Raw genomic sequence first — 56,260 nt, 5'->3', positions numbered from 1 at the left:
GTCTGCACGCTAACCGGCCAATTGCATAATCAGCACTTCGACCCCTCGTCTATTGCCGTACAGTCGCCGCTCGATAGGTCTCCCCTCCCCGTACGAGTGACGCACACCGAGCCGAACACGTAAGGAAGGCAGCGGATGGGTCGCCACCGACGCTCTGCCCCCAGGACCGCAGGCAGCCCCGTCCCCGCTCCCCCGCAGGCCGGGAGGACGAGCGGCGCCTCCGCCCCGCACCCCTCCGACGATCCCGGCGCCACGGCCGGGGAATGGCCCCCCGATCCCCGGCGGCCGCGTGCCCGGCCGAAGGCCCCGGTGCGTACGGGGCTGCTGGGTGCGTCCGCCGCCATGGCCATGGGCGTGGTCGCGATGACCTCCGGCCTGTTCTCCGGCGGGGGCACCCTCCAGCTCGGCAACGACGGCCACGGCGGCGGGCAGGTGCGGACCGAAGAGCCGCCCGTCACCGAGTTCACGCGGCCCGACGCAGGGTCGTCCGGCCGTGGCCAGTCGCACGTGAGCCGCAACGCCGAACGGCCTCCCGCACCGCATGGGGACACCGCAGTGCCCGTCGGCGCTTCCTCCCCGTCCGGCCCGTCGGCAGCACCTGCCGATGCGGCTCCGGGGTCGCAGGGAACCGGCGATACACCCGGCGAAGGGGGTACGGGGCCGGGCGGCGGCTCCGGCGACGCGCAGGCCGCCGACGCTCCGGGCCGGGAAGGTGCAGCTCCGGCGCCCCATGCCCAAGCTCAAGCCCAGGCGCAAGCCCAGGCCCAGGCCCAGGGGCGGACCCGGGTCGCCGACCACGCACAGCCTGCCGGACAGGAACAGCAGACGGCCGATCAGGCTTCTCTGTACCCGTCGGTGGCGCGGCAGTTGCTCGTCCTGGTCAATCAGGAGCGGGCCAAGGCGGGCCTCCGGCCTCTGAAGGCCAGCGCCCGGCTGACGGGGCTCGCGCAGGCGTTCAGCGACGACATGGCGCGGCGTGGATTCTTCAACCACACGGACCCGGACGGCCGCACGCCCTGGGACCGGGCCGCCAGGCACGGCATCCGGAACCTCGGCGGGGAGAACATCGCCCGCGGCCACCCGGACGCCCGCGCCGTGATGGACGCCTGGATGCACAGCGCAGGCCACCGGGCGAACATCCTCAACCGCGACTACCGCACCCTGGGCATCGGGCTGAACACCAGCGCGAGCGGCCCCTGGTGGACGCAGGACTTCGGTTACTGACCGCCGCACGGTGCGCGGCGAGGCCCGCCCCATGCGGCGTCTGACGCCTCGTGGGGGCGATCCGGCGGATCAGAGTGCGGCGCGGCCGGCGACCGCGACCCGGGCGGCCTCGGCCACCCGCGCGCCGAGGTGCTCGGCGGTCAGGATGTCCGCCTTGTGGACGCCCTCGGTGCCCTGGTCGGCGTTGCTCTGCGCCGCTGCGCCGAGGAAGAACCCGAGACGGTTGAGGTCGTTCTCGGAGGCCACCGAGCTGTTCCAGCCGGGCAGCAGGCCGAGGCCCACCCAGTGCATGCCGTGCTGCGCGCCCAGGAGCGAGAGGTACTGCAGGGTGGCGAGCTTGTCGCCGCTCTTGGAGGCGGAGTTGGTGAACCCCGCGGCGATCTTGTCCTGCCAGGCTCGGTCGGCCCAGCGGCCGGAGGTCTGCTGGGCGAAGGCGTGGAAGGCGGCGCTGGCGGTGCCCATGTACGTGGGCGAGCCGAAGACGATCGCGTCGGAGGCGTCGAGCTGCGCCCACTCGGCGTCCGTCATCTCGTCGACCTTGACCAGGTGAACGGTCGCGCCGGTGTCGGCGGCGCCGTCGCGGACGGCCTCGGCGAGGACGGCAGTGTGGCCGAAGCCGGAGTGGTAGGCGACGGAGACGACGGGCTGGGGCAGGGCGGCGGTCATGGGGGCCTCCAATGGGCGAGTGCATGCCGGGCGGCACAGCGGTGTGTGCCGAGCGGCACGACCAGAAGGAAAGCACTAACTTTTCGAAAGCGCAATCCAGGCGTTAGCGCTGTGCGGGAGTATGCTTGCGGCCATGGACCCGGACCTCCCCTTCGACGTGTTCGCCCGTTCCTGCCCCTCGCGCGGCACCCTGGAGCACGTCACGGGGCGATGGGGCGGGCTGACGGTCGTGGCCCTGTACGAGTGCACGCTGCGCTTCAACGAGCTGCGCCGCAGGGTCGACGGTGTGAGCGAGAAGATGCTGTCCCAGACGCTGCACGCGCTGGAGCGCGACGGCCTGGTGCACCGGGAGGCACAGCCGACCAACCCGCCCCGCGTGGACTACGCGCTCACGCCGCTGGGCCAGGACGTCGCTGACCGCCTCATGGGACTGATCGGACTGCTGGAAGAGCGCATGCCGGAGATCCTCGCGGCCCAGGAGACGTACGACGCGGAGCGCGGGGCGTAAGAGGGCGTCCTGGGGTGCTGCCCGGCGCGGGAAACGGCTACGCGGCGCGCGGGCGCGGGGGGCGCTGGCAGCGCGGGCAGAAGTAGCTGGAACGGTTCATCCAGGGGCGGCGGCGCATGGCCGTACCGCAGCGGCGGCACGGCTCGTCCTCGCGCCCGTACGCGTCCAGCGAGCGGTCGAAGTAGCCGGACTCGCCGTTCACGTTGACGTAGAGGCTGTCGAAGCTGGTGCCGCCGACGGCGAGAGCCTCGTTCATGACCTCGCGGATGTGCGTGAGCAGCTCGGCGCTGCGCGGCCTGGTCAGGGTCGCGGTGGGCCGGTCGTAGTGCAGCCGGGAGCGCCACAGCGCCTCGTCGGCGTAGATGTTGCCGACCCCGCTGATGAGCGACTGGTCGAGCAGGGCCCGCTTGAGCGTCGTACGGCGCCGGCGCAGCGCGGCGTGGAAGGCCTCGTCGTCGAAGGCGGGGTCGAGCGGGTCGCGGGCGATGTGCGCGATGACGTCGGGGAGCCCCTCGGGGTCGCCGGGCACCGTGTCGTGCAGGGAGAGCCCGCCGAAGGTGCGCTGGTCGACGAAGCGCAGCTCCGTGCCGGCGGTGTCGTCGAACCGGATGCGGATGCGCAGGTGCTTCTCGTCGGGGGCCTCGTGCGGCTGGACGAGGAGCTGGCCGCTCATGCCGAGGTGGGCGAGGATCGCCCGGTCGGGGGTCGTGGGGCCTTCCGTCTCCAGCGGCAGCCAGAGGTACTTGCCGCGCCGCCGGGCCACGCCGAGGCGGCGGCCGGCCAGCTGGGCGGCGAAGTCCTCGGGGCCGGCGAGGTGGCGCCGGATCGCCCGGGGGTGCAGCACCTGGACGTCGGCCACGGTGCGGCCGCAGGCCCACTGCGCCAGCCCGCGCCGGACGACCTCGACCTCGGGCAGTTCGGGCACGGTGCTCCTCCGGGAAGGGCTCGCGGGCGCCGCCCGGATGTGGCGGACCCCGCGGATGCTGCGGTCGATGCTTCGATACTGCGGTGCTGCGGTGCTGCGTGCTGCGGCGCCTTGGCACCGGCACTGCGCGGCGCGCGCCGGCACGGTCGCCGAACGCCGGGCGCCCCTGGAGTCAGGGCCGCCCGGCGTTCGGGGACGTGTGCGTCAGGATGCGGCGTCGGCCTCGGTCGTCTCGACCCCGGCCTGCTCCGCGGCTTCGGCCTTTGCGGCCTCCGCCTTGTCCACGGCTTCGGCCTTCTGTGCAGCCTCGGCCTTTGCGGCGGCGGCTGCGCGAGCCTCCGCCGCGTCGTGGATGGCGCGCCAGGCGGCTTCCGCCGCCTGCTGCTCCGCTTCCTTCTTGCTGCGGCCGGTGCCGGTGCCGTACGCGACACCACCGACGCGGGCAGCAGCCGTGAAGGTCTTCTCGTGGTCGGGACCGGTCTCGGAGACCAGGTACTCGGGCACGCCGAGCCCCTCCGTCGCGGTCAGCTCCTGGAGGCTGGTCTTCCAGTCCAGGCCGGCGCCGAGGTTCGAGGACTTCTCGATCAGCGGATCGAAGAGCCGGTGAACCAGCTCGGCAGCAGCCTCGAGACCCTGGTCGAGATAGACCGCACCGATCACCGCTTCCAGGGTGTCCGCGAGGATGGACGCCTTGTTGCGGCCGCCCGTGCCCTCTTCACCGCGGCCGAGCCGGATGAAGGAGCCGAGGTCGAGCCCACGGCCCACCTCCGCCAGTGCACGGGAGTTGACCACCGCGGCCCGCAGCTTGGCCAGCTGGCCCTCGGGCAGGTCGGGGTGGATGCGGTAGAGCGTGTCCGTGACCACGAGGCCCAGGACGGAGTCCCCGAGGAACTCCAGGCGCTCGTTGGTCGGCAGGCCGCCGTTCTCGTACGCGTAGGAACGGTGGGTCAGCGCACGCACCAGAAGGGCGGTCTCGAGTCTGTACCCGAGCCGCCCTTCCAGAAGCGTGTGAGACGAGGCCGTGTCCGCCGGCGCCCTCTTCGGCGTAGTGGCGTCTGACATGGAGCCTGTCACCCGCCGATCAGACCTCGAGGACCTGGCGCTTGTTGTAGGTGCCGCAGCTCGGGCACGCGATGTGCTGCTGCTTCGGCTCGTGGCAGCGCTCGCACGCCACCAGGGGGGTGACCGCAGCCTTCCACTGCGACCGGCGGTGGCGCGTGTTGCTGCGCGACATCTTCCGCTTCGGAACAGCCACGGCTACTTCTCCTGTGAGTCATCCCCGACGGAGCGGGGTGCGTTGTCCTTCTCGCCGTCCTGGTCGGAACCGGCGAGTCCCTGCAGTGCCGCCCAACGAATGTCGACGGTCTCGTGATGGTGGTCCGGGTCGTCCGCCAGCCGCGCTCCGCACTCGGAGCACAGGCCGGGGCAGTCGTCCTGGCACACCGGCTGCAGCGGCAGTGCGAGCACCACCGCGTCGCGCAGCACGGGTTCGAGGTCGAGCAAGTCGGCCTCGAGAAAGAGCATGTCCTCTTCGTCTTCCTCGGCGTCGTCGCCGGTATCCGCGGGGCGGCTCCGGTCATCGGCGTCGGGGTAGGAGTACATCTCCTGGAAGTCCACTTCGAGCTCACGCTCGAGCGGCTCCAGACACCTTACGCACTCCCCGGTGAGCGGTGCACGGGCGGTGCCTGTGACAAGCACCCCTTCCATGACCGACTCCAGTCGGAGGTCGAGCTCGACGGTCGCGCCCTCGGCCACGGAGATGACCTCGATACCGAGGTGATCGGGGGCCGGGACGGAGCGGGAGACCCTCTTCAGCGCACCGGGACGCCGACCCAGCTCGCGTGTGTCGAACACGAGAGGGGAACGGTGATCGAGGCGGGCGTTCAGGGCTTCCTGCTTTCTACGCTGCGGTGACGGCGGCCCGGAGCCGTATGCGGTGACGCATGCGATGAGGGCAGCCGAGATCGCGAATGCACACGCGACCGAAGAGCCAGGATACTGGACGGGTCGCCGTAGACCCAATCGGCCGTCGTACGGCGCCGGTCAGCGGCCCTGTTCGTAACGGCGGAGCTGCTCCAGGTCGATCATCGACGTGTCGAAGAGGCTCGTCTCGTCCAGCGTTCCGCCCGCCTGGGGCCGGTCCTGTGCGGACCGGTCCGGTGCGGGCTGATGCTGAGCGGGCTGTTGCTGCTGGGGCACGTAGCCGCCGCCCTGGGCGCCGTAGCCCTCGCCCGGGGCCGGAGCAGGCCAGGCGTAGGGGTCGGCCTGGTGGTAGCCGCCTTGGACCGCGTACGGGTCGGCCTGCTGCCCGTGGGAGCCGTCCGCCTCGTACTGCTGCTGGTAGACGTACGGGTCGGCTCCGTAGCCCTGCGGCTCGTAGTAGCCGTCGTAGCCCGCGTGGGGCGCTGCATGGGGCGCTGCATGGGGCGCGGTGGCGGGCTCCGGGGCGGCCTGCGCCTGGGGCACGGCCAGGCCCGCGAGGAAGTCGGCGTCGCTGGTGGGGCGGGCGGCGTGGAAGCCGTCCTGGGCGGCCATGTGGGCACCCAGCTCGTCGGCCGGGCGGACGCCGAGGAGCTTTTCGCGGCCGCGGCCGACCGCCTCCAGCGTCTTGCTCAGGACCGCCGAGACGGCGCCGAGCTTCGCGTCGACGTAGGCGTCGGCCTGCTGACGCTGGACGCGGGGGTCGGAGCTGGGCTCCGGGGCGTCCCCGGCGCCCCCGTCTGCGTACTGCCCCCCGTGACCGCCGTCCCCGTCCGCGCGGCCCAGCAGCTTCTCGCGGCCCCGGCCGACGGAGCCGATGGTCTTGGTGAGGACGACCTCGAAGTTGGCGAGCTTGCTGTCGACGTAGTCGTCGGCTTCGGCGCGGATCTCCTCGGCCTGCCGGCGGGCCTCGGCGAGGATCCGGTCGGCCTCCTCCTGGGACTGCCGGGCGACCTCGGTGTCGGAGATCAGCGATCCGCGGTGGGCGCGCGCGGACTCGATGATCCGCTCGGCCTCCTCACGGGCCTGGGCGACCAGCTGCTCGCGGTCGCCGATGAGCTCCTGCGCGCGGGCGAGCGAGCCGGGCAGTCCGGCGCGGAGCTCCTCGAGCAGGGCGAGCAGCTCGGCGCGGTTGACCACGCAGGAGGCGGACATCGGCATGGACCGGGCGCCGGTGACGGTCGTGACGATCTCGTCGAGCTTCTTCTGGACGTCCACCTGGCGCTCGCCACTTTCTTCTGCCGGACGACACGAACGGGGTCGACTGTACGGGCAGTCGGCCTCCGCCCGACAGCTGCCGGGAGGGGCGGGGTGTCAGCGCTCGCCGAGCCGTTCGGTGAGTGCTTCCAGCACCAGCGGCGGGACCAGGTGGGAGACGTCGCCGCCCCAGGCAGCGACCTCCTTGACCAGGCTGGACGACAGGAAGCTGTACGTCGGGTTGGTCGGGACGAACAGGGTCTCGACGCCCGAGAGCCCGTTGTTCATCTGGGCCATCTGCAGCTCGTAGTCGAAGTCGCTGACCGCCCGCAGGCCCTTGACGATGGCGGGGATGTCGCGCTGCTTGCAGAAGTCGACGAGGAGGCCGTGGAAGGACTCCACCTGCACGTTGCCGTACTCGGCGGTGACCTGGCGGAGCAGGTCTATCCGCTCGTCGACCGTGAACAGGCCCTTCTTCGACTGGTTGATCATCACTGCGACGTGGACGACGTCGTACAGCCTGGAAGCGCGGGCGATGATGTCGAGGTGTCCATTGGTGACGGGGTCGAACGACCCCGGACAGACGGCGCGGCGCAACGGTGTCTCCTCGCTCTCCGGTCCATTCATGACGCGCGGGGAGAAGTCTCTTCGGCGCACGTCGAGGCGGCGCGACCGTACCAAAGCGTCCCCTCGCCGTAGCGACGGGCCCTCAGTGCCTGGAAACCGTCCGGCCAGGGGAATTCCCCGCCTCTGGTGCTGCGCTCCACGGTGACCAGCGCCTCGTCCGCAAGCCACCCCCCGGCACGGAGTGTGAGGAGAATCTCGCGGAGCGCCTCGTCGGTGACGGCGTAGGGCGGGTCGAGGAAGACCACGTCGTAGGGGGCCGCGGGGGGCGGGCCCGCCGCGATCTGCTCGGCCTTGCCGGAGCGGACCTCGGCTCCGGGCAGCCCGAGCGTGCGGACGTTCTCGCGGATGGTGCGCGTCGCGCGGGCGTCGGCCTCCACCAGCAGGACGTGCGCGGCGCCGCGTGAGAGCGCCTCCAGGCCGACCGCGCCCGAGCCCCCGTACAGGTCCAGGACGCGGGTGCCGTGGAGGGTGCCCAGCAGGGACTCCAGGGTGGAGAACAGGCCCTCGCGCGCCCGGTCGGAGGTCGGGCGGGTGCCGGTGCCGGGCGGCACGGCCAGGCGGCGTCCGCCGGCGATGCCGGCGATCACGCGGGTCATGGGGTCCTCGGTCCTTCGCGACGGTGTGCGGTGTGTGGTGTGGAGGTCTGACGGGTGCGGCGGGGCTGCGACAGGCCTGACGGCCGGCCGGGGCGCCGCCCCTTCAGCCTAGGGCGTCGGAGCCCGCCGGGCGCCTCCGCGGTGGCCTCCGGCGCGGGCGCCCGCCCCGTGGCCGGACGGACGCGCTCAGCCCTTGTCCAGGTACTGCTCCCGCTCCTCGTCCAGCAGGGCGTCCAGCGCGGTGCGCAGGTCGGGCAGCGCCTCCAGCTCGGGGTCGGCGGCGACGACGGCCGCGGCCTCCTCCCGGGCGGCTGCGATGACCTCCTCGTCGTCGATGACGGTGAGCATGCGCAGGGACGAGCGGACGCCCGACTGGGCCTGGCCGAGGACGTCGCCCTCGCGGCGCTGTTCGAGGTCGATGCGGGAGAGCTCGAAGCCGTCCAGGGTGCCGGCGACGGCGGCGAGGCGGGCGCGGGACGGGCTCGCCTCCGGGGCGTCGGTGACCAGCAGGCACAGGCCCGGGGCCGAGCCGCGCCCCACGCGGCCGCGCAGCTGGTGGAGCTGGGAGACGCCGAACCGGTCCGCGTCCATGATCACCATGACGGTGGAGTTGGGCACGTTCACGCCGACCTCGATGACGGTCGTGGCCACCAGGACGTCCACCTCGCCGGCGGCGAAGCGGCGCATCACGTCGTCCTTGGCGTCGGGCTGCATGCGGCCGTGCAGCACCTCCACGCGCAGCCCGCTCAGGGGGCCCTTGGCGAGCTGCGCGGCGACGTCCAGGACGGCGAGGGGCGGGCGCCGCTCGCCGTCGCCCTGCGCCGCGGCCTGCCCGGCCTCGTCTCCCGTCCCGTCCTTGGAGGCGCTCTTGACGGCGCTCTTCGCGGCGCCCTTCACGGGCGTCCCGGCTTCGCCCTCCTCGGCCAGGTCGTCGCCGATGCGGGGGCAGACCACGTAGGCCTGGTGGCCGCCCTCGATCTCCTCGCGCACGCGCTCCCAGGTGCGCGCCAGGAAGTGGGGCTTGTCCTTGGCGGGCACCACGTGGGTGGCGATGGGCGAGCGGCCGGCCGGCAGCTGGTCAAGGACGGAGGTCTCCAGGTCGCCGAAGACGGTCATGGCGACGGTCCGCGGGATCGGGGTCGCGGTCATCACCAGGAGGTGCGGCGGTTGCTTCCCCTTGGAGCGCAGGGCGTCGCGCTGCTCGACGCCGAAGCGGTGCTGCTCGTCGACCACGACCAGGCCGAGGTCGTGGAACTGCACCTTGTCCTCGATGAGGGCGTGGGTGCCGATGACGATGCCGGCCTCGCCCGTGACGAGGTCGAGCAGCGCCTGCCGCCGGGCGGCCGTCCCCATGGAGCCGGTGAGCAGCACGACCTTGGTGCCCTGCTCGGCGCCGCCGAGCATGCCGCCCTCGGCCAGCTCGCCCATCATCTCGGTGACCGACCGGTGGTGCTGCTGGGCGAGCACTTCGGTGGGGGCGAGCATGGCGGCCTGGCCGCCGGCGTCGACGACGCCGAGCATGGCGCGCAGGGCCACCATGGTTTTACCCGATCCGACCTCTCCCTGCAGGAGGCGGTGCATGGGGTGCTCGGTGGCCAGGTCGTCGAAGATCTCCGCGGAGACGGTGCGCTGGCCCTCGGTGAGCGTGAAGGGCAGCTTGGCGTCGAAAGCGTCGAGGATGCCGCCCGCCACGGGCTTTCGGGCCACGGCCGGCAGCTGGGAGTCGGCGTGCCGGCGACGGGCGAGGGCGACCTGGAGGACGAACGCCTCGTCCCACTTCAGGCGTGCCCTGGCGTCCTCGATGTCGGCCTTGGTGCGGGGCCGGTGGACCTTGCGGAAGGCGTCGGGGAGCTCGGCCAGGCCTCGGCCGTCGCGCAGCGAGGGGGGCAGCGGGTCGGTGAGGCCCTGCCACTGCTCGGCCTCGAACAGGTCCAGCAGGGTGTCGACGGCCTTGGTGAGCTTCCAGGACTGGAACTGCTTGCAGGCGGGGTAGATCGGCAGGAGGCGGCCGGCGAAGGCCTCTGCGGCGTCGGCCCCGCTGTCGCGGTCCAGGAGCTCGTAGTCGGGGTGGAGGAGCTGGCGGGTGCGGTTGAAGACCGAGACCTTGCCGGCGAACATGCCGCGGCGGCCGGGGATCAGCTCCTTCTCCCGCGCATAGGCGCCGCGGCCGAAGAAGACGAGGGTCAGGGAGCCGCTGCCGTCGGTGACGACGACCTCCAGGCGGACGCCCTTTCCGTGGTTGAACGTCTTCATGGCGGCCTTGGCGACCTGGGCGACGACGGTGACGTGCTCGTCCAGCGGCAGGTCGGCCAGGCGCGTCAGCTCACCGCGCTCGGCGTAGCGACGCGGGTAGTGGTGCAGCAGATCGCCGGCCGTGTGCAGGTCGAGGTGCTCGGCCATCACCTTCGCGGTGCTGCCGCCGAGGATCTTCTTCAAGGGTTCGTAAAGCGCTGGCACGCGTCCCATTGCACACCACGGCACTGACAGACGGTGTCATTCGGTGCCCGTCCGATGTCTCGTTCGGCGTCTCGTTCGACGTCACTCGATGCCGATGAGCAGCGGCGGCGACTGCTGTCCGCCCCGGTAGACCACCGTGTCGACGGCGAGGTGGCCGCCCCGTACGTGCCGCTCCAGGCGGTCGGCTACGGCGTCGGGGACGTCCGCGCCGAGGACGAGGGTGACCATTTCGCCGCCCGCGGCCAGCATGCGGTCCAGGACGGTCGCGGCGGTGGCGGCGAGGTCGGAGCCGATGACGGCCACGTCGCCGTCGATGAGGCCGAGCACGTCGCCCGCCTGGCAGACGCCGGCCATGGTCCAGGCCTGCCGTTCGGCGACGGCGAGCTCGGCGTAGCGGGTGGCTCCGGCGGCGGAGGTCATCGCGACGACGTCCTCGTCGAAGCGGCGTGCGGGCTCGTGGACGGCGAGCGCGGCGATGCCCTGGACGGCGGCGCGGGTCGGGATGAGGGCGACGCGGACGCCCGCGGCGCGGGCCTGCTCGGCCGCGGCGGCCGCGGTGTGCTGCAGTTCGGGGTCGTTGGGGAGCAGGACGACCTCGCGGGCGTTGGCGCGCCGGATGGCGTCGACGAGCTCTCCGCTGGCGGGGGGCTCCCCGGGGCGGGCCGCGACGACGGTGGCGCCGGCGTCCGTGCACAGCCCGGCAAGCCCTTCGCCGGGGACGACCGCGACGACGGCGCGCCGGGCGGGCTCGCGGGTGCGGCCGGGGTCGCCTGCCGGGGCTGCGGCGGCTGCTTCTGCGGCGGCTCCGGCGAAGTGGGTGATGCGGATGCGGTGGGGGCGCCCCGCTTCGATGCCGGCCTCGACGGCGGCTCCGGCGTCGTCCACGTGGACGTGGACGTTCCACAGGCCGTCGCCGCCGACGACGACGAGGGAGTCGCCGAGGGCGTCGAGCCGGGTGCGCAGGCGGGGGACGGCGGTGTCGTCGGCGTCCAGGAGGTAGATGACCTCGAAGGCGGGCGAGGTGCCGCCGGGGGCGGTGGCGGGGCAGGGCGCGGGGCCGTGTGCCGGTGCGGCGGGCTGCGGCGGTACGGGGGCGGGGCGCGTCCACGCGCGCGTGCCGCGCGGGAGGGCCTCCCCGGACAGGGCCCTGGCGAGCGCGCCGATCACCTCCACGAGGCCGAGGCCGCCGGCGTCGACGACTCCGGCCCGGCCGAGGGCGTCGAGCTGGCCGGGGGTCATCGCGAGGGCGGAGCGGGCCGCCTCGTCTGCGGCGCGGGCCACGGCGGCGCAGTCGCCCCGCGCCGCTGCGGCGGCGTCGGCGGCGGCCGCGGCGACGGTGAGGATGGTGCCCTCGACGGGGCGGGCGACGCCTTCGTACGCGGATTCCACGGCCCGCCGCAGGGCGCGCCGCAGCAGCTCGGCGTCGTCGGCGGGGCGCCCCGTGCGGGAGGGGGCGGGGCGCGGCTCCCCGCCCCCCGCCAGGACCTCCGCCATGCCGCGCAGGAGCTGGGCCAGGATCGTGCCGGAGTTGCCGCGGGCGCCTATGAGGGCGCCGTGGGCCATGGCGCGGACGGCGTCGGGGAGCGTGGGGCGGGAGGCGGGGCCCGTGGTGGCGTGGCCGTCGAAGACGGCGTCGACGGCCCTGGCGGCGGATTCGGCGGTCAGGTACAGGTTCGTGCCGGTGTCGCCGTCCGGGACGGGATAGACGTTGATGGCGTCGATCTCCTCGCGGGCCCGCCCCAGGGCGTCGAGAGCCAGTGCGCACCAGGTGCGTACCGCGGAGGCGTCCAGCGGGTGCGGCACGTGTGTCCTCCTCGGACTCCCGGGGGCGGTGGAGCGGTGATCGCAGACTAGTCCCGGGGCACGGCCCGGAGGGAGGGCGGGCGGTCGGCCGGGGGGGACGGGGGGACGGGACAGGTCAGACAGGTCGGACAGGTCACAGCCCGGGCAGCCATGGTAGTTTCGTCGAACGGGAGCAGCCGTTGTATGCTGCTCCGGTTGCCTGATGAGAATCAGGCCATCCCCCTGGTAATGCCGGTCACTACAGATTTCGGCACGCAGGGATTTTCCGTACGTGCCTGTCGTCTCCGCGTGAGCGGGGGTGACCCGTCTTTGGAGTAACCCGTGGCTGCCAACTGCGACGTCTGCGGCAAGGGGCCGGGCTTCGGCAACGCTATTTCGCACTCGCACCGCCGTACCCCCCGCCGTTGGAACCCCAACATCCAGCGGGTGCGTGCTGTGGTCGGTGGGACGCCGAAGCGGCTCAACGTCTGCACCTCGTGCATCAAGGCCGACAAGGTCTCGCGCTAAGCGAGTGCTGTCCCCCGCGCGAGCGGGGGCGAGCCGGTCTCGCTGTGACGTCTCACGTCGTGGCGCTGCCCATCTGGTTGCCTTGAAAGCCGGTCCACCTCACGGTGGGCCGGCTTCTTGCCGTATCTGCTCGCGGCACGCTTGCCGGGGCCCCGCCCCATGCGCTTAAGGGGGCCCCGCCCCATGCTCTAAGAACGCCACCGCCATGCGTGGTCGACCGGCCCGATGCCGTCCCCCAGGGGGAAGCCGGCCGCGATGGCGCCGGTGACGTAGTCCTTGGCGGCCGCCACCGCTTCCGGCACCGTGTGCCCCTTGGCGAGCCCGGAGGCGATGGCGCTCGCCAGCGTGCACCCCGTCCCGTGCGTGTGCCGGTTGTCGTGGCGCGGGGCCCGCAGCCAGTGCTCCTCGGCGCCGTCCGTGAGGAGGTCCAGTGCGTCCCCCTCCAGGTGCCCGCCCTTGATGAGCGCCCACCGGGGCCCGTACGCGAGGACGGCGTCCGCCGCACGGCGCATGCCGTCCTCCGAGGCGACCCGCAGGCCCGTGAGCCACGCGACCTCGTCGAGGTTGGGGGTGGCGACGGTGGCCGCGGGCAGCAGCTTCGTGCGGACCGCGTCCAGGGCGGAGGCGGCGAGCAGGGCGTCGCCGTGCTTGGAGATGCCCACCGGGTCCACGACCACGGGGGCGGCGGTGCCCGCCAGGAGCTCGGCGACGGTCCGCACGAGCTCCTCCGAGGCGAGCATGCCGGTCTTCACGGCCTGGACGCCGATGTCGTCGACGACGCTGCGGTACTGGGCCCGTACGGCCTCCGCGGGCAGCTCCCAGGCCCCCTGCACGCCGCGGGAGTTCTGTGCGGTCACCGCCGTGACCACGCTCATGCCGTGCACGCCGAGGGCGAGCATGGTCTTGAGGTCGGCCTGGATGCCCGCACCGCCGCCGGAGTCGGATCCGGCGACGGTCAGTACGCGTGGGGGTATCGGCATGGGGCCGAATCTACAGCGCCGCCCCGTGCGGCCCGTGGGGCCCCGCCCCGTGCTGCTCCCCCGGCTCCAGCTCCCCGAAGTGGTCCCACCCGCCGGCCTTGTCCCACGGGGCCCCGTCCACGGTGACCTGGGGCAGGGCGGAGGGGCTGACGACCTCGCCGATGACCTTCCAGCGGGCGGGCAGCTTCACGTCCGGCGGGAACGTCGCGACGATCGCGTGGTCCTCTCCCCCGGTCAGCACCCACTGCAGCGGGTCGACGCCGACGGCCTGGCCGATGTCCGACATCTGGGTGGGCACGTCGATGGCCGCCGTGTGCAGGTCGATGCGGACCTTGCTGGCCTCGGCGATGTGGCCGAGGTCGGCGATGAGGCCGTCGCTGACGTCCGTCATCGCGGTGGCGCCGAGACCCGCCGCCGCGGGGCCCGCGTGGTACGGCGGTTCGGGGCGCCGGTGGGCCTCGACGAAGGCGCGGGGCGAGCGGAAGCCGCGGACGAGCACCGCGAGTCCGGCCGCGGACCAGCCCAGCCACCCGGTGACCGCGACGATGTCCCCGGGCTGTGCGCCGGAGCGGGTGACCGGCTCGTGGTTGCGCAGGTCACCGAGGGCCGTGATGGCGACGGTGATGATCTCGCCGCGCACCACGTCGCCGCCGACGACCGCCGCACCGGCGACCTGGCACTCGTCGCGGATGCCGTCCATCAGCTCGGTCGGCCAGGTGGCGGGGAGTTCGGCGGGGACGACCAGGCCGAGCAGGATCGCGGTCGGCACCGCGCCCATCGCCGCGATGTCGGCGAGGTTCTGCGCGGCGGCCTTGCGCCCGACGTCGTAGGCGGTCGACCAGTCGCGGCGGAAGTGCCGCCCCTCCAGGAGCACATCCGTACTGGCCACGACCCTCCGGTCGGGCGCAGCCACCACCGCGGCGTCGTCACCCGGCCCGAGCCGGACCGCAGGGGTGGTGGTGAGCCGGGAAGTAAGCTCTCTGATGAGCCCGAACTCCCCCAACTCGCCCACGGTGCCTTTCACTGAGCTCCTCCTAGGAGTATCGGTTGTGACATACGCCGCGCCGCGCAGGCAGCGCGGGTCTCCCCGCGCCGTGCGGCGACGCGGTACCGTGGCGTCTCTTCTCCCCACATGATCCTCGTAGCCGCCCTGGAGGTTCCGTGGTACAGGCGTACATCCTGATCCAGACCGAGGTCGGCAAGGCGTCGACCGTGGCCGAAGTCATCTCGAAGATCTCGGGGGTGATCCAGGCCGAGGACGTGACCGGTCCGTACGACGTGATCGTGCGCGCCCAGGCCGAGACCGTGGACGAGCTCGGCCGCATGGTGGTGGCCAGGATCCAGGCAGTGGAGGGCATCACCCGCACACTGACCTGCCCGGTCGTCCATCTCTAGCTCCCCCGTATGCTCGCCCGGTGAAGTCTTCCCTCCGCCGGCCCTTCGGCCTGTCCGCTGTCGTCGTGCTGTGCGCGGCCGCCGGCTGCTCGCCGTCGGGCGGCGCGGAGGGTCCCGCGGTCGCGGTCCCCACGCCGTCGGCGCGGGCGGCCGGGCTCTGCCGGGCCCTGCACAAGGAGCTGCCGAAGACCGTGGACGGGAAGCAGCGGCGCACCGCCGGCCCCGTCTCGGACTTCACCGCCGTGTGGGGTGATCCCGCGATCGCCCTGCGCTGCGGGGTGGAGCGTCCCGAGATCATCAAGCCCGGTTCCGAACACTACAACCCCGCCGCGGACTCGGTGGAGATCGACGGTGTGGACTGGCTGCCGGAGCGGCGGCCGGACGGCAGCGTCCGCTGCACGACCACCCTGCGGGAGGCGTTCGTGGAGGTGACGCTGCCGAGGAAGGTCGTCGGCGAGGCCGGCGATCTCGGTGCGCTCACCGATCTCGCCGGCGCCGTCGCGAAGACGATCCCGGTGGGGGTCGTCTAGCGCAGGCCCGTGGGCCGGCGCAGCGCCGCCTGGATGAGGCGGTCGATCAGCTCGGTGTAGCCGACGCCGCTCTCCTGCCACATGCGGGGGTACATGGAGATCGGCGTGAAGCCCGGCAGGGTGTTGATCTCGTTGATGACGAACTCGCCGTCCTCGGTGAGGAAGAAGTCCGCGCGCACGAGGCCCTCGCACGAGGCGGCGTCGAAGGCCTGCACGGCGAGCTCCTGCACCTTCGCCGTCTCCTGCGGCGTCAGCGGCGCGGGGACGAGACCGGTGGCGGAGTCGATGTACTTCGCCTCGAAGTCGTAGAAGTCGTGGGCGGTGACCGGGGGGATCTCGGCGGGGACGCTGGCGCGCGGCCCGTCCTCGAACTCCAGGACGCCGCACTCGATCTCCCGGCCCCGCAGCAGCGACTCGACCAGGATCTTCGGGTCGTGGCGGCGCGCCTCGGCCACGGCCTCGTCCAGGCCGGAGACGTCGTCGACCTTGGTGATGCCCATGGAGGAGCCGGCGCGGGCGGGCTTGATGAAGACGGGCCAGCCGTGCTCGCCGGCGAAGTCGACGATCTTCTTCCGGGCGGCGGCCGGGTCGGTGTCCCACTCGCGGGGGCGGACGACCTCGTACGGGCCGACGGGCAGGCCGAAGGAGACGAAGACGCGCTTCATGTACTCCTTGTCCTGGCCGACGGCCGAGGCGAGCACTCCGGCGCCCACGTAGGGGATGCCGGAGAGCTCCAGCATGCCCTGGAGGGTGCCGTCCTCCCCGTAGGGGCCGTGCAGGACGGGGAAGACCACGTCGACCTCGCCCAGCGCCTTGGGCATCGTGCCCGGCTCCGTGTAGACGAGCTCGCGGTCGGAGGGGTCGACCGGCAGGACGACGGAGCCGTCGGGCGACTGGGCGAGCTGCGCGACGCTCGGCAGCGCGCGGTCGGCGATGGCCATCCGCTCGGGGTCGTCGGCGGTGAGGGCCCAACGGCCGTCCGTGGTGATGCCGATCGGCAGCACGTCGTACTTCGTGCGGTCGATGGCGCGCAGCACGGCGCCGGCGGTGACCACGGAAATGGCGTGCTCGGAACTGCGGCCGCCGAAGACGACCGCCACACGCGGCTTCCGGCCAGGGCTCTGGGGGGTGATCTCGCTGCTCATATCGCGACGAGACTACCTCGTGGTGCGGGCGGCGTCAGTGCCGCTCGGCCTTGGCGCTGCGCGACATCAGCTCCTTGAGGGCCACCAGCGGCGGCTTGCCCTCGTGCACGATCTCCACCACGGTCTCCGTGATCGGCATGTCGACTCCGTGGCGCCGCGCCAGATCCAGGACCGACTCGCAGGACTTGACGCCCTCGGCGGTCTGCTTGGTGACCGCGATGGTCTCCGAAAGGGTCATGCCGCGGCCGAGGCTCGCGCCAAAAGTGCGGTTACGGGAGAGCGGGGAGGCGCAGGTGGCGACGAGGTCCCCCATGCCGGCGAGGCCGGCGAAGGTGTGCGCGTCGGCGCCCATGGCCAGGCCCAGCCGGGTGGTCTCGGCCAGGCCGCGGGTGATGAGGGAGGCCTTGGCGTTGTCGCCGAGCCCCATGCCGTCGGCGATGCCGACGGCGAGGGCGATGACGTTCTTGACGGCGCCGCCGAGCTCGCAGCCGACCACGTCGGTGTTGGTGTACGGGCGGAAGTAGGCGGTGTGGCAGGCGGCCTGGAGGCGCTTGGCCACGGACTCGTCGCGGCAGGCGACGACGGCGGCGGCGGGCTGCCGCGCGGCGATCTCCTTGGCGAGGTTGGGGCCGGTCAGGACGGCCACCTGGTCGGCGGAGACCTTGGCGACCTCCTCGATGACCTCGCTCATGCGCTTGGCGGTGCCCAGCTCGACGCCCTTCATCAGGGAGACGAGGACGGTGTCCGCGGGCAGCAGGGGCGCCCACGCGGCGAGGTTGCCGCGCAGCGTCTGGGAGGGCACCGCGAGAACGGTGAATTCGGCGCCCCGTGCGGCTTCGGCGGGGTCGGTGGTGGCCCGCACGGAGCGCGGGAGCTCGACGCCCGGGAGGTAGTCGGGGTTGGTGCGGGTGGTGTTGACGGCCTCCACGAGGGCGGCGCGCCGCCCCCACATGGTGACCTCGCAGCCGGCGTCCGCGAGGACCATGGCGAAGGCGGTCCCCCAGGAACCGGTGCCGTAGACGGCGCAGCGCGTCACTTCTCGTCCTCCTGGGCCTTGCGGCGGGCCGCGGCGCGGGCCTTCTTCGGGTTGTACGGCTCGGCGGGGGCCGGCTCGCCGCGCAGTTCGGCGAGGAGGGCGGTGATGGAGGCCATGATGTCGTCGGTCGCGGCGCGCAGGACGTCCGCGGTGGGCTCCTTGTCGTAGTACGCGGAGAGGTCGACGGGCGGGCCGGCCATCACCTTGAGCGTCTTGCGGGGGAAGAGCCGGAGCTTGTTCTCCTTGGCGTACGGCGGCATGGCCTCGTTGGCGCCCCACTGGGCGACCGGGATGACCGGTGCGCGGGTGAGGAGCGCGACGCGGGCGGCGCCGGTCTTGCCCTCCATGGGCCACATGCCGGGGTCGCGGGTGAGGGTGCCCTCGGGGTAGAAGGCCACGCACTCGCCCTTGTTGATGGCCTCGACGGCGGCCTTGAAGGCGGCTGCGGCGTCGGCCGACTCCCGGTAGACGGGGATCTGCCCCGTGCCGCGCAGGACGGCGCCGACGAAGCTGCCCTTGAACAGGGCGGCCTTGGCCAGGAAGCGGGGGACGCGCCCGGTGTTGTACTGGTAGTGGGCGTAGGAGAGCGGGTCGAGATACGAGTTGTGGTTGACGGCGGTAATAAAACCGCCGTCGGCAGGAATGTGCTCCATTCCCCGCCAGTCCCGCTTGAACAGAACCACGAGCGGCGGTTTAGCCAACACCGCCGTAAAGCGGTACCAGAAGCCGATTCTGTGGCGGGACACTCGGACACCCTTCTCTTGGGACCTTGGAGCTGTGCTGAACCCGGAGGCCGCACAAGTGTCGCCCCAGGTCCCCGGTCTGTCGAGAACACCGTAACCCCGCGCTCCGCGGGCGGCTGCGGCAGCGGGTGACAATGAGGCGGATGCGAAGAGAGGGGGCGGATGTGGTCTGGACGCTGGTGGTGCCGGTGAAGCCGCTGGCCCTGGCCAAGAGCCGTCTCGGCACCGGGCCCGGGGAGGGGCCCCGTGCCGCGCTCGCGCTGGCGTTCGCCGTGGACACCGTGGCCGCGGCACTGGCCTGTGCGGCGGTACGGGATGTGGTGGTCGTCACGGACGATCCGCTGGCCGGGGCCGAGCTCACCGCCCTCGGGGCGCGCGTCCTGGCCGAACCCGGGGGGCCGGGCGGCCTGAACGGCGCCCTTGCGCACGGGGCGCGCACCGTACGGGCCGGGCGGGCGGGCGCCGCCGTGGCGACCCTGAACGCGGACCTTCCCGCCCTGCGCCCGGCGGAACTGGGCCGGGTCCTCGATTCCGCGACGGAATTCCCCCGCGCATTTCTCGCGGACGCGGCGGGAATCGGAACGACACTGCTGGCGGCGGCGCCGGGAATGGAATTGGCGCCGGCGTTCGAAGGACATTCGCGCGCCCGGCACCGGGACTCGGGGGCGCGGGAGATCGGGCTGACCGGGGTGGATTCCGTGCGCCGGGACGTGGACACGGAGGCGGATTTGCGGGCCGCCCTGGCCCTGGGCGTGGGGCCCCGTACGGCCGCCCTTGTGGGCGCCCCCGCGGAGCCGGGCGGCGGGGGCCGCAGGGGCACGGTGCGGCCGCCCCGTGCGGGCGGCGCGCAACCGCACGGGGCGGCCGGCGCGCAACCGCACGGGGCGGCCGCGGCGGAACGCTCCGCCCCGCGCGCCGACTAGGCTGCTGACATGCAGGCCACCGCTTACACCTTCGACCCTCAGACGCGCTCCGGGAGCGTGCTCCTGGACGACGGCACCCCGCTGCCCTTCGACGCAGCGGCCTTCGACGCGGGAGGCCTGCGCCTGCTGCGGCCGGGCCAGCGCGTGCGCATCGAGTGCGCGGAGGGCGCCGCAGGCGCGGAGGGGGCCCCGGAGGGCCGCCGCGTGACACTGGTGACGCTGCAGACGCTCTGACCGGCGCGCAGACGCACCGCGGGCCGGGCTCCCCGAGGGGAGCCCGGCCCGGCGCGTGACGCCGTTCGCTGCCTTACTTCTTGGCGGCGGTCTTCTTGGCGGTGGTCTTGCGCGCGGTGGTGGTCTTGCGCGTCGTGGCCTTGGTCGCCGTGGCCTTCTTGGCGGGGGCGGTCTTCTTCGCGGCGGCCTTCTTGGCGGTGGCCGCGGTGGCCTTCTTCGCCGGGGCGGCCTTCTTGGCGACGGTCTTCTTGGCGGTGGCGGCCGTGGTGGCCTTCTTCGCCGTCGCCTTCTTCGCCGTCGTCTTCTTGGCGGCGGCCGTGGTCTTCTTCGCCGTCGTGGTCTTCTTCGCGGCGGCCTTCTTGGCGGTGGCGGCCGTGGTGGCCTTCTTCGCCGTCGCCTTCTTGGCGGTGGCCTTCTTGGCCGCGGCCTTGGCGGTGACCTTGCCGCCCGAAAGGCTGCCCTTGGGCGCCTTCTTGACGGCGACCTCGCCACCCTTCGGCAGCTTCTTCGAGCCGCTCACCAGGTCCTTGAAGCCCTGACCCGCGCGGAAGCGCGGCACCGAGGTCTTCTTGACCCGCACGCGCTCACCCGTCTGCGGGTTGCGGGCGTAACGGGCCGGGCGGTCGACCTTCTCGAACGAACCGAAGCCGGTGACCGAGACCCGGTCACCCGCGACGACTGCACGGACGATCGCGTCGAGCACCGCGTCGACGGCGTCTGCGGCCTGCTGACGGCCGCCGAGCTTGTCGGCAATCGCTTCAACGAGCTGCGCCTTGTTCACGTCTTCCCCTTCGGAGACATTGCTGGAACGAATGCGCTCCAGCCTTTTCGCACGTTAGGCAGATATATACCGCAAATCAAACACGAAACGGTCTAATCACCCTTGTGCCGCAACGAACTCGACCATCACGGAGTTCCGTCACGGTCGGGCTCTTCGGGGAAACGGCCCTCGTCGAGGTCGTTCATCAGCCGGTCCAGACGCATTGCGGCGCCTGAGAGATCGTGCTTCGCCGCGGCCGTGATGGCCAGCAGCTTCCGGGACAGCGCCATCCGTACGCCCTCCGGGACTTGCAGTGCGCGCACCCGGGAGTGCGCTTCCTTGAGTCGGTCCGCGACGAGCCGGTATAGCTCGAGTTGGCTGTCGCGTTCCATGCACCGATTGTGCCATCTGAGGCGAGTTGTCGCTTCACAGGGCCTCAACAGAGCGATGCGCCCCCTGTCCGAAGACAGGGGGCGCATCATGCCAAACCCTTGGTGAGCAGCGAAAATCCGGGGTCCCCCGAGCGTCGCTCCGGGCGCCCGAAGGGGCGCGAAATCCGTGTCAGATCTGGGCCGTGGAGGGCTTGAAAGAAGGCCTTCCGGCCTCGAAGGCGGCGACGTCGGGCTCGTGCCGCAGGGTCAGGCCGATGTCGTCGAGCCCCTCCAGGAGGCGCCACCGGGCGTTCTCGTCAAGGTCGAAATCAGCCGTGATCGAGCCGGCCCGGACCTGGCGCGCCACGAGGTCGACGGTCACCTCCGCGGCCGGGTCGGCCTCGGTCAGCTCCCAGAGGGCGTCGACGGTCTCCTGCGGCAGGACGACGGTCAGCAGTCCGTTCTTGAGCGAGTTACCACGGAAGATGTCGGCGAAACGCGAGGAGACGACCGCTTTGAAGCCGTAGTTCTGCAGAGCCCAGACCGCGTGCTCACGGGAGGAGCCGGTGCCGAAGTCCGGACCGGCCACCAGGACGCTGGCCCCCCGGCGCTCGGGACGGTTCAGCACGAACTCGGGGTCCTTGCGCCACGCCTCGAAGAGCCCGTCCTCGAAGCCGTCGCGGGTGACCTTCTTGAGCCAGTGCGCGGGGATGATCTGGTCCGTGTCGACATTGCTGCGGCGCAGCGGTACGGCGCGGCCGGTGTGCGTGGTGAAGGCTTCCATGGCTGTTCAGGCCCCCAGGGGAGTGCGGACGTCGGACGCGCCGGCCGGGCCGGGCAGGTCGGCCGGGGAGGCCAGATGGCCCACCACGGCGGTGGCGGCGGCCACCTGGGGCGAGACCAGGTGGGTGCGGCCGCCCTTGCCCTGCCTGCCCTCGAAGTTGCGGTTGGAGGTCGATGCGGACCTCTCGCCCGGCGCCAGTTGGTCGGGGTTCATGCCGAGGCACATCGAACAGCCCGCGTGGCGCCACTCGGCGCCGGCCGCGGTGAAGACCTTGTCCAGCCCCTCGTCGACGGCCTGCAGGGCCACCCGGACGGAGCCGGGGACGACCAGCATACGGATGCCGTCGGCGATCCGGCGGCCCTCCAGGACGGCCGCGGCGGAGCGCAGGTCCTCGATCCGGCCGTTGGTGCACGAGCCCACGAACACGGTGTCGACCCGGATGTCGCGCAGTGGCTGACCTGCCGTCAACCCCATGTATTCCAGGGCCTTTTCGGCGGCGAAGCGGTCGGAGGGGTCGGAGTAGGAGGCCGGGTCGGGAACGTGCGCCGACAGGGGCGCCCCCTGCCCCGGATTGGTGCCCCAGGTGACGAACGGGGAGAGCTCGGAGGCGTCGATGACGACCTCGTGGTCGAAGACGGCGTCGTCGTCGGTGCGCAGGGTGCGCCAGTACGCGACGGCCTCGTCCCAGTCGGCCCCGCGGGGGGCGTGGGGCCGGCCTTCGAGATAGGCGAACGTGGTCTCGTCGGGCGCGATCATGCCGGCCCGGGCACCCGCCTCGATGGACATGTTGCACACGGTCATGCGGGCCTCCATCGAGAGCTGCTCGATGGCCGTGCCGCGGTACTCGATGACGTAGCCCTGGCCGCCGCCGGTGCCGATGCGGGCGATGACGGCGAGGATCAGGTCCTTGGCGGTGACGCCCTCGGGCAGCTCGCCGTCGACGGTCACCGCCATGGTGCGGAACGGGGCCAGCGGGAGCGTCTGGGTGGCGAGGACGTGCTCGACCTGGCTGGTGCCGATGCCGAACGCCAGCGCGCCGAACGCACCGTGGGTGGAGGTGTGGCTGTCGCCGCAGACCACGGTGGTGCCGGGCTGGGTCAGCCCCAGCTGCGGTCCCACCACGTGGACGACGCCCTGCTCCACGTCGCCCAGCGGGTGCAGCCGGACGCCGAATTCGGCGCAGTTCTTGCGCAGCGTCTCCAGCTGGGTGCGCGAGACCGGGTCGGCGATGGGCTTGTCGATGTCGAGGGTCGGGGTGTTGTGATCCTCGGTGGCGATGGTGAGGTCCAGGCGCCGCACGGGGCGGCCGGCCTTGCGGAGACCGTCGAAGGCCTGCGGGCTGGTGACCTCGTGCAGCAGGTGCAGGTCGATGTAGAGGAGGTCGGGCTCGCCCTCGGCGCGCCTGACGACATGGTCGTCCCAGACCTTCTCCGCGAGTGTGCGTCCCATCGCTGTCCCTCCGGCCGGCGTCGTCGCCGGTCACATTCGTGTGCCTGTGGGTGCTCTCCGTCCAGGTTGGCGCTTCTCCGGGAAAATTGAACTTGCGTTTCACAGTGTGAGACGCAAGTATCGTTGCATGGACAACACTGGTGGCGCCTCGAGCGGCGTGGGAGTACTCGACAAGGCGGCTCTGGTACTGAGCGCGCTGGAGTCCGGGCCGGCGACCCTGGCCGGGCTCGTCACGGCCACGGGCCTGGCGCGCCCGACGGCGCACCGGCTCGCGGTGGCCCTGGAGCACCACCGGATGGTGGCGCGGGACATGCAGGGCCGGTTCATCCTCGGACCGCGGCTGAGCGAGCTGGCGGCCGCGGCGGGCGAGGACAGACTCCTGGCCACGGCGGGCCCCGTGCTCACCCACCTGCGGGACGTCACGGGCGAGAGCGCGCAGCTCTACCGCCGCCAGGGCGACATGCGCATCTGCGTGGCCGCGGCGGAGCGCCTGTCCGGCCTGCGGGACACGGTGCCGGTGGGCTCCACGCTGCCCATGAAGGCCGGCTCGGCGGCTCAGGTGCTGATGGCCTGGGAGGAGCCGGAGCGGCTGCACCGCGGCCTGCAGGGGGCCCGCTTCACGGCGACGGCGCTCTCGGGCGTGCGGCGCCGGGGCTGGGCGCAGTCGATCGGCGAGCGGGAGCCGGGCGTCGCCTCGGTCTCCGCCCCCGTGCGCGGGCCCTCCAACCGCGTGGTCGCCGCCGTCTCGGTCTCCGGACCGATCGAGCGCCTCACGCGCCACCCGGGCCGCATGCACGCCCAGGCGGTGCTGGACGCCGCGGTGCGCCTGACGGAAGCGCTGCGCCGCAACGGCTGAGCAAGGATGGAAACGACGAAGCGGCGCACGGGGCCCCCGCCCCGTGCGCCGCTTCGCGCCGTTTGTGCCGTACGCGCCGTTCCCTAGGCGCTCGCGAACCGCTGCGCCGCGCGCTCCCCGCGGCGCGCCACCGGCTCCGTGCCGTAGGCCGCACCGAGCCCGTGCGCCGGCATGCCGGAGTAGATCGACTCGTACGAACCGGCGGGCACCACGTACGTCTCGTGCCAGATGCCAACGCTCCCCTCGCTGCCCCGCGCGCGGCGGTTGAACGCCGCCCACGCGGGGCGGTGCTGCTTGCTCTGATCGGCGGCGTAGGCGAGCAGTTTCTCTCGCGATTCCCAGTACTGGACGATGGTCCGGTCCCCGAAGCTGCTCGCGAGCGACCGGAAGCCCAGCAGCCCGCTGTCCGGGTCGCGCGAGAGCTCCTTGAGCATGCGCGGCATCGCATTGAGGACGGGCAGCCAGTGGTGCACTGCTCGCCACTTGTTGATCCGCATGCCGATCAGGAAGACGACCACGTCCCCCTCGGCCGCGGCGGTGACCCGTCCAGGAATCGGTCGTGCACCCATGAGAGCTCCCCCCCAGTCACTATGAACAGCACATTGGATAGTGCTGCTATCCATGCTTGGATAGTGCCACTCTCCGATGAAGGGCGCAAGCGGACATGCGACTGGCGGAACTGAGCGAACGCAGCGGTGTGTCCACCGCGACGATCAAGTACTACTTGCGCGAGGGGCTGCTCCAGCCCGGCCGCAGGATCTCCGCCACCCAGGCCGAGTACGGCGACGAGCACGTACGCCGACTGCGCCTGGTGCGGGCGCTGATCCAGCTGGGCAAGGTGCCCGTGGCCACCGCGCGCGAGGTCATCGCCGCCGCCGAGGACGACTCACTGGAGCACCACCGCAGACTCGGCGCGGCCACGTCTGCGCTGGCGCACCGCCGGGAGGCGGCCGTGGACGACGACCCTGCGGCCGAGGCCGCGGGCCGCACCGTGGACGCGCTGCTGGAGCACCTCGGCTGGCGGTACGACCAGGAGGTCGCGGACCTCTCCCCCGCCTACCGCACGCTGGTCGCGGCGGTCGCCGCGCTGAGGCGCCTCGGGTACCCGTGCGGCGTGGCCCACCTGCTGCCGTACGGGCGGCTCGCGGCCCGGCTGGCGGTCACGGACCTGGACCTCATCGAGGAGGAGCCGACGCCGGCCGCCCAGGTCGAGGCGGCTGTCGCGCTGACCGTCCTCTACGAGCCTGTGCTGCTGAGCCTGCGCCGCCTGGCGCACGCCGAGGAGTCCGCCCGGCGCTTCACCGGCGGCGAGAGCCCCGCCTGAGGCGCGGGGCCCCGGCCGGCCTCCGCCGCCGCACGGGGCGCCGTCGCACGGGGCGCGACCGCATGGGGCGGGGCCGCATGGGGCAGGGCCGCATGGGGCAGGGCCGCACGGGGCGGGGCCGGGCATGAGGCGGCGCCCCATGCCCTCACTCCCCTCCCCTCACGCCCCGACGCCATCCCTCAGCCCTCAGCCCCCTGCCCCCCCCGGCCCCTCACAGCCGTTCCGCGTCCCCCGGGCCCGCCATGCGCAGGGTGAGGACGGTCTCCGGCCCCCGTGTGCTCACGTCCACGAAGTCGGCGAGGCTGCGGGCGAGCCACAGGCCGTCCTCCGCCCCCTGCGCGTCGCAGGACGGTGCGGGCGGGCGGTACCCCGCGAACGGCGGCACGGCGGCAGCGTCCGGCCCCGTGCGCCGCAGCTCGTACACCACGGCGCCCGGCTCCTCCCAGGCCCGCAGCGTGAGGCGGGCGCCCTCGGGGGCCAGGAGGTACGTGGCGGCCTCGTGCACGGCCAGTTCGGCGAGGGCGAGCCGGTCGCCGGTCAGGCCCGCGCCGGCGGCTCGTTCGCGGCCGAGGCGGCGCAGCTCCGGGACGTCGGCCGTGGGCCCCGTGCCACGCGCTGCGGGGGGCCCGCACGGGGCGGGGCCCTGCACCGCGGCGGCGTACGCCGCGGGGTCGGCGTAGGCGTCGCAGGGTGTCTGCCGCTCGCCGTCCAGGCGCACGGGGTGGGTGGCCACGGCGGCCTCGGCCACGTCCCCGGGGACGACGCGGGTGTCGTACGGGCAGATCATCCACACCGGCAGGTCCGCGAGGAGCACGTTGAGCCCGGACTCCATGCGCTTCCACTCGGCGGTCTGGCGGGCGGACCGGCCGCCCCACACCGGCTCGGCGATGATCCGCGTACGCCGCCCGGGGCGGGCGCGGCGCCCGTGGTAGCGCAGGAACGCGGACACCCGCTCGACGGGGCGGCGCCCGAAGTAGGCGGTCTCGGCCGTGTCGAGGTGGTGGGCGCCCTCCCCCAGGGCCTCCCGGAGCAGCTCGATGTTGGCGGGCGTCGTGGCGGCGAGGACGGGCTCCCCGGCGGCGAATCCGTCCTCCGCGAAGGGCACCGCCATCGCCAGGAACTCCGCGTCGGAGCCGTACAGGCAGGCGTAGTGGGCGAACCCTGCCAGGCCGGCGCGGTCAGCAGCCATGCGCGGCCCCCAGCCGCAGGCCGGGTGTGCTGTCCCACCCGATGAGGGTGATGACCTGCAGCAGGTGGGGAGGCACCCCGGCCAGCTCCACGGTGCAGTGGCGGGCGGCGCGGGCCCTGGCGAAGGTCATGAGCAGCCGCAGCCCCGCGAGGTCCAGGAACTCCACCCGGGACATCTCCAGGCACAGGTCGCCGCGGACGGAGGCCACCGACTGCAGGGCGTCCCTGAGGTGGCGGTGCGAGTCGGCGTCGACCACCCCTACGATCCGCAGGCCCGGCGGGCTGACGGTGGGGACGACGGTCAGTTCGGCCGTGCGGACGAGAGGATCCACTTCGACGCTCCTGGAATGGGCCGCTGCGAGGGCGTCCAGTGCGGCGGGCTCGCGGCGACGGATGTCGTGCTGACGCAACTCCGGCGCCCCGCCGGTGCCCGAACTCCGCGGCGGGCAGGGCTTCGTGGCGCGGCGGAGCCGGCAGCGGCCGCCGCGGGGATGGGCCATGAGGGGATTATCGGGCCGGGCCGGGGCGCATGGAAGGCCGCATGAAAAAATGCCCCCCGCCTATGCGGGAGGCATTCTCTCTGTGGTACCCCCGACCGGATTCGAACCGGCGCTACCGCCTTGAGAGGGCGGCGTGCTAGGCCGCTACACAACGGGGGCTTGCTTTTGTTTTGCTCGGCAGACTCGAAAAGCAATCTGCGCTGGGCTACCAGGACTCGAACCTAGACTAAATGAACCAGAATCACTCGTGCTGCCAATTACACCATAGCCCATGGTGGTTTTATAACCAGTACCCCCGACCGGATTCGAACCGGCGCTACCGCCTTGAGAGGGCGGCGTGCTAGGCCGCTACACAACGGGGGCCCCAGCGATCTCCCCCAGGTCCCCCTGAGCGGAAATCTGTACCCCCGACCGGATTCGAACCGGCGCTACCGCCTTGAGAGGGCGGCGTGCTAGGCCGCTACACAACGGGGGCTTGCACTTCGCTTTTTGCGCTTTCGCGCGCTTCCTACTTTATCAGTAGTTTTGCGAGAGAATTTCAGCGAAGAATTTCTCTTGCTGGGGTACCAGGACTCGAACCTAGACTAAGTGAACCAGAATCACTCGTGCTGCCAATTACACCATACCCCACCGTAACTCCACCCCCGTCAGGGGGGCTTGTCCGGCTTGCGCCCTCCGCTCCGGCCTCTCGGCCCTCTCGGGCGGCGCAGGAAGAACATTACCCGAAGGAGGACGGGGCGCCAAAATCGATAGACGCCCCTGTGCGGACGCGACGGGGCCCGGCAGCCTCGGAAGAGGCTGCCGGGCCCCGTGAGCGCCGTGCGTCAGGCGGTGAGCTCCGGCCGTGGGTCAGGCGGTGAGCTTAGGCCGTGCGTCAGGCGGTGAGCTTAGGCCGTGCGTCAGGCGGTGAGCTTCGCCAGCGCCGCGTCGACGCGGGCGAGCGTGCGCTCGCGCCCGAGGACCTCCAGGGACTCGAACAGCGGCAGGCCGACCGTACGGCCGGTGACCGCGACCCGGACCGGGGCCTGGGCCTTGCCGAGCTTCAGCCCGTGCTCCTCGCCCGCCGCGACGACGGCGGCCTTGATGGCGTCGGCGTTCCACTCGGCGTCCGCGAGCTTGGCGCGGGCCGTGCGCAGCAGGGCGTCCGAGCCCTCCTTCATCGCCTTGGCCCAGGACGCCTCGTCCTCGGCCGGCTCGTCGAGGAAGAGGAAGTCGACGTTGGCGGTGATGTCGGAGAGGACCGTGAGGCGGGTCTGGGCGTGCGGGGCGATGGCCTCCCACGCGGCCCGGTCGAAGGCCTCGGGCGCCCACGGGGCGTGCGGGGCCTGCAGCCAGGGCTCGCAGGCCTCGGCGAACGCCTTCACGTCCAGCCGGCGGATGTGGTCGGCGTTGATCGCCTCGGCCTTCTTGAGGTCGAAGCGGGCCGGGTTGGCGTTGACGTCCTTGATGTCGAACGCCGCGACCATCTCCTCCATCGAGAAGATGTCCTGGTCGGCGGAGAGCGACCAGCCGAGCAGCGACAGGTAGTTCAGCAGGCCCGCCGGGAGGAAGCCGCGCTCCCGGTAGAGGTTCAGGGAGGCCTGCGGGTCGCGCTTGGAGAGCTTCTTGTTGCCCTCGCCCATCACGTACGGCAGGTGGCCGAACTCGGGGACGCGCTTGGCGACGCCCAGCTCGATCAGCGCCTTGTACAGGGCGATCTGGCGCGGGGTGGAGGAGAGCAGGTCCTCGCCGCGCAGGACGTGGGTGATCTCCATCAGCGCGTCGTCGACGGGGTTGACGAGCGTGTACAGGGGCGCGCCGTTGGCCCGGACGATGCCGTAGTCCGGCACGTTCTCCGGGGTGAAGGTCAGCTCGCCGCGGACGATGTCCGTGAAGGTGATGGCCTCGTCCGGCATCCGGAAGCGGACGATGGAGGCGCGGCCCTCGGCCTCGTACGCCGCCTGCTGCTCGGGCGAGACGACGCGGCACTGGCCGTCGTAACCGGAAGGGCGGCCGGCGGCGCGGGCGGCCTCGCGGCGCTCGTCGAGCTCCTCGGCGGTGCAGTAGCAGCGGTAGGCGTAGCCGCCGTCCAGGAGCTTCTGCGCGACGTCCTTGTAGATGTCCATGCGCTGCGACTGGCGGTACGGCGCGTGGGGGCCGCCGATCTCGGGGCCCTCGTCCCAGTCGAAGCCCAGCCAGCGCATCGAGTCGAGCAGCTGCTGGTACGACTCCTCCGAGTCGCGCGCCGCGTCGGTGTCCTCGATGCGGAAGACCAGGGTGCCGCCGTGGTGGCGGGCGAACGCCCAGTTGAACAGGGCGGTGCGGACCAGGCCCACGTGGGGGTTGCCGGTCGGCGAGGGACAGAAACGTACGCGGGGGGTCGCGTTAGCCACGCTTGATCACCTTGTTGGTGAGAGTGCCGATGCCTTCGATGGTGACGGCGACCTCGTCGCCGACGTTCAGGGGTCCGACCCCGGCCGGGGTGCCGGTGAGGACGACGTCGCCGGGGAGCAGCGTCATCGCCTCGGTGATGTGGACGATCAGGTCCTCGACGGAGCGCACCATGTCGGCCGTGCGGCCCAGCTGGCGCTGTTCGCCGTTGACGGTGCACATGATCCCGAGGTCCGACGGGTCGAGCTCGGTCTCGATCCAGGGGCCGAGCGGGCAGGAGGTGTCGAAGCCCTTCGCGCGGGCCCACTGCTTCTCGCGCTGCTGGGCGTCACGCGCGGTGACGTCGTTGGCGCAGGTGTAGCCGAGGATGACGTCCTTCACGCGCTCGCGGGGGACCTCGCGGCACATGCGGCCGATGACCACGGCCAGCTCGGCCTCGTGGTGCAGCTCGCTGGAGAAGGAGGGGTACTCGATGGCGCCGCCCGGGCCGATCACCGAGGTGGAGGGCTTGAGGAAGGCCACGGGGAGGTCGCCGACCTCGTTGCCCAGCTCCGCGGCGTGCTCGGCGTAGTTGCGGCCGATGGCCACGACCTTGCTGGGCAGCACGGGCGGGAGCAGGCGGACCTTGTCCAGCGGGACCTTGGTCCCGGAGCGCTCGAAGTCGCCGTAGGGGATGCCCTTGATGATGTCGAGGACGGGGCCGCCTTCTGTGGCGGCATCCCCCTCCACGACGCCGTAGCCGACGTTGCCGTCGATGGAGAACCTGGCGATGCGCACGGGAAGCTTTTGCCCCTTATCTGATCCGGCCGGAGTCTGACACCCCAGGCTATCGCGGGGGCCGCCGGCCGCCCGTGCGCGACGGATCCGCGGGGCCGGACCGGGCGGCCGGCCCCGTGGGAGCGGCGCTCAGTCCTGGGGGATGACGACGACGGGTGCCGTCATCAGCACCGTGCGGCGCGGGTTCGCGGTGACCTGCGGCAGTTCGGTGGCGTGGGCGACGGCCTCGGCGATCCGCAGGGAGGCGCTGTCCTCGAGGTGGACGAGCGTCGTGCGGCGCGGGTTGGCGGTCTTCCGGTTCGCCTTCGGGGTCGCCTTCCGGGACGTCAGCTTCGTCGTGCTGGTCTTCACTTGCTGCCTCGCGGTGTCGTGGTGCGCTGGGTGCGCGGGGGGTGTTCTCGCGTCCTGCGTAAAGGAACAGGCTAGGCGCGCCTATCCCCACGCGTCCGCGGGAGAAGTCCTGACTCACTTGTGAGTTTGCTCACGAGAGCGCCGAAAAATGCCGCATAGCGGGCGGCCTTCCGGCTTTCACGAAACGGACATTGCAGGGCTGAACCTGACGTTCCGCTCCTGATCATGGAATCTGGGACACCGGACGAGCCTCCTTGCCGACCGGCCAACTTGCCCACCTATGCCCTTTATAAAGGCCCTGGTCCTCTACGCCCCGTGACGATTTCCGGCACTGAGCGTGATGCCGGTACGGGTGGGGTGCACCGGCCTTGTTGGAGATCTGGCACTGTGCTGGAATTCCACGGACCGCCAGGGGGCAACCGCGGTCCCCCCACGACTCGACACCGTCCCGCCTTCGACCGGCGGGGCGCCTGGTCCAGAGGTTGCGACGCTAGTGCAGGGACGTTTCAAGAGGGATGGCAGCGCTGCGGCGGAGCCGGAGCCGCGCGGTGCGAACGACCGCGGCACGCCCGCCGAAGGGCCGGCGGGCGACGGTTCCGCAGACCGCCAGCAGGCCACGTCAAAGGCGAAGGCCAAGGCGAACAAGGCCAAGCTGCCCGGTGGGCCCGGCTCACGAATAGCCCTGCGCAACTGGCGCATCAGTACCCGCCTCGTGTCCCTGCTGGCCCTGCCCGTCGTCGCCGCGACGACCCTGGGTGGCCTGCGCATCAACGACGCGCTCAACAACGTCGAGCAGCTCGACCACATGAAGCTCCTCACGGAGATGACCGGTCGCGCGACCCTGCTCGCCAACGCGCTCCAGGAGGAGCGCGACAAGTCCGCCGGTCCGCTGTCCTACGGGTACCGCGACGACGACGCGGTCACCGCGTCGCGGGAGAAGACCAACCAGGCGATCAGCGCCTTCACCGGGGCCACCCAGGGCGTGAAGCCCACCGACCCGACGATGAACGGCGTGCAGACCACCCTGGTCGACATCAGCCGGCAGCTGAAGAAGATCCAGGACGTCCGGGACAACGCGTACAAGAACGAGCCCGAGTACATCGCCCGGACCGTCAACAACTACGACGGCCTGATCAACTCGCTGCTCTCGCTGTCGCAGGACATGGCCCAGGCGACCAGCAACCCCGAAATGATCACCAGCACGCGCGCGCTGGCGACGTTCTCCGCCGCCAAGGAGTACGCGTCGATCCAGCGCGCCGTGATCAGCGCCGCCCTCGCCAACAAGAAGGGCCCGTACCTCTCGGGCAACGACCAGCAGTACGGCCACGAGGCGTACGAGGCCGAGAACGAGGCCATCCGCCGCTTCATCGCCATCCGCGGCGGCGACTCCCAGCAGCTGCTGCAGGCGATCAACGGCGGCAACGCGGACATCACGACCGCCAAGACCTACACCGACCGCGTCCTCAGCAAGCCCGACGGCCTCAAGAGCGAGCCGAAGTCCTACAAGGACTGGTACGACCTGGCGTCGGTCAAGCTCGGCGAGATGTCCAAGATCGAGCAGACCCTGCTCTCCCAGATGGAGCAGAAGGCCCTCGAGCTGCGTGAGGACGCCCAGCAGGACGCGATCCTCAACGGTGTTCTGATCATCCTCGTTCTGGGCATCTCGCTCGTCGGCGCCTTCGTCGTGGCCCGCTCCATGGTGCGCTCGCTGCGCCGTCTGCAGGACACCGCGCAGAGGGTCGCCCAGGACCGCCTCCCCGAGCTCGTCAAGCAGCTGTCCGAGACCGACCCGCAGGACGTCGACACGTCCGTGGAGTCCGTCGGCGTGCACAGCCGCGACGAGATCGGCAAGGTGGCCGCGGCCTTCGACGACGTGCACCGCGAGGCCGTCCGCCTCGCCGCCGAGCAGGCCCTTCTGCGGGGCAACGTCAACGCGATGTTCACCAACCTCTCGCGCCGGAGCCAGGGCCTCATCCAGCGTCAGCTCTCGCTCATCTCCGAGCTCGAGAGCCGCGAGGCCGACCCGGACCAGCTGTCCTCGCTGTTCAAGCTCGACCACCTCGCGACCCGCATGCGCCGTAACGGCGAAAACCTCCTCGTCCTCGCGGGCGAGGAGCCGGGCCGCCGGTGGACCCGCCCCGTCCCGCTCGTCGATGTGCTCCGTGCCGCCGCATCCGAGGTGGAGCAGTACGAGCGCATCGAGCTGAGCGGTGTGCCGCCGACCGAGGTCGCCGGCCGCGTCGTCAATGACCTCGTGCACCTCCTCGCCGAGCTGCTCGAGAACGCGACCTCGTTCTCCTCGCCGCAGACCAAGGTCAAGGTCACCGGTCACGCGCTGCCCGACGGGCGGGTGCTGGTCGAGATCCACGACACCGGCATCGGCCTCTCCCAGGAGGACCTGGCGGCCATCAACGAGCGGCTCGCCAGCCCGCCGACCGTGGACGTCTCGGTCTCGCGCCGCATGGGTCTGTTCGTGGTCGGCCGCCTGTCCCTGCGACACGGCATCCGCATCCAGCTCCGTCCGTCCGACTCGGGCGGTACGACCGCGCTCGTCATGCTGCCGGTGGACGTGGCCCAGGGCGGCAAGAAGCCGATGCCCGGCGCCGTGCCCCCGGCCGGCGGCACCGGTGCGCCCGGCGGCCCGGGCGGCAACCCCGGCGTCGCGGGCTCCGCGCCGCGCCGTCAGGTGCCGGCCGGCGGCGGCCAGCAGCGCCCCGCGCTGCCCCCGCGCCAGGGTGCGGCCGACAGCGGTCTGCCGACGCGTCCCGCCCCGGCGCCCGGCGGCGGTGCCAACCCCGCCGCGGGCAGCCTCTTCGACACCGCGCCGCGCGGCGGTGCGGACCGTGCGCCCGCCCAGGGCCCCGGCGGCCGCCCCGCGCTGCCGACCCGTGGCAACGGCGGCCCCGCCGCCGTACCGCCCCCGCCCCAGGCGGGCAAGGGCGGCGGCCGCGGCGGGCAGCAGCAGCCCGGCAAGCCCGGCCAGCCCGGTCAGTCCGGCCGTGGCAACGGTGCCGGTGAGCTTCCGGCCCGCCAGGCCCCGAGCTGGGGCAGCGAGCAGCCCGCTGCCGCGCCCCGTGCTCCGAAGGCGCCGGCCGCCCCCGTGGACGACTGGCCGGTGTCCGACGGCGGCTCCACGCGCTCCGCGCAGGACAGCCCCCGCGGTCACGAGGACGTCGAGAGCACCGGTCAGTTCAGCACCGGTCAGCTCCCCGCGTCGCGCCCCGCGCTGCCGAGCGCCGGGCCGGGCGACACCGCCCAGTTCCCGGCGATCGGGTCGGCTCCGGAGCCCCGGGGCACCGCGGGCGGGTTCGACCGGCCGCAGCACGGTGACGCGCCGAACAGCACGTCGGGCCAGTACGCCCGCCCCGTGCAGGGCGACACGCCGAACAGCACCTCCGGCCAGTACGACCGCCCCGCCCACGGCGAGGCACCCGGCAGCACGTCGGGCCAGTTCGCCCGCCCCGTGCAGGACGAGGCCCCGAACAGCACGTCGGGCCAGTACGCCCGCCCCGTGCAGAGCGACACGCCCAACAGCACCTCCGGCCAGTACGACCGCCCGGAGCTCGACGAGGACCCGCTGACCAGCACCACCGGTCAGTTCGCCCAGCCGGTTCTCCGTGAGTCCGGGCACAGCTCGCCGCTGTTCGAGGAGCTGGAGTCCAACTGGTTCCGCGGTGCCGCCGACGAGGGTCAGGCCGGCGCACCGGAGCAGACCCCGGACGCGTCCTCCGGCCAGAGCCTGCCGAAGCGTCAGCCGCGCCAGTCCCTCCAGGATCCGGAGCGCGGCCCGCTCGGCGCGGCCCCGCGGGCCCCGCAGGCAGGCCGGCCGACCCGGCCGACCCGGCCGTCGCAGGCCCGCCCGGTCCCGCAGACCCGTCAGGCGCCTCAGACCCAGCAGCCCCAGCAGGCCCAGCCGGCCCAGCCGGCCCCGGCCGACAACTGGCGCCAGTCCCCCAACGACGAGACGTGGCGCCGGGCCGAACAGGTCCGCGAGCCCTCCGCGGGCGGCAAGACCGCTTCCGGGCTGCCGCGCCGCGTCCCCAAGGCGAACCTCGTCGAGGGCGCCGCGCAGGCGACGCAGCCGATCCAGCAGGTCGGCCCGCAGGTCTCGCGTGCACCCGACGACGTGCGCGGCCGTCTGACCAACCTCCGCCGGGGCATCCAGCAGGGGCGTCAGGCCGGCAACACCTCGACCACGGGCAACCACACCGTTGACCCCACCAATTACCAGCAGGAGCGTTAGTTGAGTCCGATGAGCCAGGCGGCGCAGAACCTGAACTGGTTGATCACCAGTTTCGTGGAGAACACCCCAGGGGTGTCCCACACCGTCGTGGTCTCCGCCGACGGACTCCTTCTGGCGATGTCCGAAGGGTTCCCGAGGGACCGCGCCGACCAGCTGGCGGCCGTCGCCTCCGGCCTGACCTCGCTGACCGCCGGGGCCTCCCGCATCTTCGAAGGCGGCGCCGTCAACCAGACCGTGGTGGAGATGGAACGAGGCTTCCTCTTCATCATGTCCGTCTCCGACGGCTCCTCGCTGGCCGTGCTGGCGCACCCCGAGTGCGACATCGGCCTCGTCGGCTACGAGATGGCCCTCCTCGTCGACCGCGCGGGCAACGTCCTCACCCCGGATCTCCGCGCCGAGCTCCAGGGCAGTCTGCTGAACTGACCGATGTTTTCCGCTGATCCCGTCCGACCGTACGGCCGAAAACCCCCCACCGGCCCGCGCTCGACGGCATTATTGCCAGTCCTGCTGTCCCGTCCGGAGGATTCATGACCCCGCCCGCCTCGCCCGGCCCGTACGGTGCCTCTCATCACGCGCCGTACGGGAGTGAAGGCGAAGAGCCGCTGATCCGCCCCTACGCCATGACGGGCGGCCGCACCCGGCCGCGCTACCAGCTCGCCATCGAGGCGCTGGTCAGCTCCACCGCCGACCCGGCCGTGCTCGGGAGCCTGCTCCCCGAGCACCAGCGGATCTGCCACCTGTGCCGCGAGGTCAAGTCGGTCGCCGAGGTCTCGGCGCTGCTGAACATGCCGCTCGGTGTGGCGCGCATTCTGGTCGCGGACCTGGCGGAGGCCGGCATGGTGGCGATCCACCAGCCGGGCGGCAGCGGCGAGTCCGGCGGGACGCCGGATGTGACACTGCTCGAAAGGGTGCTCAGTGGACTTCGGAAGCTCTAGCGGAGGCGTCGCCGGCGGCGGCACGGGCCGCTCCACCACCTCCGCGAAGATCGTGGTGGCGGGCGGCTTCGGCGTGGGCAAGACCACGTTCGTCGGCGCGGTCTCGGAAATCAGTCCGCTGCGGACCGAAGCCGTCATGACCTCCGCCTCGGCGGGCATCGACGACCTGAGCCACGTTCAGGACAAGACCACGACCACCGTGGCGATGGATTTCGGCCGTATCACCCTGGATGACGATCTCATCCTGTATCTCTTCGGTACGCCGGGCCAGGACCGCTTCTGGTTCATGTGGGACGACCTGGTCCGCGGCGCCATCGGCGCCGTCGTCCTCGTGGACACCCGCCGCCTCGCCGACTGCTTCCCCGCCGTCGACTACTTCGAGAACAGCGGCCTGCCCTTCGTCATCGCCCTCAACGGCTTCGACGGGCACCAGCCCTACGCCCCCGAAGAGGTCCGCGAGGCGCTGCAGATCGGGCCGGACACGCCGATCATCACGACCGACGCCCGCCACCGCGGCGAGGCGAAGAGCGCGCTGATCACCCTGGTCGAGCACGCTCTGATGGCCCGGCTGAAGTAACTCTTCGTCAGGTACTTCGTCAGGCCCTTCGTCAGATCTTCGTCAGCTTTTCGTCGGTTCTCCACCGGTTCTCCGCCGGCCCTTTGTCAGCTCTTCGCCGACAACTTCCGCATCGCCCAGATCGTCGCGTGAAACGTTACGGAGGGGCTGTGGCATTGGACACGACCCGACGCAGAGTTCATAACGTTTCGACAGAGAATCGACCGGACGCGGCAACCCACCGCGTTCGGTCGACTTCACTGTGCGCACATTTCGCCCGCCATTTGCCGCCGCTCGCTCTTAATGCCCGTTTTATGTCGGGCAAATCGAGTGGCCTGGCGGGAGCCCCCGCTGTTTGGAATGCGCACCCCCGACGTGCTGGAATTCCAGGAACTGAGCAGTAACGGCTCAGCCGAAAAACGGCACACAACCCGGGTGCCGACGCCGAGAGGTTGTTGGTCGAGTGACGCGCAGAAAGACGGGCGCCGCACAGCAGACGCAGGACGAGCGGGGCAACTTCACCCCGCCGTCGCGCGGAGCGGTGCCGCCTTCGCCTTCCCCTGCTTCGAGCGTGCCCGAAACCCCGGCTCCCTCCGGGGGCACGGGCGGCCGGTTCTCCCCCCGCAACTGGCGGGTGCCCGTCAAGCTGAACGCGATCATCATGATCCCCGTGATCGTGTCCGTCGTGGTCGGCGGCCTGCATGTGAAGGAGCAGGTCGACGTCTGGGAGCAGGCCAAGGACGCCGCGAACACCGCGCGAGTGGTGCGCGCCGCGGCCACCTACGCCCACGCGGTGATCGACGAGCGCGACCTGACGGCGCAGCCGCTCCTGCAGAACAACCCCGACGACCCGGTCGTCAAGAAGACCCGGGACGCCACGGACGCCGCCCGCGCGGAGTTCGACAAGACCGTCAAGGACATGCCGGACACCGCGGGCCTGCGCCGGCGCATGAAGCTCTTCCGCGAGGCGGAGGGCACGCTGCCCAAGCTGCGCAAGGAGGCCTACACGCCCGCGAAGACCGGGGTGCAGACCGAGGACGGCTACGGCGCCATCCAGCGTCCGCTCATGGCCTTCGCCAACGAGCTGGGCTCGGGCCTCGGCAACGAGAACGTCGTCTCCTACGGCCGCATGGTCTACGCCGTCTCCCTGGCGAAGGCCGCGGAGTCGCTGGAGCGCTCCATCGGCACGCACCTGCTCGTCAAGCCGGCCAAGGACCCCAAGGAGCAGCAGCTCCAGCGGACGTCCTTCTCCTCCTACTACTTCCTCGAGTACATCGCCCGCGCCGAGTACGACGCGAGCGGCACCGAGGACGACATCAGCCGGCTCAACGACGCCATCGCCACCAAGGCGAAGTCGTCGGAGCAGGAGAAGATCGCCAACGCCATCATGGCGGGCAAGACCAAGGACCAGCTGGAGGCCGCGGGCATCACCGCGGCCGGCTGGCAGGACGCCGCCACGGCCAAGTTCGACGCCTACCGCTCGGTCGAGGTCTACCTCACCGACAAGGCGGTGGACGAGGCCGAGAAGATCTCCTCCGACGCCCAGCGCGACGCGATCCTCAACGGCTCCGTCATGGTCGTGGCCCTGCTGCTGGCGTTCTTCGTGGCCGGCATGATGGCCCGTTCCATGAGCCGCAGCATGCGCCGCCTGCGCCGCGCCGCCTTCGACGTGGCCGAGCAGCGCCTGCCCGCGCTGGTCGACCAGCTGTCGCGGACCGACCCGGGCCGGGTCGACACCCGGGTCCAGCCGATCCCGATCACCACCCGGGACGAGATCGGCGAGGTCGCCCGCGCCTTCGACCAGGTCCACCGCGAGGCCGTCCGGCTCGCCGCCGAGCAGGCCCTGCTCCGTGGCAACGTCAACGCGATCTTCACCAACCTCTCGCGCCGCAACCAGAGCCTCATCGAGGGTCAGCTGAACCTGATCACCGAGCTCGAGGAGCACGAGGCGGACCCGGACCAGCTGGAGAACCTCTTCCGCCTGGACCACCTGGCCACCCGTATGCGCCGCAACGGCGAGAACCTCCTGGTCCTCGCCGGCGAGGAGCCCGGCCGCCGCTGGGACCAGCCGGTCCCGCTGGTGGACGTGCTGCGCGCCGCCTCCTCCGAGGTGGAGGCCTACGAGCGCATCGAGCTCTCGGGCGTCCCGGACGCCGAGATCCACGGCCTCGCCGTGACCGACCTCGTGCACCTCCTCGCCGAGCTGCTGGAGAACGCCACCACGTTCTCCTCCCCGCACACCAAGGTCCGGGTCACCGCGACGCGGCTGCCCGACGGCCGCGTGATGGTCGAGATCCACGACAAGGGCATCGGCCTGACCGCCGAGGACTTCGCGGACATCAACCACAAGCTGGCCAACCCGCCGACCGTGGACGCCACGATCTCCCAGCGCATGGGCCTGTTCGTGGTCGGCCGCCTGGCGACGCGCCACGGCATCCGGGTCCAGCTGCGCCCCTCGGGCGAGCAGGCCGGCACGACCTCCCTGGTCATGCTGCCGGACCGGATCACGCACGGTGGCGGTGGCGAGGACGAGCTGTCCGGCGACGACTTCACCGTCTCCCAGATGGTCCCGGGCCAGCAGCAGGCCGGCCCCGGCGGCCAGGCCGGTGCCGGTGCCGGCGCCATGGGCCGCATGCGGACCGCGGCGGAGCTGGGCTTCGACGACTCCCGCTACGAGCAGCGGCAGGAGGGTGCTCCGGGCGCCACGCTGGACCCGGTGAACCGCTCCCGGCTCCGTGAGGAGCGGCGTGCGGCGCTGGAGGCGGCCGCCGACAGCCGCCCGCTGTTCCGCGACGAGGTGCCGCAGCACGAGCAGCAGCAGCCGGCGTACGACCAGCAGCAGTACGACCAGCAGGGCCCGCACCGGACCGAGGAGTTCCCGGCGCTGCCCGAGCAGCCGTACGAGCAGTCCTACGAGCAGCAGCAGCCGCAGCACGGCTACCCGGACTCCGGTTACGCCGAGCAGGGCTATGCCGAGCAGGGCTACGCGGAGGCCGGTTACCCGCAGCAGCAGGCGTACGCCGAGCCCGAGGTCCCGACCCGCAACGACGTGTGGCAGCAGCCCGGTGCGTACCAGGACGGCGGCCCGCAGGGTTACGGAGCGGATTCGGAATCACTGCCGCCCGCTGACACGGCGCAGCCCGAGCGCGTAGAGTTCGACCGTCCGGGCCCCTCTACGAGCGGCTCCCACTCGCTGACCGGGTCCGGTCTGCCGCGACGCGCGACGCAGTGGCAGCAGTCCGAGTCTGTCGAAGAGGCCGTGGGGGCCGGCGAACCGGAGCAGCCCCAGCAGGATCTACAGCAGCCTCACGAGGGTGAGAACCCCGACTGGCGATCGGAGAACGACGAGCGCTGGCACCGTGCCGAGCAGCTCCGGGATCCGAAGGCCGGCGGAGTGACCCCCTCCGGACTGCCCCGCCGAGTGCCCAAGGCCAATCTGATCGAGGGCAAGGCGGCGCAGACGCCGCAGGGCGGTTCCCAGATTTCCCGTGCCCCGGAGGACATACGCGGCAGGCTCAGCAACCTGCGCCGTGGTGTCCAGCAGGGGCGCACCGTGGGGACCGACAGCAGTTCGGCCACCACACATGAGCAGCATGAGCAACACGACCAGGGCTTCGGCCCCGGCGGCACCTACGATCAGGAGCGTTAGTGTGAGCCCGATGAGCCAGGCGGCGCAGAACCTGAACTGGTTGATCACCAGTTTCGTGGAGAACACCCCAGGGGTGTCCCACACCGTCGTGGTCTCCGCCGACGGACTCCTTCTGGCGATGTCCGAAGGGTTCCCGAGGGACCGCGCCGACCAGCTGGCGGCCGTCGCCTCCGGCCTGACCTCGCTGACCGCCGGGGCCTCCCGCATCTTCGAAGGCGGCGCCGTCAACCAGACCGTGGTGGAGATGGAACGAGGCTTCCTCTTCATCATGTCCATCTCCGACGGCTCCTCGCTGGCCGTGCTGGCGCACCCCGAGTGCGACATCGGCCTCGTCGGCTACGAGATGGCCCTCCTCGTCGACCGCGCGGGCAACGTCCTCACCCCGGACCTCCGCGCCGAACTGCAGGGGAGCCTTCTCAACTAGCAAAGAGGCAGTGCGTTTCGCGCCACCGCGCCATAGGGTGCGGTGGCGCGACCAGCAGCAGACAGGCACGTTGAGGAGGAGACGTGGCAACGCCCCCCGGCGGTTACCCGTACGGCAATGATCAGCAGGCTCAGCCTCCGCTGAACCGCTTCAATTTCCCCTCCGCACCAAGCCAGCGTGCGCAGGGAGAGCCGGCACGGCCCCCGCAAGTACCACAGACGCCGCAGCACCGCAGGGCGTCCTCGTCCCCTTCCGGTGGCAAGCGGAACAATCCGCTGGTCCGCCCCTACGCAATGACCGGCGGCCGGACCCGGCCGCGCTACCAGCTCGCCATCGAGGCGCTGGTGCACACCACGGCCCAGCCGGCCCAGCTCCAAGGGCAGTTGCCGGAACACCAGCGCATCTGCCACCTGTGCCGCGAGATCAAGTCGGTCGCCGAGATCTCGGCACTTCTCACCATTCCCCTCGGCGTCGCCCGAATCCTCGTCGCCGACTTGGCGGAGGCCGGGCTCGTCGCCATCCATCAGCCCGGCGGCGACGAGTCCGCCGGCGGCCAGCCTGACGTGACACTGCTCGAAAGGGTGCTCAGTGGACTTCGGAACCTCTAGCGGCGAGGCAGCCCGCTCCACCACCTCCGCGAAGATCGTGGTGGCGGGCGGTTTCGGCGTGGGCAAGACCACGTTCGTCGGCGCGGTCTCGGAGATCAACCCGCTGCGGACCGAAGCCGTCATGACGTCCGCCTCGGCGGGCATCGACGACCTCACCCACGCGCCGGACAAGACCACGACGACCGTGGCCATGGACTTCGGCCGCATCACCCTGGACCAGGACCTGATCCTGTACCTGTTCGGTACCCCCGGCCAGGACCGCTTCTGGTTCATGTGGGACGACCTGGTCCGCGGCGCCATCGGCGCCGTCGTCCTCGTGGACACCCGCCGCCTCGCCGACTGCTTCCCCGCCGTCGACTACTTCGAGAACAGCGGGCTGCCCTTCGTCATCGCCCTCAACGGCTTCGACGGGCACCAGCCCTACACGCCGGACGAGGTCCGCGAGGCGCTGCAGATCGGCCCCGACGCGCCGATCATCATCACGGACGCCCGTCACCGCAACGAGGCCAAGAGCGCCCTGATCACCCTGGTCGAGCACGCCCTGATGGCGCGCCTTCGGTGAGGCGTCGGTCGCACCGACGCGAAAAGGTCCCCGCGCCGCTCCTCACGGAGTGTGCGGGGACCTTCTGCGTAGGACTGCTCCCCGGGTGACTGCTCTCAAACGCCGGACGGGCTTGATGCCGCTGAGACAGCGGAATCAAGCCCGTCCGGCGTTGACGAGGCGGGTGCTAGCCCTGCCAGCTGTGCGGCGCCCGGAAGCCCGGCGTGCGCTCCAGGCGGCGCCAGACGGCCGTGGAGCGGCGCGGGCGGGGCGGCGCCGCGTGGGTCGTGGTGGCGGCGGCGCGGGCGAGGAGGACGGCGGTGACGGCCGCGAGCTCCTCGGCGTCCGCCGTGCCCTTCTCCACGCGTACCAGCGTGTCGTTCATGCGTTTCTCCCTTACTGGGGCGGGTTGCCGTGCTTGCGGGAGGGCAGGTCGGCGTGCTTCGTGGCCAGCATGGCCAGCGAGCGGATCAGCACCTGCCGGGTCTCGACGGGGTCGATCACGTCGTCGATCAGTCCGCGCTCGGCGGCGTAGTACGGGTGCATCAGCTCGGCCTTGTACTCCTTGACCATGCGCGCCCGCATCGCCTCGGGGTCGTCCGCCTCGGCGATCTGCTTGCGGAAGATCACGTTGGCGGCGCCCTCCGCGCCCATCACCGCGATCTCGTTGGTCGGCCAGGCGTAGGTCAGGTCCGCGCCGATGGACTGCGAGTCCATGACGATGTACGCGCCGCCGTAGGCCTTGCGCAGGATGACCGAGATACGCGGCACCGTGGCGTTGCAGTAGGCGTACAGCAGCTTGGCGCCGTGGCGGATGATTCCACCGTGCTCCTGGTCGACGCCGGGCAGGAAGCCGGGGACGTCCAGAAGAGTGATGATCGGAATATTGAAGGCGTCGCACATCTGGATGAAGCGCGCGGCCTTCTCGCTGGCCTCGATGTCGAGGACGCCGGCCAGCGACTGGGGCTGGTTGGCGACGATGCCGACGACCTGGCCGTCCAGCCGGGCCAGGGAGCAGATGATGTTGGTGGCCCAGCGCTCGTGGACCTCCAGGTACTCGCCCTCGTCGACGATCTCCTCGATGACCTTGCGCATGTCGTACGGGCGGTTGCCGTCGGCGGGCACCAGGTCCAGCAGAGCCTCGCCCAGCCGGTCGGCGGGGTCCTCGCTCGCCACGCGCGGCGGGTTCTCCCGGTTGTTCTGCGGCAGCAGCGAGAGGAGGTAGCGGACCTCCTCCAGGCAGGTCTCCTCGTCGTCGTACGCGAAGTGCGCGACGCCCGAGGTCTCGGCGTGCACGTCCGCACCGCCGAGGCCGTTCTGGGTGATCTCCTCACCGGTGACGGCGCGGACGACGTCGGGGCCGGTGATGAACATCTGCGAGGTCTCGCGGACCATGAACACGAAGTCGGTCAGGGCCGGCGAGTAGGCCGCGCCGCCCGCGCAGGGGCCGAGCATCACGGAGATCTGCGGGATGACGCCGGAGGCCTTGGTGTTGCGCTGGAAGATGCCGCCGTAGCCGGCCAGGGCGGAGACGCCCTCCTGGATACGGGCACCGGCACCGTCGTTCAGCGACACCAGGGGCGCGCCGGCGGCGATGGCCATGTCCATGATCTTGTGGATCTTGGTGGCGTGGGCCTCGCCCAGCGCGCCGCCGAAGATCCGGAAGTCGTGCGCGTAGACGAACACGGTGCGGCCGTGCACCGTGCCCCAGCCGGTGATCACACCGTCGGTGTAGGGCTTCTTGCTCTCCAGTCCGAAACCCGAGGCGCGGTGCCGGCGCAGCGGCTCCACCTCCGAGAAGGACCCTTCGTCCAGCAGGAGGTCGATACGCTCCCGGGCCGTCAGCTTCCCCTTGGCCTTCTGGGCCTGGGTCGCCCGCTCGCTCGGACCACGCCGAACCTGCTCGCGAATGGCGTGCAGCTCGGCGACGCGCCCACGGACGTCACTCGCCTCTACGGGCGCACCTTCGAGATTGCTCATGCATAGACGGTACGTGGCGAGGACGCCCGGGACTCATGTCGTTTCCATACAACGTCATGTGCCTTTTGGTGGGCAGGCGGCACAGAGCCGCGCAGCCGCCGCGACTAGGGGTCCCCCCTATAGGGGGGTCAGACTGTGGGGGTTCCACAAAACTCTCGCCTCCGGCCCGTAGGCTGGCGAACTTGACGGGCCCGGGGCCCCGGACGGCGTCACGCCGGGTCATTCCAGGGTCACGGTGCAGCGGTGGGGGGCGCAGGCGGTGCCGGGGGTGACGCGCAGCCGGAGGCTGTCGCCTGTCGACAGGACGCGCACCGTGGTGTCGTGTGCCGTCACCCGGCGCACGGGGCGGTCCCAGGCGACCTCGAAGGGCGTTCCGGTCCGGACCGGTTCGGCCATATGGAGGGTAGCGGTCCGGCCGCGGTCGCGGACGAGTACGGCGGCGGGGGCCGTGACGGCGAGGGGGCCGGCGACGCCGGGGGCCCAGAAGGCGGCGGCGGTGAGGCCGAGGGCGGGCAGGTGCGCGGCCTGGCAGGCGGCGGTGTTGGCCAGGAGGGCGAGCCAGGCGTCGTCCTCGGCGCGGGCGGCCACGGCACGGGGCCCCGCGCCGGGCATGAGGAGGTAGGCGTAGGCGGCGCCGGCGGGGTCGGTGCCGTGGGGGTGCCAGAGGGTGACGTAGCGCCGGGTGACGGGGTCGGGGGCGCCGCCGGCGTTGATGTCGCGCCAGGCGCCGGTGCGGGCCTCGCGCAGGGCGTGGAGCGGGGCGCCGCCGGGGAGGACGTAGCCGCCGTGGCCTTCGAGGTGGATCCAGCGGGCGGCTTCGTAGCGGGCGCTCCAGCCGTCGGTGACGGGCTGGGGCACGCCGTCGACGAGGAGGGCGGGGGCCCCGTGCGCGCCGAGGTTGCGGTGCTCGACGGTCGTGCCGACCGGGGTGCCGTCGCGCGCGGTGATGCCCGCGCCGAGGCAGACGACGGCGTCCGCGGCGAAGATCCAGGTCTTGCGGGCCTCCAGGGTGGAGGAGAGCCCCTTGAGGTGCTGGCCGGCGACGGCGAACTCGCCGTCCGTCACTCCCCCGACCCAGCGCACGTCGGGCCGGGGCTCGCCCCATGCGCCGCCCTCGTTGCCGGCGAGCGGCTTGGCGGAGGCGGTGGTGCCGGGCATCCGGTAGGGATCGGCGGTGGGCCAGAAGGCGTCCGTGTACGGGGCTCCGTCGCCCGCGCGCCACCAGTAGAGCATTCCGGCGCCGGTGTGCCAGCCGCGCGGGTGCTCGCCGTTGCCGTTCTCGTAGTGGGCGATGCGGTCGGAGGCCATGGCGAGGCCCGCCGTCCAGCCGGGGCGGCGGTGCACGGCGCGGTCCATGGCGGGGAAGAGACGGTGCCCCACGGGGGCGGGTGCGGGAGGCACGGGGGCGGCGCAGGCGGCGGCGAGGCGGGCGAGGTCGGCGACGCCGAGCGAGGGGTCGGTGAGCAGCGGCAGAGTGGTGTCGCGGGCGGCCCAGCCCTTGATCATCGCGTGCCAGCGGGTGCGTTCGGCCGGGCTCGCGCTGCCGGCGAGGAGGGCGACGGCGGCGATGAGGGCGTGGCCGCGCTGGTGGTCGCTCTGCTGCTGCCGGCCGGGGTCGGCGCTCTGCAGGCCGCGGCTGACGGCGCGGCCGGAGACGCTGTCCATGACGAGCCCGTCGTGGACGAGGGGGGCGTACGCCTTCTCGACGCTGTCGTAGACCGTCCGCCGGGCCGGGTCGGTGATCTCCCAGGGGGAGCCGCGGAGCAGGGCGAGGAGGCGGCCGAGTCCGTCGAGCAGCACCTGGCCGTAGGTGCCGGAGTAGGCGACGCGGGTGTGCTGGACGAAGGAGCCGTCGGCGTAGAGGCCGTCGCCGCGGGTCACGTAGGGGAAGACGGGCGAGAGGGCGTCGCGGGCGAGGGCGGTCTTGGCGGCCGAGGCGCCGAGGATGCCGCGGAGGGCGACGACGCGGCACAGGTCGACGCGGTTGGCGCCGGTGCTGGTGCCGGTGTAGTCGCCGAGCATCGCGTCGGGGACGAAGTGGTCGACGGCGGCGAGGAAGGCGGTGCGCCGTGCGGCGCCGGTCTCGTCGTACAGGAGGGTGAGGCTGTCGAGGAGGAGCCTGGGGCTGCCGATCTGCCACTCCCACCAGTTGCCGTAGCGCGTGGTGGCGGGGTGGTAGACGCGGGCGTGGACGTGGTCGAGCCCGGCGAGGGTGTCGGCGGCCAGGGCCGGGTCGCCGGTCAGCCCCGTGCCGGGCTGGGCGTGGGCCTGGGCCATGGTGTGCAGGCGGGCGTAGCTGCGGGTGATGCCGGAGGGCGGGTCGAAGGGGGCGTCGGGCCAGAGCGAGCCGGGGCCGGGGGCGAGGCCGGCGCGGTAGGTGCGGGCGAGCTCTCCGGTGCGCCGCAGGGCGCAGGCGTAGGGCTCCGCGGCGGGGTCGAAGCCGGTGCCGAGCATGAGGCCGCGCCAGCGGGCGCGGAGGGCGGCGAAGGCGGCCTCGTCGTCGGCGCGGGCGGTGGCGGTGGTGGCGGTGGCGGTAAGGCCGAGGGTGCCGGCGACGGAGGCGGCGAGGAATCCTCTGCGGGTCCAGGCGGACGGGAGGGGTGCGGCGGAACCGGACAGCACGGCGGATCCTCCCCGGGGCGCGTGGTGCGGGACGGTGCGGACGGTGCCGGAGGCACACCGTGGCACGGGGCCGGGGGCGTGGCAATGCCCCGGGGGCGGCGGCGGCCGGAATTCACCCCCATAGATGTTGAATATTCAACCAGAGCGCGCTACGGTGCTTTCACGGTCAAGTTGAATATTCAACGAACCTGGCCGGACGAACTCAGCCAAGGAGCACACCATGGGCCTCTTCAGCCGCAAGCAGAACACGACCCCCGCCGTCCCCGCCCCGCGCGCCGTCGACCCCGCGCTGGCCGCCCTGACCGGCGACTACACCATCGACCCCGCCCACAGCAGCATCGGCTTCACCGTCCGCCACGCCATGGTCACCAACGTCAAGGGCGCCTTCACCGAGCACGAGGGCACCCTCGGCCTCGACGGCACCGACCCGTCCCGCTCCACGGCCGCCATCGACGTGCGGATCGCGAGCATCGACACCGGCATGAAGGACCGCGACGCCCACCTGCGCGGCGACGACTTCTTCGACGCCGAGCGCTTCCCGCTGATGAGCTTCCGCTCCACCGCCGCCGAGCAGCTCGGCGGGGATCGCTACCGCATCACCGGCGACCTCACCATCAAGGACGTCACCCGCCCGCTCTCCATCGACCTGGAGTTCAACGGCTCGGCCACCGACGTCTACGGCAACGAGCGCGTCGGCTTCGAGGGCGGCGCCGAGATCCTGCGCTCCGACTGGGGCCTGACCTGGAACGCCGCCCTGGAGACCGGCGGGGTGATGGTCAGCGACAAGGTGAAGCTGACCTTCGACGTCTCCGCGGTCAAGGCCGCCCCGCAGGCCTGACCCCGTGCGGTGTCACCGGCCGAGGCGCATTAGACGGCCGACGACCTCGGCGGCGCCTCGGTCCGCACCCGCGCTCAGCGCGATGTGGTTGTCGGGCCGTACGAGTACGAGCCCGTCCCCTTCCACCCCGTACGCCCGGCGGGCGTGTCCGCCAGGGTCGTCCCCGTCCTCGATGAGGTGCGTGCGCAGCAGGCCCGCGCACTTCTCCCCCGCCTCCGCGAGGGCCGCCGCGCTCCCCCGGCCGAAGCCGAGCAGGGTGAAGTGCGGCCCGGCGAAGACGTCGAAGAGCCGGCCGTTCCGGCAGGGCGCGTCGGGCGCCCGCCCGCCGGCCTTCGCGCCGCCCCATGCCAGCGAGCTCCAGCCGTAGCCAACGCCCAGTGTGGTGACGTCGTCCGTGATCACCGCCTCCGTGCCGACGCCGGCCTCCTTCACGCCTTCGGTCACCGCGCGCAGCCGCTCGTCGGTGAGGTCGAGCGTCCAGGCGGCGACGGGCAGCCGCTCCTCCTCGTACGACTCCAGCAGGCCCGGCGCGGCGTGGCCGAGCACCACGTGCGCGAGCTTCCAGCCGAGGTTGAAGGCGTCCTGGATGCCGGTGTTCATGCCCAGGCCGCCCGCGATGGAGTGGACGTGGGCCGCGTCCCCGGCGAGGAAGACCCGGCCGACGCGGAAGCGGTCGGCCATCCGCACGTTGATGCGGTAGGCGGAGAACCAGGTGGGGTCGGACAGCCGGATGCCGGTGCCCCGGGAACAGCGGTCGACGAGCCGCTGGAACGACTCCAGCGTCGGTGCGGCCGGCCGGCCGCCGGCGCCGCGCTCGGGGCTGCCCTGCAGCTGCCAGTGGGCGCTGCCGCGGAAGGGGCAGAGCAGGACCGCCGCGTCCTCGTCGAACCACTGGTGCCAGTAGGCGGGGTCGAGCCCCTCGACGCGGACGTCGCCGACCACCATGGACTCCTCGGCGTCGGTCGCCCCCTCGAAGCCCACGCCCAGGGCCTTGCGCACCGGGCTGTGACCGCCGTCGCAGCCCACGAGGTAGGCGGCCTCGATGCGCCGCCCGTCGGCGAGCGTCGCGACGACACCGTCCGCGCTCTGGGTGAATCCGGCCAGTTCGCAGCCGAGTTCGGGCGCCACGCCGTACTCCGCCAGCTTGTGGCGCAGGATCTCCTCGGTGCGCCACTGGGGCATGAGCAGCCCGCTGGCGTACGGGGTGCCGGGCGTGGGCGTGCGGTCCCCGAAGGTGACGGTGTCGGCGATCGCGACGCCGTCGCGGTACTTGCGCAGGGTGATGTGCTCGGTGCCCGAGGCGGCGGCCTCGGCGCCCGCGCCGAGGTCGTCGAAGAGCTCGCGGCTGCGCTGGTTGAGGCCCTTGCCGCGCGAGGCGCGGTGGAACTCGCGGGACTTGTCGATGATCCGTACGGCTGCTCCGGCGCGGGCGAGGGTGCAGGCGAGGGTGAGTCCGGTGGGCCCGGCGCCCACGATCAGGACGTCGGTTGCGTCGAGGGCGTCGGCGGTGGTGGTCGTCGTCATGCCCTCAGGAAAGACCGCCCGGGCAGAAAATGCAACCGAGTAACAAAAGATTCTGAGTAACACTTGCTCTGCTAGGGTGGCCCCGTGAACGAGGAGACGGGGCTGCGGGAGCGCAAGAAGCAGCGCACGCGGCAGACGCTGTCCGAGACCGCCATCGCGCTCTTCCTGGAGCGCGGCTTCGACCAGGTGTCGGTGGCCGAGGTGGCGGCGGCCGCGGAGGTGTCGAAACCGACGCTGTTCCGCTACTTCCCCGCCAAGGAGGACCTGGCCCTCGACCGCATCGCCGACCACCAGGGGGAGGCGGCGCGCGTCGTGCGCGACCGGGCCCCCGGGGCGGCGCCGCTGGCCGCCCTGCGCGCCCACTTCCACGCGCGGCTCGACGCGCGCGACCCCATCACGGGGCTGTGCGACGCCCCCGAAGTACTGGCCTTCCGGGACATGCTCTACTCCACGCCCAGCCTGCAGGCCCGCCTCATGCGCTACGCCGCCGACGACGAACGGGCGCTGGCCGAAGCCCTGGCGGAGGCGGGTGCGGAGGAGGTGACGGCGCGGCTCGCGGCGGCGCAGGTCATCGCCGTCCACCACGTCCTGGCGCGGGACAACTGGCGGCGTCTGGCGTCCGGTCGAAGCACCGACGCCGTGGTGGGCGCGGCCCACGCCGACGCCGAGCGGGCGTACGACCTGCTCGGCGCCGGGCTGGCGGGCCAGGGCCTGTGACGGCCGGGCGCTGGGTTCAAAGCCCGCGCCCCGGTCCCCGGCCCCGCCCGTGGCTCACTCCAGCGGCTCGACGCCCGCCCGCCGCAGCCCGTACGCGTAGGCGTCGTCGAGCGCCTGCCACGAGGCGGCGATGACGTTCTCGGCGACGCCGACCGTCGACCACTCGCCGCGCTCGTCGCTCGTGGAGACCAGGACGCGGGTGATCGACCCCGTGCCGCGGCCGCCCTCCAGGATGCGCACCTTGTAGTCGGTCAGCTTGAGCGTGGCCAGCTGCGGATAGATGCGCTCCAGGGCGACGCGCAGCGCCCGGTCCAGCGCGTCGACGGGGCCGTTGCCCTCGGCCGTGGCGACGATGCGCTCGCCCTTGGCCCACAGCTTCACGGTGGCCTCGTTGGCGTGGATGCCGTCCGGCCGGTCCTCGGCGATGGCCCGCCAGGACTCCACGCGGTAGTAGCGCCGGGCGCGTCCCTCGGCTTCCTCGCGCAGCAGCAGCTCGAACGAGGCGTCGGCCGCCTCGTAGGTGTAGCCCGCCAGTTCGCGCTCCTTGACCCGCCCCACGACGCGGCCGATCAGCTCCCGGTCGCCGCCGAGGTCGACCCCCAGTTCCTTGCCCTTGAGCTCGATGGAGGCGCGGCCGGCCATGTCGGAGACCAGCATGCGCATGGTGTTGCCGACCCGCTCGGGGTCGATGTGCTGGTACAGGTCCGGGTCGACCTTGATCGCGGAGGCGTGCAGGCCGGCCTTGTGCGCGAACGCCGAGACGCCCACGTAGGGCTGGTGCGTGGACGGCGTGAGGTTGACGACCTCGGCGATGGCGTGCGAGATGCGCGTCATCTCGGCCAGCGCCCCCGCGGGCAGCACCCGGCGGCCGTACTTGAGCTCCAGGGCGGCGACGACGGGGAAGAGGTTGGCGTTGCCGACGCGCTCGCCGTAGCCGTTGGCGGTGCACTGCACGTGCGTGGCGCCGGCGTCCACGGCGGCGAGGGTGTTGGCGACCGCGCAGCCGGTGTCGTCCTGCGCGTGGATGCCGAGACGCGCCCCGGTCGCCTCGATGACCTCCCGCACGGTCGCGCCGACCTGGGCGGGAAGCATGCCGCCGTTGGTGTCGCACAGCACCACGACGTCGGCGCCCGCCTCGTGCGCGGTGCGGACGACCTGGAGGGCGTACTCCGGGTTGGCACGGTGACCGTCGAAGAAGTGCTCGCAGTCGACGAAGACCCGGCGGCCGTGCCCGCGCAGGTACGAGACGGTGTCCCGCACCATGGCGAGGTTCTCGTCGAGAGTGGTGCGCAGGGCGAGTTCGACGTGGCGGTCGTGGGACTTGGCGACGAGGGTGATCACCGGGGCGCCGGAGTCGAGCAGCGCGGCGACCTGCGGGTCGTCCTCGGCCCGCACGCCCGCCTTGCGCGTCGCGCCGAAGGCGACGAGCTGCGCGTGGCGGAAGCCGATCTCCTCCCGGGCGCGCTGGAAGAACTCGGTGTCCCGGGGGTTGGCGCCCGGCCAGCCGCCCTCGATGAAGCCGACGCCGAAGTCGTCCAGGTGCCGGGCGATGGTCAGCTTGTCCGCGACGGTGAGGTTGATGCCCTCGCGCTGCGCGCCGTCGCGCAGGGTGGTGTCGAAGACGTGAAAGCGATCGTCGGGGCCGTCGGTTGCGTCCGTCATGCTGCTCTGACTCCTGTGAGGATGTCGGTCTACCGGAATTACCCGTTCCACCGTCCCCATGCTCACCCTCGCCCTGCGTCCTCCGGCGTGGGGTGGTCCGGAAAACGCAAAAACCTCTCGCGGGTGCGAGAGGTCTGCGCGCGGGTCTGGGACGACGGTGTCCGCTCCGTACGGGGTGGTACGGGGCGGTCACTGCGGACCGGCGCGCCTGCTGCCAATAATCATGGCGAACGGGAGCATAGGTGCATCCTGACACACGCCGGGCCCGCGGTGCGGGCGGGTCTCAGGATGCGGGCACCTTGCCCGCATCCGCCTCCGCAAGGGCCTCGGGCGCGCGCCCCACCCGCTTGAGGTCGATGTCGCGCGTCTCGCGCATCGTCAGGTAGACGACCAGCGACACCGCGGCGCAGCCCGCCACGTACCAGGAGAAGCCCGACTCGATGCCGGCCTTCTTGAACCACAGGGCCACGTACTCGGCCGTGCCGCCGAAGAGCGCGTTGGCGATCGCGTACGGCAGGGCGACGCCCAGCGACCGGATGCCCGTCGGGAACAGCTCGGCCTTCACACAGGCGTTGATCGAGGTGTAGCCGGTGACGACGACCAGGGCGAGCAGGGACAGGCCGAGGGCCGGCCAGAACGAGCCGGCGTGCTTGAGCAGCGTCATGATCGGCACGGTGAGGAAGGTCGAGCCCACCGCGAAGGTGATCAGCAGGGGGCGGCGGCCGATGCGGTCGGAGAGCGCTCCCGCGAGCGGCTGCAGACAGGCGAAGACGATCAGCGCGCAGAAGCTGACCAGGGTCGCGGTCTGCTTGGGCAGGCCCGCACTGTTGGAAAGGTACTTCGTCAGGTAGGTGGTGTACGTGTAGTACGCGACGGTGCCGCCCATGGTGAGGGCGATGACGAGGAGGGCCTCGCGCTTGTGCCGCATGAGGGCGCGGATGGTGCCGCGCTCCGCCGCCTGCGCGGCGCTCTCACCGGCGCTCTCCCCCGCACCTTCCACCGTGGCCTCCGCCGTGGCTTCCGTGTACGCCTCCGTCTCCAGCATGTTGCGCCGGAGGTAGAAGATGACGGCCGCCCCGAGCGCGCCCACGATGAAGGGGATGCGCCAGCCCCAGCTGTGCAGCTGGCCGCTGGAGAGCGTGTGCTGCAGCACGATCTGCAGCCCCAGGCCGAGGATCTGCCCCGCCGTCATGGAGACGTACTGGAAGCTGGAGGCGAAGCCGCGGCGGCCCGGCGCGGAGGCCTCCGTCAGGTACGTGGCGCTGGCCGCGTACTCCCCTCCCACCGACAGGCCCTGCAGCAGCCGGGCGACGAGGAGGACGGCGACGCCGCCGTAGCCCGCGACCGCGTAGGTCGGGGCGACGGCGATGAGCACGGCGGAGGCGGACATCAGGGTGACGGTCGTCGTGAGCGCCGCCTTGCGCCCCTTGCGGTCGCCGATGCGGCCGAGCAGCCAGCCGCCCACGGGGCGCATGAAGAAGCCGACGGCGAAGATGCCGGCGGTGTTCATCAGCTTCGCGGTGTCGTTGCCCGCGGGGAAGAAGGCGCCCGCGAAGTACGTCGCGAACGACGCGTAGACGAACCAGTCGAACCACTCGACCATGTTGCCGGCCGAACCGACCCAGATCTTCTTCCAGTGCTGTCCCATGGTCGATCACGGTGGCGGAACGCACGGGGCCGGACAAGGGTCCGGGCGGCAACGATCATGCCTACTTGCGTGCGTTGCGTTCACGGCATTCACGGCACGGCGGGCGGGCCGGCGCGTACGGGTTCATGCAGCCGGCCCCGTACGGGGCATGTGTACGGGGCCGGGTGCGGACGGGCGGGGTGCGGACGGGCCTCAGCCCAGGGGGTGCATCCAGCCGTGGGTGTCCTCGGCGGCGCCGGTCTGGATGTCGAGGAGCGCCTTGCGGAGCTTCATCGTGACCTCGCCCGGCTGACCGTCGGCGACCGTCCAGCCGTCACGGGCCGACTTCACGGTGCCGACCGGGGTGATGACGGCGGCGGTGCCGCAGGCGAAGACCTCGGTGAGGGTGCCGTCGGCGCAGGCGTTCTTCCAGTCGTCCACGGAGATACGGCCCTCGGCGACCTCGTAGCCGAGGTCGGCGGCGATCGTCATCAGGGAGGCGCGGGTGATGCCGGGCAGGAGCGAGCCGGTGAGCTCGGGGGTGACGATCTTCGGCTTTTGATCAGACGCAGCGCCGTACACGAAGTACAGGTTCATGCCGCCCATTTCCTCGATCCAGCGGCGCTCGATGGCGTCCAGCCAGACGACCTGGTCGCAGCCGTGCTCCATGGCCTGGGCCTGGGCGACGAGGGAGGCGGCGTAGTTGCCGCCGGCCTTGGCGGCGCCGGTGCCGCCGGGGCACGCGCGCACGTACTCCTCGCTCAGCCACACCGAGACCGGCTTCACGCCGCCGGGGAAGTAGGCGCCGGCGGGCGAGGCGATGACCACGAACATGTACTCGTTGGCCGGGCGGACGCCCAGGCCCACCTCGGTCGCGAACATGAACGGGCGCAGGTACAGCGAGGCCTCGCCGGAGCCGGGCACCCATGCGTTGTCCTGCTTCACCAGGGCGTCGCACGCCTCGATGAAGGTCTCGGCGGGCAGTTCGGGCATGGCCAGGCGGCGGGCCGAGGCCTGCAGGCGGCGGGCGTTCTCCTCCGGCCGGAAGATGGCCACGGAGCCGTCGGGCTGGCGGTACGCCTTGGCGCCCTCGAAGATCGTCTGCGCGTAGTGCAGCGTCATGTTCGCCGGGTCGATCGACAGCGGCGCGTACGGAACGAGCTGGCCGTCGTGCCAGCCCCGGCCTTCCGTCCACTTGATCGTGACCATGTGGTCGGTGAAGTGGCGGCCGAAGCCGGGGTTGGCCAGGATCTGCTCCCGCTCCGCGTCCGACAGCGGGTGCGAAGAGGGCTTGAGCTCGATCGTGGGCGTCGTCATGAGTGCGTGTCCTTCACCTTTGTGTGTGGCGGACCGCGAGCTCGCCCCGTCCCTGACGGTGTCAGGGCATCCGAGCTTCCCCTCATGCCGCGGCCCCACGTTCGATTATCGCTCGTGGGGCCGTGGACGGAAAACGTGCGCGCGGCCCGGGTCGATGGTCGCACCCCACCGCGCGCTGAGTCAGCGGCTGGGGGCTAGCCGGCTACGCGCCGGGCGAGGGCGTCTCCGGTCTCGTCCGTCGAGCGCGGCGTCGCGCCGTCGCGCTCGGCCAGGTCCTCGGCGACCGCCGTCTCGATGCGGGCGGCCTCGGCCTCGTGGCCGAGGTGGCGCAGCAGCAGGGCGACGGAGAGCACCGTGGCCGTCGGGTCGGCCTTTCCGGTGCCCGCGATGTCGGGCGCGGAGCCGTGGACGGGCTCGAACATGGACGGGAACGCGCCGTCGGGGTTGATGTTGCCCGAGGCGGCGAGGCCGATGCCGCCGGTCACGGCCGCGGCGAGGTCGGTGAGGATGTCACCGAAGAGGTTGTCGGTGACGATCACGTCGAACCGCTCGGGCTGCGTGACCATGAAGATGGTGGCCGCGTCCACGTGCAGGTAGTCGGTGGTGACCTCGGGGTACTCCCGGCCCACCCGGTCGAAGGTGCTCTTCCACAGCGCTCCGGCGTAGACGAGGACGTTGTTCTTGTGGACGAGGGTCAGCTTCTTGCGGGAGCGGGCCTGGGCCCGCTCGTAGGCGTCGCGCACCACGCGCTCCACGCCCAGGGCGGTGTTGACGCTGACCTCGGTGGCGACCTCGGCGGGGGTGCCGGTGCGCAGGGAGCCGCCGTTGCCGGTGTACGGGCCCTCGGTGCCCTCGCGGACGACGACGAAGTCGATGTCGGGGCGGCCGGCCAGCGGGGTGGCCGTGTGCGGGAAGAGCTTCGAGGGCCGCAGGTTGACGTAGTGGTCGAAGGCGAACCGCAGCTTGAGCAGCAGACCGCGCTCCAGGACGCCGGCGGGCACGGAGGGGTCGCCGATCGCCCCGAGCAGGATCGCGTCGTGGCCCTTGAGGGACTCGAGCGTGGCGTCGGGCAGGACCTCGCCGGTCGCGTGGTAGCGCCGGGCACCGAGGTCGTACTCCTCGGTCTCCAGCTTCACGTCGGAGGGGAGGACCGCCGAGAGCACCTTGAGGCCCTGGGCCACGACTTCCCGGCCGATGCCGTCACCGGGGATCACTGCGAGGCGAATGCTGCGAGACATACCGGGACCGTACTCTGCCGTCCCGCTGGATGACACACTCCGTCCACCATGCGGACGTATTGCGCTCCGGTCAGGTCACGTTCACCCAAAGTCCGCAACGAAGTTGCCGCTTCCTGGCACGTTGCCGTCATGGACACACCACGCGTAGGGATCCCCGAGCACCTCGCGGACCGCATGACGATGGCCGAGCAGCACGCGTACCTGCGGGCCCGGCTCTCCCGGCCCCTCACCCGGCGCGGCGTGCTGCGCGCCGGCGCGGTGACGGCCGGGGCCGCGGCGGGCACGGGCGTCCTGGGCGGCGCCGCGCAGGCGTACGCCGGCCCGTCCCCCTCCCCGGCCCTGCTGGACTCCCCCGCCACCTCGCGGGTCGACGGCAGGCACGTCGCGCCCTTCGGCCGGCACCTGGCGTTCGGCGCCGACCCGCGGACGCAGATGCGGATCTCCTGGCAGGTGCCGTTCGCGGTGAAGCGGCCCTACGTGCGGGTGGGCCTCGCGCCGTGGGACCTCGGCGTCAAGCTGGACGCCGAGGTGCGCACCCTGCACACCCCGCCGCTGTCGAAGAAGCTCCCCGCCGTCGACCAGGTGTACCTGCACGCGGCGCTGGACAACCTCAGGCCCGGCCGGACGTACTACTACGGCGTCGGGCACGACGGCCACGACCCCGCCGACCCGCGCCACTTCGCCCGCATCGGCACCTTCCGCACCGCACCGGAGCGGCCGGAGAAGGGCGGCAAGGCGGAGCGGTTCACCTTCACCGCCTTCGGGGACCAGGGCGTCAGCTACCAGGCCCTGGCCAACGACCAGCTGATCCTCGGCCAGAACCCCGCCTTCCACCTGCACGCGGGCGACCTCTGCTACGCCGACGACAGCGGGGCGGGCAAGCCCACCGACGTCTACGACGCGCGCGTGTGGGACCAGTTCCTCGCCCAGACGGAGTCGGTGGCCGCGTCCGTGCCCTGGATGGTGACCACCGGCAACCACGACATGGAGGCCTGGTACTCACCCGACGGCTACGGCGGCCAGATCGCCCGCTGGTCCCTCCCGCGGAACGGCTTCGACCCCGCGCACGCCCCGGGCGTCTATTCCTTCGTCTACGGCAACGTGGGAATCGTCGCCCTGGACGCCAACGACATCTCCTACGAGATCACCGCCAACACCGGCTACAGCGACGGCCGGCAGACCACCTGGCTCGACCGCCGGCTGGGCGAACTGCGCCGCACGCCCGGTCTCGACTTCCTCGTCGTCTTCTTCCACCACTGCGCCTTCTCCACGACGAAGGCGCACGCCTCGGACGGGGCGGTGCGGGAGGAGTGGCTGCCGCTCTTCGAGAAGCACGGGGTCGACCTCGTCATCAACGGCCACAACCACGTCTACGAGCGCACCGACGCGCTCCGCGGCACGCGCGTGGGGCGGGAGGTCCCCATCGGCGGCACCGCCGACTCCACGCGCGACGGCATCGTCTACGTGACCGCCGGCGGTGCCGGGAAGTCGCTCTACGACTTCCCGGCGCCGGACAGCTACGAGGGTCACGTCAGGGACCTGGAGAGCGTGGAGAGCTACTTCTGGGAGGAGG

At 72.0% G+C, this 56,260-nt stretch carries 53 protein-coding genes and 5 tRNA genes (1 of these 58 running past the window's edge); 20 read left to right on the top strand and 38 right to left on the bottom strand.

Going from position 1 to position 56,260, the window contains the following annotated elements:
* The first annotated feature begins 309 nt into the window (after window positions 1–309).
* Window positions 310–1,224 carry a CAP domain-containing protein gene (locus FGW37_RS23345; RefSeq protein ID WP_246430516.1) on the top strand — a complete coding sequence of 305 codons (915 nt, stop codon included), beginning with the start codon at window positions 310–312 and terminating at the stop codon, window positions 1,222–1,224.
* A 69-nt stretch (window positions 1,225–1,293) separates the two neighbouring features.
* On the opposite strand, the gene FGW37_RS23340 is transcribed toward FGW37_RS23345, so the two are convergent.
* Window positions 1,294–1,890 (bottom strand): flavodoxin family protein, encoded by a 597-nt coding sequence (locus tag FGW37_RS23340; protein WP_179082830.1) that lies wholly within the window; start codon window positions 1,888–1,890, stop codon window positions 1,294–1,296.
* 133 nt (window positions 1,891–2,023) lie between these two features.
* On the opposite strand from FGW37_RS23340, the gene FGW37_RS23335 reads away from it, so the two are divergent.
* Window positions 2,024–2,398: a winged helix-turn-helix transcriptional regulator gene (locus FGW37_RS23335; RefSeq protein ID WP_179082829.1), complete on the top strand. Its 375-nt coding sequence runs from the start codon at window positions 2,024–2,026 to the stop codon at window positions 2,396–2,398.
* 37 nt (window positions 2,399–2,435) lie between these two features.
* On the opposite strand, the gene mutM is transcribed toward FGW37_RS23335, so the two are convergent.
* The 9 genes from mutM to FGW37_RS23290 all read right to left on the bottom strand — a co-directional run bounded on the left by mutM (window position 2,436) and on the right by FGW37_RS23290 (window position 11,983).
* Window positions 2,436–3,323, bottom strand: a complete 888-nt coding sequence (gene mutM, locus FGW37_RS23330; RefSeq protein WP_179082828.1) for a bifunctional DNA-formamidopyrimidine glycosylase/DNA-(apurinic or apyrimidinic site) lyase — start codon at window positions 3,321–3,323, stop codon at window positions 2,436–2,438.
* Window positions 3,324–3,527: 204 nt separating this feature from the next.
* A complete protein-coding gene (rnc, locus tag FGW37_RS23325) occupies window positions 3,528–4,385 on the bottom strand; it encodes a ribonuclease III (RefSeq protein ID WP_179082827.1) in 858 nt (285 codons plus the stop codon).
* 19 nt (window positions 4,386–4,404) lie between these two features.
* On the bottom strand, window positions 4,405–4,578 hold the full coding sequence (gene rpmF / locus FGW37_RS23320) for a 50S ribosomal protein L32 (RefSeq protein ID WP_015657589.1): 174 nt from the start codon (window positions 4,576–4,578) through the stop codon (window positions 4,405–4,407).
* A 2-nt stretch (window positions 4,579–4,580) separates the two neighbouring features.
* On the bottom strand, window positions 4,581–5,177 hold the full coding sequence (locus FGW37_RS23315) for a YceD family protein (RefSeq protein WP_179082826.1): 597 nt from the start codon (window positions 5,175–5,177) through the stop codon (window positions 4,581–4,583).
* A gap of 189 nt (window positions 5,178–5,366) precedes the next feature.
* Window positions 5,367–6,521, bottom strand: a complete 1,155-nt coding sequence (locus FGW37_RS23310) for a F0F1 ATP synthase subunit B (RefSeq protein ID WP_179082825.1) — start codon at window positions 6,519–6,521, stop codon at window positions 5,367–5,369.
* Window positions 6,522–6,617: 96 nt separating this feature from the next.
* Window positions 6,618–7,097: a pantetheine-phosphate adenylyltransferase gene (gene coaD, locus FGW37_RS23305; protein ID WP_179082824.1), complete on the bottom strand. Its 480-nt coding sequence runs from the start codon at window positions 7,095–7,097 to the stop codon at window positions 6,618–6,620.
* 26 nt (window positions 7,098–7,123) lie between these two features.
* Window positions 7,124–7,723 carry a 16S rRNA (guanine(966)-N(2))-methyltransferase RsmD gene (gene rsmD / locus FGW37_RS23300; protein ID WP_179082823.1) on the bottom strand — a complete coding sequence of 200 codons (600 nt, stop codon included), beginning with the start codon at window positions 7,721–7,723 and terminating at the stop codon, window positions 7,124–7,126.
* Window positions 7,724–7,909: 186 nt separating this feature from the next.
* Complete coding sequence (recG, locus tag FGW37_RS23295) at window positions 7,910–10,189, bottom strand: ATP-dependent DNA helicase RecG (protein ID WP_179082822.1); 2,280 nt, start codon at window positions 10,187–10,189, stop codon at window positions 7,910–7,912.
* A 72-nt stretch (window positions 10,190–10,261) separates the two neighbouring features.
* On the bottom strand, window positions 10,262–11,983 hold the full coding sequence (locus FGW37_RS23290) for a DAK2 domain-containing protein (RefSeq protein WP_179082821.1): 1,722 nt from the start codon (window positions 11,981–11,983) through the stop codon (window positions 10,262–10,264).
* A gap of 321 nt (window positions 11,984–12,304) precedes the next feature.
* Here FGW37_RS23290 and rpmB point away from each other — a divergent pair, with 321 nt between their 5' ends.
* Window positions 12,305–12,490 (top strand): 50S ribosomal protein L28, encoded by a 186-nt coding sequence (gene rpmB, locus FGW37_RS23285; RefSeq protein WP_078660562.1) that lies wholly within the window; start codon window positions 12,305–12,307, stop codon window positions 12,488–12,490.
* A 188-nt stretch (window positions 12,491–12,678) separates the two neighbouring features.
* Here the strand turns inward: rpmB and thiD are convergent, their stop codons facing one another.
* Together thiD and FGW37_RS23275 are read right to left on the bottom strand one after the other, a co-directional pair.
* Window positions 12,679–13,470, bottom strand: a complete 792-nt coding sequence (thiD, locus tag FGW37_RS23280; RefSeq protein WP_179082820.1) for a bifunctional hydroxymethylpyrimidine kinase/phosphomethylpyrimidine kinase — start codon at window positions 13,468–13,470, stop codon at window positions 12,679–12,681.
* 10 nt (window positions 13,471–13,480) lie between these two features.
* A complete protein-coding gene (locus FGW37_RS23275; protein ID WP_179082819.1) occupies window positions 13,481–14,494 on the bottom strand; it encodes a thiamine-phosphate kinase in 1,014 nt (337 codons plus the stop codon).
* 137 nt (window positions 14,495–14,631) lie between these two features.
* On the opposite strand from FGW37_RS23275, the gene FGW37_RS23270 reads away from it, so the two are divergent.
* Window positions 14,632–14,865, top strand: a complete 234-nt coding sequence (locus tag FGW37_RS23270; protein ID WP_030369306.1) for an Lrp/AsnC family transcriptional regulator — start codon at window positions 14,632–14,634, stop codon at window positions 14,863–14,865.
* 20 nt (window positions 14,866–14,885) lie between these two features.
* Window positions 14,886–15,395, top strand: coding sequence for a DUF3515 domain-containing protein (locus FGW37_RS23265; RefSeq protein WP_179082818.1), 510 nt, complete (start codon window positions 14,886–14,888; stop codon window positions 15,393–15,395).
* On the opposite strand, the gene FGW37_RS23260 is transcribed toward FGW37_RS23265, so the two are convergent.
* The 3 genes from FGW37_RS23260 to FGW37_RS23250 are packed head-to-tail and all read right to left on the bottom strand — an operon-like array spanning window position 15,392 to window position 18,322.
* The gene (locus FGW37_RS23260) at window positions 15,392–16,540 is read right to left on the bottom strand and encodes a D-alanine--D-alanine ligase family protein (protein WP_179082817.1); all 1,149 of its coding nucleotides are present in this window, start codon (window positions 16,538–16,540) and stop codon (window positions 15,392–15,394) included. The two genes, FGW37_RS23265 and FGW37_RS23260, sit on opposite strands and share 4 nt — an antisense overlap.
* Window positions 16,541–16,574: 34 nt before the next feature.
* Complete coding sequence (locus FGW37_RS23255) at window positions 16,575–17,576, bottom strand: NAD(P)H-dependent glycerol-3-phosphate dehydrogenase (protein ID WP_179082816.1); 1,002 nt, start codon at window positions 17,574–17,576, stop codon at window positions 16,575–16,577.
* Window positions 17,573–18,322: a lysophospholipid acyltransferase family protein gene (locus FGW37_RS23250; RefSeq protein ID WP_179082815.1), complete on the bottom strand. Its 750-nt coding sequence runs from the start codon at window positions 18,320–18,322 to the stop codon at window positions 17,573–17,575. The genes FGW37_RS23255 and FGW37_RS23250 overlap by 4 nt, the downstream gene beginning before the upstream one ends.
* A 140-nt stretch (window positions 18,323–18,462) precedes the next feature.
* On the opposite strand from FGW37_RS23250, the gene cofC reads away from it, so the two are divergent.
* Both cofC and FGW37_RS23240 read left to right on the top strand, forming a co-directional pair.
* Window positions 18,463–19,242: a 2-phospho-L-lactate guanylyltransferase gene (gene cofC, locus FGW37_RS23245; RefSeq protein WP_425506582.1), complete on the top strand. Its 780-nt coding sequence runs from the start codon at window positions 18,463–18,465 to the stop codon at window positions 19,240–19,242.
* A gap of 9 nt (window positions 19,243–19,251) precedes the next feature.
* Entirely contained in the window at window positions 19,252–19,476 is a 225-nt protein-coding gene (locus tag FGW37_RS23240) for a hypothetical protein (protein ID WP_179082814.1), read from the top strand.
* Window positions 19,477–19,549: 73 nt separating this feature from the next.
* On the opposite strand, the gene FGW37_RS23235 is transcribed toward FGW37_RS23240, so the two are convergent.
* The 4 genes from FGW37_RS23235 to leuC form a co-directional block, all read right to left on the bottom strand.
* On the bottom strand, window positions 19,550–20,257 hold the full coding sequence (locus FGW37_RS23235; RefSeq protein WP_179082813.1) for an HU family DNA-binding protein: 708 nt from the start codon (window positions 20,255–20,257) through the stop codon (window positions 19,550–19,552).
* A 125-nt stretch (window positions 20,258–20,382) separates the two neighbouring features.
* On the bottom strand, window positions 20,383–20,628 hold the full coding sequence (locus FGW37_RS23230) for an SCO5555 family protein (protein WP_058046443.1): 246 nt from the start codon (window positions 20,626–20,628) through the stop codon (window positions 20,383–20,385).
* Window positions 20,629–20,797: 169 nt separating this feature from the next.
* Window positions 20,798–21,391 carry a 3-isopropylmalate dehydratase small subunit gene (gene leuD, locus FGW37_RS23225; protein WP_179082812.1) on the bottom strand — a complete coding sequence of 198 codons (594 nt, stop codon included), beginning with the start codon at window positions 21,389–21,391 and terminating at the stop codon, window positions 20,798–20,800.
* A 6-nt stretch (window positions 21,392–21,397) separates the two neighbouring features.
* Window positions 21,398–22,840, bottom strand: a complete 1,443-nt coding sequence (gene leuC, locus FGW37_RS23220) for a 3-isopropylmalate dehydratase large subunit (protein WP_179082811.1) — start codon at window positions 22,838–22,840, stop codon at window positions 21,398–21,400.
* A 127-nt stretch (window positions 22,841–22,967) separates the two neighbouring features.
* Between leuC and ndgR the strand changes: the two genes are divergently transcribed.
* A complete protein-coding gene (gene ndgR, locus FGW37_RS23215; RefSeq protein ID WP_179082810.1) occupies window positions 22,968–23,696 on the top strand; it encodes an IclR family transcriptional regulator NdgR in 729 nt (242 codons plus the stop codon).
* An 83-nt stretch (window positions 23,697–23,779) separates the two neighbouring features.
* Here ndgR and FGW37_RS23210 read toward each other — a convergent pair whose 3' ends face one another.
* Window positions 23,780–24,265, bottom strand: coding sequence for a DUF4188 domain-containing protein (locus FGW37_RS23210; RefSeq protein ID WP_179082809.1), 486 nt, complete (start codon window positions 24,263–24,265; stop codon window positions 23,780–23,782).
* Window positions 24,266–24,360: 95 nt separating this feature from the next.
* Here FGW37_RS23210 and FGW37_RS23205 point away from each other — a divergent pair, with 95 nt between their 5' ends.
* Window positions 24,361–25,020, top strand: coding sequence for a MerR family transcriptional regulator (locus tag FGW37_RS23205; protein WP_179082808.1), 660 nt, complete (start codon window positions 24,361–24,363; stop codon window positions 25,018–25,020).
* A gap of 211 nt (window positions 25,021–25,231) precedes the next feature.
* On the opposite strand, the gene FGW37_RS33000 is transcribed toward FGW37_RS23205, so the two are convergent.
* The 10 genes from FGW37_RS33000 to FGW37_RS23155 all read right to left on the bottom strand — a co-directional run bounded on the left by FGW37_RS33000 (window position 25,232) and on the right by FGW37_RS23155 (window position 30,206).
* On the bottom strand, window positions 25,232–26,209 hold the full coding sequence (locus FGW37_RS33000; protein WP_218650596.1) for a sensor histidine kinase: 978 nt from the start codon (window positions 26,207–26,209) through the stop codon (window positions 25,232–25,234).
* Complete coding sequence (locus tag FGW37_RS23195) at window positions 26,199–26,708, bottom strand: STAS domain-containing protein (RefSeq protein WP_179082807.1); 510 nt, start codon at window positions 26,706–26,708, stop codon at window positions 26,199–26,201. The genes FGW37_RS33000 and FGW37_RS23195 overlap by 11 nt, the downstream gene beginning before the upstream one ends.
* Window positions 26,709–26,791: 83 nt before the next feature.
* A tRNA-Glu gene (locus tag FGW37_RS23190) sits at window positions 26,792–26,867 on the bottom strand.
* A gap of 41 nt (window positions 26,868–26,908) precedes the next feature.
* A tRNA-Gln gene (locus FGW37_RS23185) sits at window positions 26,909–26,980 on the bottom strand.
* A gap of 18 nt (window positions 26,981–26,998) precedes the next feature.
* Window positions 26,999–27,071: transfer RNA gene (locus FGW37_RS23180), tRNA-Glu, on the bottom strand.
* Window positions 27,072–27,110: 39 nt separating this feature from the next.
* Window positions 27,111–27,183 (bottom strand) — tRNA-Glu (locus FGW37_RS23175).
* A gap of 83 nt (window positions 27,184–27,266) precedes the next feature.
* A tRNA-Gln gene (locus tag FGW37_RS23170) sits at window positions 27,267–27,338 on the bottom strand.
* A 269-nt stretch (window positions 27,339–27,607) separates the two neighbouring features.
* Window positions 27,608–29,080, bottom strand: a complete 1,473-nt coding sequence (gltX, locus tag FGW37_RS23165; protein WP_179082806.1) for a glutamate--tRNA ligase — start codon at window positions 29,078–29,080, stop codon at window positions 27,608–27,610.
* Window positions 29,073–29,855: a fumarylacetoacetate hydrolase family protein gene (locus FGW37_RS23160; protein ID WP_179082805.1), complete on the bottom strand. Its 783-nt coding sequence runs from the start codon at window positions 29,853–29,855 to the stop codon at window positions 29,073–29,075. Before FGW37_RS23160 ends, gltX begins: the two co-directional genes overlap by 8 nt.
* Window positions 29,856–29,984: 129 nt before the next feature.
* Window positions 29,985–30,206: a hypothetical protein gene (locus tag FGW37_RS23155; protein WP_425506581.1), complete on the bottom strand. Its 222-nt coding sequence runs from the start codon at window positions 30,204–30,206 to the stop codon at window positions 29,985–29,987.
* 493 nt (window positions 30,207–30,699) lie between these two features.
* Here FGW37_RS23155 and FGW37_RS23150 point away from each other — a divergent pair, with 493 nt between their 5' ends.
* From FGW37_RS23150 to FGW37_RS23115, 8 genes are all read left to right on the top strand, one after another.
* Window positions 30,700–34,449, top strand: a complete 3,750-nt coding sequence (locus tag FGW37_RS23150) for a nitrate- and nitrite sensing domain-containing protein (RefSeq protein ID WP_179082804.1) — start codon at window positions 30,700–30,702, stop codon at window positions 34,447–34,449.
* Window positions 34,450–34,872, top strand: a complete 423-nt coding sequence (locus FGW37_RS23145) for a roadblock/LC7 domain-containing protein (protein WP_179082803.1) — start codon at window positions 34,450–34,452, stop codon at window positions 34,870–34,872. It begins immediately after the preceding gene.
* 104 nt (window positions 34,873–34,976) lie between these two features.
* Window positions 34,977–35,384 carry a DUF742 domain-containing protein gene (locus FGW37_RS23140; protein WP_058046432.1) on the top strand — a complete coding sequence of 136 codons (408 nt, stop codon included), beginning with the start codon at window positions 34,977–34,979 and terminating at the stop codon, window positions 35,382–35,384.
* Complete coding sequence (locus tag FGW37_RS23135; protein WP_058046431.1) at window positions 35,365–35,961, top strand: GTP-binding protein; 597 nt, start codon at window positions 35,365–35,367, stop codon at window positions 35,959–35,961. Before FGW37_RS23140 ends, FGW37_RS23135 begins: the two co-directional genes overlap by 20 nt.
* Before the next feature lie 442 nt (window positions 35,962–36,403).
* Window positions 36,404–39,589, top strand: a complete 3,186-nt coding sequence (locus FGW37_RS23130; protein ID WP_179082802.1) for a sensor histidine kinase — start codon at window positions 36,404–36,406, stop codon at window positions 39,587–39,589.
* A 1-nt stretch (window position 39,590) separates the two neighbouring features.
* Entirely contained in the window at window positions 39,591–40,013 is a 423-nt protein-coding gene (locus tag FGW37_RS23125; protein WP_049717348.1) for a roadblock/LC7 domain-containing protein, read from the top strand.
* A gap of 83 nt (window positions 40,014–40,096) precedes the next feature.
* Entirely contained in the window at window positions 40,097–40,621 is a 525-nt protein-coding gene (locus tag FGW37_RS23120) for a DUF742 domain-containing protein (RefSeq protein ID WP_179082801.1), read from the top strand.
* Window positions 40,602–41,183 (top strand): GTP-binding protein, encoded by a 582-nt coding sequence (locus tag FGW37_RS23115; protein WP_171087808.1) that lies wholly within the window; start codon window positions 40,602–40,604, stop codon window positions 41,181–41,183. Before FGW37_RS23120 ends, FGW37_RS23115 begins: the two co-directional genes overlap by 20 nt.
* A 166-nt stretch (window positions 41,184–41,349) precedes the next feature.
* On the opposite strand, the gene FGW37_RS23110 is transcribed toward FGW37_RS23115, so the two are convergent.
* The 3 genes from FGW37_RS23110 to FGW37_RS23100 form a co-directional block, all read right to left on the bottom strand.
* Window positions 41,350–41,547, bottom strand: coding sequence for an acyl-CoA carboxylase subunit epsilon (locus FGW37_RS23110; RefSeq protein WP_179082800.1), 198 nt, complete (start codon window positions 41,545–41,547; stop codon window positions 41,350–41,352).
* 11 nt (window positions 41,548–41,558) lie between these two features.
* Window positions 41,559–43,142 (bottom strand): acyl-CoA carboxylase subunit beta, encoded by a 1,584-nt coding sequence (locus FGW37_RS23105; RefSeq protein WP_168094037.1) that lies wholly within the window; start codon window positions 43,140–43,142, stop codon window positions 41,559–41,561.
* 219 nt (window positions 43,143–43,361) lie between these two features.
* Window positions 43,362–45,764: a polysaccharide lyase 8 family protein gene (locus FGW37_RS23100; RefSeq protein WP_246430515.1), complete on the bottom strand. Its 2,403-nt coding sequence runs from the start codon at window positions 45,762–45,764 to the stop codon at window positions 43,362–43,364.
* Between the two features lie 220 nt (window positions 45,765–45,984).
* On the opposite strand from FGW37_RS23100, the gene FGW37_RS23095 reads away from it, so the two are divergent.
* Window positions 45,985–46,602 (top strand): YceI family protein, encoded by a 618-nt coding sequence (locus FGW37_RS23095; RefSeq protein WP_179082799.1) that lies wholly within the window; start codon window positions 45,985–45,987, stop codon window positions 46,600–46,602.
* A 12-nt stretch (window positions 46,603–46,614) separates the two neighbouring features.
* Here the strand turns inward: FGW37_RS23095 and FGW37_RS23090 are convergent, their stop codons facing one another.
* Complete coding sequence (locus FGW37_RS23090; RefSeq protein WP_179082798.1) at window positions 46,615–48,126, bottom strand: FAD-dependent monooxygenase; 1,512 nt, start codon at window positions 48,124–48,126, stop codon at window positions 46,615–46,617.
* Window positions 48,127–48,210: 84 nt separating this feature from the next.
* Between FGW37_RS23090 and FGW37_RS23085 the strand changes: the two genes are divergently transcribed.
* Entirely contained in the window at window positions 48,211–48,843 is a 633-nt protein-coding gene (locus FGW37_RS23085) for a TetR family transcriptional regulator (protein ID WP_179082797.1), read from the top strand.
* Between the two features lie 54 nt (window positions 48,844–48,897).
* Here FGW37_RS23085 and cimA read toward each other — a convergent pair whose 3' ends face one another.
* The 4 genes from cimA to FGW37_RS23065 form a co-directional block, all read right to left on the bottom strand.
* The gene (cimA, locus tag FGW37_RS23080) at window positions 48,898–50,505 is read right to left on the bottom strand and encodes a citramalate synthase (protein ID WP_179082796.1); all 1,608 of its coding nucleotides are present in this window, start codon (window positions 50,503–50,505) and stop codon (window positions 48,898–48,900) included.
* Window positions 50,506–50,788: 283 nt separating this feature from the next.
* Complete coding sequence (locus FGW37_RS23075) at window positions 50,789–52,153, bottom strand: MFS transporter (protein WP_179082795.1); 1,365 nt, start codon at window positions 52,151–52,153, stop codon at window positions 50,789–50,791.
* A 192-nt stretch (window positions 52,154–52,345) separates the two neighbouring features.
* Window positions 52,346–53,449: a branched-chain amino acid aminotransferase gene (locus tag FGW37_RS23070; RefSeq protein WP_179082794.1), complete on the bottom strand. Its 1,104-nt coding sequence runs from the start codon at window positions 53,447–53,449 to the stop codon at window positions 52,346–52,348.
* 194 nt (window positions 53,450–53,643) lie between these two features.
* A complete protein-coding gene (locus tag FGW37_RS23065) occupies window positions 53,644–54,687 on the bottom strand; it encodes a 3-isopropylmalate dehydrogenase (RefSeq protein WP_179082793.1) in 1,044 nt (347 codons plus the stop codon).
* Window positions 54,688–54,816: 129 nt separating this feature from the next.
* On the opposite strand from FGW37_RS23065, the gene FGW37_RS23060 reads away from it, so the two are divergent.
* On the top strand, window positions 54,817–56,260 hold the 5' portion of the coding sequence (locus FGW37_RS23060; protein ID WP_179082792.1) for a purple acid phosphatase family protein. Its footprint extends 185 nt past the window's final position; only the first 1,444 of its 1,629 coding nucleotides appear in the window; its start codon is at window positions 54,817–54,819; its stop codon lies beyond the right edge, outside the window.

The organism is Streptomyces rectiverticillatus, assembly GCF_013394065.1.
Classification (GTDB): domain Bacteria; phylum Actinomycetota; class Actinomycetes; order Streptomycetales; family Streptomycetaceae; genus Streptomyces; species Streptomyces rectiverticillatus.
Note: the sequence above shows the minus strand (reverse complement) of the source record. Positions and strands in the feature narration are given on the sequence as shown.

Coding starts and splice junctions, on each gene's coding strand:
- FGW37_RS23340 (WP_179082830.1), bottom strand. CDS start 1,890: ATGACCGCCGCCCTGCCCCAGCCCGTCGTCTCCGTCGCCTACCACTCC.
- FGW37_RS23335 (WP_179082829.1), top strand. CDS start 2,024: ATGGACCCGGACCTCCCCTTCGACGTGTTCGCCCGTTCCTGCCCCTCG.
- rnc (WP_179082827.1), bottom strand. CDS start 4,385: ATGTCAGACGCCACTACGCCGAAGAGGGCGCCGGCGGACACGGCCTCG.
- rsmD (WP_179082823.1), bottom strand. CDS start 7,723: ATGACCCGCGTGATCGCCGGCATCGCCGGCGGACGCCGCCTGGCCGTG.
- recG (WP_179082822.1), bottom strand. CDS start 10,189: ATGGGACGCGTGCCAGCGCTTTACGAACCCTTGAAGAAGATCCTCGGC.
- thiD (WP_179082820.1), bottom strand. CDS start 13,470: ATGCCGATACCCCCACGCGTACTGACCGTCGCCGGATCCGACTCCGGC.
- FGW37_RS23260 (WP_179082817.1), bottom strand. CDS start 16,540: ATGAGCAGCGAGATCACCCCCCAGAGCCCTGGCCGGAAGCCGCGTGTG.
- cofC (WP_425506582.1), top strand. CDS start 18,463: ATGCGAAGAGAGGGGGCGGATGTGGTCTGGACGCTGGTGGTGCCGGTG.
- FGW37_RS23240 (WP_179082814.1), top strand. CDS start 19,252: ATGCAGGCCACCGCTTACACCTTCGACCCTCAGACGCGCTCCGGGAGC.
- FGW37_RS23230 (WP_058046443.1), bottom strand. CDS start 20,628: ATGGAACGCGACAGCCAACTCGAGCTATACCGGCTCGTCGCGGACCGA.
- leuD (WP_179082812.1), bottom strand. CDS start 21,391: ATGGAAGCCTTCACCACGCACACCGGCCGCGCCGTACCGCTGCGCCGC.
- leuC (WP_179082811.1), bottom strand. CDS start 22,840: ATGGGACGCACACTCGCGGAGAAGGTCTGGGACGACCATGTCGTCAGG.
- ndgR (WP_179082810.1), top strand. CDS start 22,968: ATGGACAACACTGGTGGCGCCTCGAGCGGCGTGGGAGTACTCGACAAG.
- FGW37_RS23210 (WP_179082809.1), bottom strand. CDS start 24,265: ATGGGTGCACGACCGATTCCTGGACGGGTCACCGCCGCGGCCGAGGGG.
- FGW37_RS23205 (WP_179082808.1), top strand. CDS start 24,361: ATGCGACTGGCGGAACTGAGCGAACGCAGCGGTGTGTCCACCGCGACG.
- FGW37_RS33000 (WP_218650596.1), bottom strand. CDS start 26,209: ATGGCTGCTGACCGCGCCGGCCTGGCAGGGTTCGCCCACTACGCCTGC.
- FGW37_RS23195 (WP_179082807.1), bottom strand. CDS start 26,708: ATGGCCCATCCCCGCGGCGGCCGCTGCCGGCTCCGCCGCGCCACGAAG.
- FGW37_RS23140 (WP_058046432.1), top strand. CDS start 34,977: ATGACCCCGCCCGCCTCGCCCGGCCCGTACGGTGCCTCTCATCACGCG.
- FGW37_RS23110 (WP_179082800.1), bottom strand. CDS start 41,547: ATGAACGACACGCTGGTACGCGTGGAGAAGGGCACGGCGGACGCCGAG.
- FGW37_RS23105 (WP_168094037.1), bottom strand. CDS start 43,142: ATGAGCAATCTCGAAGGTGCGCCCGTAGAGGCGAGTGACGTCCGTGGG.
- FGW37_RS23095 (WP_179082799.1), top strand. CDS start 45,985: ATGGGCCTCTTCAGCCGCAAGCAGAACACGACCCCCGCCGTCCCCGCC.
- FGW37_RS23090 (WP_179082798.1), bottom strand. CDS start 48,126: ATGACGACGACCACCACCGCCGACGCCCTCGACGCAACCGACGTCCTG.
- cimA (WP_179082796.1), bottom strand. CDS start 50,505: ATGACGGACGCAACCGACGGCCCCGACGATCGCTTTCACGTCTTCGAC.
- FGW37_RS23075 (WP_179082795.1), bottom strand. CDS start 52,153: ATGGGACAGCACTGGAAGAAGATCTGGGTCGGTTCGGCCGGCAACATG.
- FGW37_RS23070 (WP_179082794.1), bottom strand. CDS start 53,449: ATGACGACGCCCACGATCGAGCTCAAGCCCTCTTCGCACCCGCTGTCG.
- FGW37_RS23065 (WP_179082793.1), bottom strand. CDS start 54,687: ATGTCTCGCAGCATTCGCCTCGCAGTGATCCCCGGTGACGGCATCGGC.